This window comes from Arthrobacter sedimenti, from assembly GCF_042652025.1.
Lineage (GTDB): Bacteria > Actinomycetota > Actinomycetes > Actinomycetales > Micrococcaceae > Arthrobacter > Arthrobacter sedimenti.
In genome coordinates this window covers 166305-223975 of the sequence record NZ_JBHSDQ010000005.1, presented here as the reverse complement: position 1 = coordinate 223975, position 57671 = coordinate 166305, and the positions used below count along the sequence as shown (strand labels likewise).

The 57671-nt window shown below is 64.9% G+C and carries 48 protein-coding genes and 1 riboswitch (2 of these 49 cut by a window edge); of the genes, 26 read left to right on the top strand and 22 right to left on the bottom strand.

The annotated features are described in order from the left end of the window. The 7 genes from ACFO0G_RS13720 to ACFO0G_RS13690 all read left to right on the top strand — a co-directional run. Positions 1-1155 carry the 3' portion of an MFS transporter gene (locus tag ACFO0G_RS13720; protein WP_376978254.1) on the top strand. Its footprint begins 147 nt before the window's first position, so the window shows 1155 of its 1302 coding nt (coding positions 148-1302); its start codon lies off the left edge, out of view; the stop codon is at positions 1153-1155. 22 nt (positions 1156-1177) lie between these two features. Next, entirely contained in the window at positions 1178-2674 is a 1497-nt protein-coding gene (locus ACFO0G_RS13715; RefSeq protein ID WP_376978252.1) for a bifunctional phosphatase PAP2/diacylglycerol kinase family protein, read from the top strand. A gap of 182 nt (positions 2675-2856) precedes the next feature. Further along, positions 2857-3780 carry an ABC transporter ATP-binding protein gene (locus ACFO0G_RS13710; protein WP_376978250.1) on the top strand — a complete coding sequence of 308 codons (924 nt, stop codon included), beginning with the start codon at positions 2857-2859 and terminating at the stop codon, positions 3778-3780. Beyond that, a complete protein-coding gene (locus tag ACFO0G_RS13705) occupies positions 3780-4673 on the top strand; it encodes an ABC transporter permease (protein ID WP_376978248.1) in 894 nt (297 codons plus the stop codon). The genes ACFO0G_RS13710 and ACFO0G_RS13705 overlap by 1 nt, the downstream gene beginning before the upstream one ends. A 271-nt stretch (positions 4674-4944) precedes the next feature. Beyond that, positions 4945-6348, top strand: coding sequence for an amino acid permease (locus tag ACFO0G_RS13700; RefSeq protein WP_376978246.1), 1404 nt, complete (start codon positions 4945-4947; stop codon positions 6346-6348). 22 nt (positions 6349-6370) lie between these two features. Continuing rightward, a complete protein-coding gene (locus tag ACFO0G_RS13695; protein ID WP_376978244.1) occupies positions 6371-7672 on the top strand; it encodes a M18 family aminopeptidase in 1302 nt (433 codons plus the stop codon). 168 nt (positions 7673-7840) lie between these two features. Continuing rightward, entirely contained in the window at positions 7841-9157 is a 1317-nt protein-coding gene (locus tag ACFO0G_RS13690) for an O-antigen ligase family protein (RefSeq protein WP_286400576.1), read from the top strand. Between the two features lie 41 nt (positions 9158-9198). Here the strand turns inward: ACFO0G_RS13690 and ACFO0G_RS13685 are convergent, their stop codons facing one another. The 14 genes from ACFO0G_RS13685 to ACFO0G_RS13620 form a co-directional block, all read right to left on the bottom strand. Beyond that, the gene (locus tag ACFO0G_RS13685) at positions 9199-11091 is read right to left on the bottom strand and encodes a glycosyltransferase family 2 protein (RefSeq protein ID WP_286400574.1); all 1893 of its coding nucleotides are present in this window, start codon (positions 11089-11091) and stop codon (positions 9199-9201) included. Continuing rightward, positions 11088-12230: a glycosyltransferase gene (locus tag ACFO0G_RS13680; RefSeq protein ID WP_286400572.1), complete on the bottom strand. Its 1143-nt coding sequence runs from the start codon at positions 12228-12230 to the stop codon at positions 11088-11090. The genes ACFO0G_RS13685 and ACFO0G_RS13680 overlap by 4 nt, the downstream gene beginning before the upstream one ends. Before the next feature lie 50 nt (positions 12231-12280). Then, on the bottom strand, positions 12281-13837 hold the full coding sequence (locus ACFO0G_RS13675; RefSeq protein ID WP_286400570.1) for a tyrosine-protein kinase domain-containing protein: 1557 nt from the start codon (positions 13835-13837) through the stop codon (positions 12281-12283). A 184-nt stretch (positions 13838-14021) separates the two neighbouring features. Then, the gene (locus ACFO0G_RS13670) at positions 14022-15119 is read right to left on the bottom strand and encodes an acyltransferase family protein (protein ID WP_286400568.1); all 1098 of its coding nucleotides are present in this window, start codon (positions 15117-15119) and stop codon (positions 14022-14024) included. Between the two features lie 54 nt (positions 15120-15173). Further along, positions 15174-16115, bottom strand: coding sequence for a rhamnosyltransferase WsaF family glycosyltransferase (locus ACFO0G_RS13665; RefSeq protein ID WP_286400567.1), 942 nt, complete (start codon positions 16113-16115; stop codon positions 15174-15176). Positions 16116-16393: 278 nt separating this feature from the next. Then, complete coding sequence (locus ACFO0G_RS13660) at positions 16394-17527, bottom strand: DegT/DnrJ/EryC1/StrS family aminotransferase (RefSeq protein WP_286400566.1); 1134 nt, start codon at positions 17525-17527, stop codon at positions 16394-16396. 11 nt (positions 17528-17538) lie between these two features. Then, the gene (locus ACFO0G_RS13655) at positions 17539-19074 is read right to left on the bottom strand and encodes a lipopolysaccharide biosynthesis protein (protein WP_286400565.1); all 1536 of its coding nucleotides are present in this window, start codon (positions 19072-19074) and stop codon (positions 17539-17541) included. After that, a complete protein-coding gene (locus ACFO0G_RS13650) occupies positions 19071-20153 on the bottom strand; it encodes a glycosyltransferase family 2 protein (protein WP_286400564.1) in 1083 nt (360 codons plus the stop codon). Before ACFO0G_RS13650 ends, ACFO0G_RS13655 begins: the two co-directional genes overlap by 4 nt. Beyond that, positions 20150-20809 carry an acetyltransferase gene (locus ACFO0G_RS13645; RefSeq protein WP_286400562.1) on the bottom strand — a complete coding sequence of 220 codons (660 nt, stop codon included), beginning with the start codon at positions 20807-20809 and terminating at the stop codon, positions 20150-20152. The genes ACFO0G_RS13650 and ACFO0G_RS13645 overlap by 4 nt, the downstream gene beginning before the upstream one ends. Beyond that, on the bottom strand, positions 20806-21972 hold the full coding sequence (locus ACFO0G_RS13640) for a DegT/DnrJ/EryC1/StrS family aminotransferase (protein ID WP_286400561.1): 1167 nt from the start codon (positions 21970-21972) through the stop codon (positions 20806-20808). Before ACFO0G_RS13640 ends, ACFO0G_RS13645 begins: the two co-directional genes overlap by 4 nt. Beyond that, positions 21969-22964 (bottom strand): NAD-dependent epimerase/dehydratase family protein, encoded by a 996-nt coding sequence (locus tag ACFO0G_RS13635; RefSeq protein ID WP_286400560.1) that lies wholly within the window; start codon positions 22962-22964, stop codon positions 21969-21971. Before ACFO0G_RS13635 ends, ACFO0G_RS13640 begins: the two co-directional genes overlap by 4 nt. Next, complete coding sequence (locus tag ACFO0G_RS13630) at positions 22961-24085, bottom strand: Gfo/Idh/MocA family protein (RefSeq protein ID WP_286400558.1); 1125 nt, start codon at positions 24083-24085, stop codon at positions 22961-22963. The genes ACFO0G_RS13635 and ACFO0G_RS13630 overlap by 4 nt, the downstream gene beginning before the upstream one ends. A gap of 28 nt (positions 24086-24113) precedes the next feature. Beyond that, positions 24114-25712, bottom strand: a complete 1599-nt coding sequence (locus ACFO0G_RS13625) for a sugar transferase (RefSeq protein ID WP_376978238.1) — start codon at positions 25710-25712, stop codon at positions 24114-24116. 154 nt (positions 25713-25866) lie between these two features. Further along, on the bottom strand, positions 25867-28554 hold the full coding sequence (locus tag ACFO0G_RS13620; RefSeq protein ID WP_376978236.1) for a helix-turn-helix transcriptional regulator: 2688 nt from the start codon (positions 28552-28554) through the stop codon (positions 25867-25869). Positions 28555-28847: 293 nt separating this feature from the next. Here ACFO0G_RS13620 and ACFO0G_RS13615 point away from each other — a divergent pair, with 293 nt between their 5' ends. Then, positions 28848-29858, top strand: coding sequence for a metallophosphoesterase family protein (locus ACFO0G_RS13615; RefSeq protein WP_376978234.1), 1011 nt, complete (start codon positions 28848-28850; stop codon positions 29856-29858). Positions 29859-29992: 134 nt separating this feature from the next. Here the strand turns inward: ACFO0G_RS13615 and ACFO0G_RS13610 are convergent, their stop codons facing one another. After that, positions 29993-32236 (bottom strand): PKD domain-containing protein, encoded by a 2244-nt coding sequence (locus ACFO0G_RS13610; protein WP_376978232.1) that lies wholly within the window; start codon positions 32234-32236, stop codon positions 29993-29995. A gap of 430 nt (positions 32237-32666) precedes the next feature. On the opposite strand from ACFO0G_RS13610, the gene ACFO0G_RS13605 reads away from it, so the two are divergent. The 7 genes from ACFO0G_RS13605 to ACFO0G_RS13575 all read left to right on the top strand — a co-directional run bounded on the left by ACFO0G_RS13605 (position 32667) and on the right by ACFO0G_RS13575 (position 42005). After that, on the top strand, positions 32667-33566 hold the full coding sequence (locus ACFO0G_RS13605; RefSeq protein WP_350310821.1) for a glycosyltransferase family 2 protein: 900 nt from the start codon (positions 32667-32669) through the stop codon (positions 33564-33566). Further along, positions 33559-34563, top strand: coding sequence for a glycosyltransferase family 2 protein (locus ACFO0G_RS13600; RefSeq protein ID WP_376978230.1), 1005 nt, complete (start codon positions 33559-33561; stop codon positions 34561-34563). Before ACFO0G_RS13605 ends, ACFO0G_RS13600 begins: the two co-directional genes overlap by 8 nt. Next, a complete protein-coding gene (locus ACFO0G_RS13595; protein ID WP_376978228.1) occupies positions 34560-35858 on the top strand; it encodes a glycosyltransferase family 2 protein in 1299 nt (432 codons plus the stop codon). The genes ACFO0G_RS13600 and ACFO0G_RS13595 overlap by 4 nt, the downstream gene beginning before the upstream one ends. A gap of 91 nt (positions 35859-35949) precedes the next feature. Next, complete coding sequence (locus ACFO0G_RS13590) at positions 35950-38163, top strand: hypothetical protein (RefSeq protein WP_376978226.1); 2214 nt, start codon at positions 35950-35952, stop codon at positions 38161-38163. Beyond that, positions 38144-38974: a glycoside hydrolase family 16 protein gene (locus tag ACFO0G_RS13585; protein WP_376978224.1), complete on the top strand. Its 831-nt coding sequence runs from the start codon at positions 38144-38146 to the stop codon at positions 38972-38974. Before ACFO0G_RS13590 ends, ACFO0G_RS13585 begins: the two co-directional genes overlap by 20 nt. 14 nt (positions 38975-38988) lie before the next feature. Further along, on the top strand, positions 38989-40998 hold the full coding sequence (locus tag ACFO0G_RS13580) for a hypothetical protein (RefSeq protein ID WP_376978222.1): 2010 nt from the start codon (positions 38989-38991) through the stop codon (positions 40996-40998). Continuing rightward, positions 40995-42005 (top strand): aminoglycoside phosphotransferase family protein, encoded by a 1011-nt coding sequence (locus tag ACFO0G_RS13575; RefSeq protein ID WP_376978220.1) that lies wholly within the window; start codon positions 40995-40997, stop codon positions 42003-42005. Before ACFO0G_RS13580 ends, ACFO0G_RS13575 begins: the two co-directional genes overlap by 4 nt. Before the next feature lie 48 nt (positions 42006-42053). Here the strand turns inward: ACFO0G_RS13575 and ACFO0G_RS13570 are convergent, their stop codons facing one another. The 3 genes from ACFO0G_RS13570 to ACFO0G_RS13560 all read right to left on the bottom strand — a co-directional run bounded on the left by ACFO0G_RS13570 (position 42054) and on the right by ACFO0G_RS13560 (position 45998). Beyond that, a complete protein-coding gene (locus ACFO0G_RS13570) occupies positions 42054-43541 on the bottom strand; it encodes an oligosaccharide flippase family protein (protein WP_376978216.1) in 1488 nt (495 codons plus the stop codon). Continuing rightward, on the bottom strand, positions 43538-44749 hold the full coding sequence (locus tag ACFO0G_RS13565) for a glycosyltransferase (protein WP_376978214.1): 1212 nt from the start codon (positions 44747-44749) through the stop codon (positions 43538-43540). Before ACFO0G_RS13565 ends, ACFO0G_RS13570 begins: the two co-directional genes overlap by 4 nt. Positions 44750-44882: 133 nt before the next feature. After that, entirely contained in the window at positions 44883-45998 is a 1116-nt protein-coding gene (locus ACFO0G_RS13560; protein WP_376978212.1) for a glycoside hydrolase family 16 protein, read from the bottom strand. A gap of 4 nt (positions 45999-46002) precedes the next feature. Next, positions 46003-46149: riboswitch (cyclic di-AMP (ydaO/yuaA leader) on the bottom strand. 378 nt (positions 46150-46527) lie between these two features. Here ACFO0G_RS13560 and rpsF point away from each other — a divergent pair. The 6 genes from rpsF (at position 46528) to ACFO0G_RS13530 (ending at position 50009) form a co-directional block, all read left to right on the top strand. Next, positions 46528-46833, top strand: a complete 306-nt coding sequence (gene rpsF, locus ACFO0G_RS13555; RefSeq protein ID WP_013602900.1) for a 30S ribosomal protein S6 — start codon at positions 46528-46530, stop codon at positions 46831-46833. A 70-nt stretch (positions 46834-46903) separates the two neighbouring features. Then, on the top strand, positions 46904-47479 hold the full coding sequence (locus ACFO0G_RS13550; protein ID WP_376978210.1) for a single-stranded DNA-binding protein: 576 nt from the start codon (positions 46904-46906) through the stop codon (positions 47477-47479). A gap of 126 nt (positions 47480-47605) precedes the next feature. Continuing rightward, entirely contained in the window at positions 47606-47845 is a 240-nt protein-coding gene (rpsR, locus tag ACFO0G_RS13545; protein ID WP_003800144.1) for a 30S ribosomal protein S18, read from the top strand. A 17-nt stretch (positions 47846-47862) separates the two neighbouring features. Then, positions 47863-48315 (top strand): 50S ribosomal protein L9, encoded by a 453-nt coding sequence (gene rplI / locus ACFO0G_RS13540; protein WP_018769834.1) that lies wholly within the window; start codon positions 47863-47865, stop codon positions 48313-48315. Positions 48316-48395: 80 nt separating this feature from the next. Then, positions 48396-49244, top strand: coding sequence for a PhzF family phenazine biosynthesis protein (locus tag ACFO0G_RS13535; RefSeq protein ID WP_376978208.1), 849 nt, complete (start codon positions 48396-48398; stop codon positions 49242-49244). A 138-nt stretch (positions 49245-49382) separates the two neighbouring features. After that, on the top strand, positions 49383-50009 hold the full coding sequence (locus ACFO0G_RS13530) for an FMN reductase (protein WP_286404682.1): 627 nt from the start codon (positions 49383-49385) through the stop codon (positions 50007-50009). A gap of 12 nt (positions 50010-50021) precedes the next feature. Here the strand turns inward: ACFO0G_RS13530 and ACFO0G_RS13525 are convergent, their stop codons facing one another. Beyond that, a complete protein-coding gene (locus ACFO0G_RS13525; protein ID WP_376978331.1) occupies positions 50022-50588 on the bottom strand; it encodes a hypothetical protein in 567 nt (188 codons plus the stop codon). A gap of 753 nt (positions 50589-51341) precedes the next feature. Here ACFO0G_RS13525 and dnaB point away from each other — a divergent pair. After that, positions 51342-52727 (top strand): replicative DNA helicase, encoded by a 1386-nt coding sequence (dnaB, locus tag ACFO0G_RS13520; protein WP_376978206.1) that lies wholly within the window; start codon positions 51342-51344, stop codon positions 52725-52727. On the opposite strand, the gene ACFO0G_RS13515 is transcribed toward dnaB, so the two are convergent. Together ACFO0G_RS13515 and ACFO0G_RS13510 are read right to left on the bottom strand one after the other, a co-directional pair. Then, the gene (locus ACFO0G_RS13515; protein WP_286400525.1) at positions 52724-53698 is read right to left on the bottom strand and encodes an acyl-CoA thioesterase; all 975 of its coding nucleotides are present in this window, start codon (positions 53696-53698) and stop codon (positions 52724-52726) included. The genes dnaB and ACFO0G_RS13515 overlap by 4 nt on opposite strands. Positions 53699-53830: 132 nt before the next feature. Continuing rightward, a complete protein-coding gene (locus ACFO0G_RS13510) occupies positions 53831-54265 on the bottom strand; it encodes a DoxX family protein (protein WP_376978204.1) in 435 nt (144 codons plus the stop codon). Between the two features lie 108 nt (positions 54266-54373). Here ACFO0G_RS13510 and ACFO0G_RS13505 point away from each other — a divergent pair, with 108 nt between their 5' ends. The 3 genes from ACFO0G_RS13505 to ACFO0G_RS13495 all read left to right on the top strand — a co-directional run bounded on the left by ACFO0G_RS13505 (position 54374) and on the right by ACFO0G_RS13495 (position 56838). Beyond that, positions 54374-55726 carry an MATE family efflux transporter gene (locus tag ACFO0G_RS13505; RefSeq protein ID WP_376978202.1) on the top strand — a complete coding sequence of 451 codons (1353 nt, stop codon included), beginning with the start codon at positions 54374-54376 and terminating at the stop codon, positions 55724-55726. Between the two features lie 46 nt (positions 55727-55772). Further along, a complete protein-coding gene (locus tag ACFO0G_RS13500) occupies positions 55773-56363 on the top strand; it encodes a hypothetical protein (protein WP_376978200.1) in 591 nt (196 codons plus the stop codon). A 97-nt stretch (positions 56364-56460) separates the two neighbouring features. After that, positions 56461-56838, top strand: a complete 378-nt coding sequence (locus tag ACFO0G_RS13495; protein ID WP_376978198.1) for a hypothetical protein — start codon at positions 56461-56463, stop codon at positions 56836-56838. Positions 56839-56896: 58 nt separating this feature from the next. Here ACFO0G_RS13495 and ACFO0G_RS13490 read toward each other — a convergent pair whose 3' ends face one another. Next, positions 56897-57442: a CGNR zinc finger domain-containing protein gene (locus ACFO0G_RS13490; protein WP_286400515.1), complete on the bottom strand. Its 546-nt coding sequence runs from the start codon at positions 57440-57442 to the stop codon at positions 56897-56899. 131 nt (positions 57443-57573) lie between these two features. Here ACFO0G_RS13490 and ACFO0G_RS13485 point away from each other — a divergent pair, with 131 nt between their 5' ends. Next, positions 57574-57671, top strand: the start of a protein-coding gene (locus tag ACFO0G_RS13485) for an EamA family transporter (RefSeq protein ID WP_376978329.1). The gene runs 877 nt beyond the window's last position; the window shows 98 of its 975 coding nt (coding positions 1-98); it begins with the start codon at positions 57574-57576; its stop codon lies off the right edge, out of view.

The window sequence follows — 57671 nt, the reverse complement described above, 5'->3', positions numbered from 1 at the left end:
GGCCAAATGGGCACCCTGCTGCTGTGCACGGCCATCGGCTCCCTGCTCGCGCTGCCCACCGCCGGACTGGTGGTGGGCCGGATCGGTACCGCCAACACCGTGCGCTTTGCGGGCCTGCTGGCAGCGGCGGCAGGCGTGGGCATCGCGATGTCCCTTTCAGCCACCTCCATTCCCGGAACGGCGGTGTCGCTCTTCTTCTTCGGCATCGGCATCGGGCTGTGGGACGTGGCGCAGAATATTGAAGGGGCCGACGTGGAGCACAAGCTCCGGCGGACCATCATGCCGCAGTTCCATGCGGCCTTCAGCGGTGGAGCATTCGTGGGTGCCCTCGTGGGCGCCGGGCTGTCCACCCTGGGTGTGGATCTTCCGCTGCATCTCCTGGTGATCGCCGCCGTGGTGGTCGTGGTGGCCCTGGTGGTGCCACGCTATTTCCTCCCCCACCTGGTAACAGCCACCGTGGAGGGGGCACCGAAGCCTGCCAAGGGGCCGTCCGCCTGGCGCAACAGCAGAACACTGTTGATCGGTGTTGTGGTCCTGGGCGCCACGCTGACGGAGGGGGCCGGAAACGACTGGATCGCCAAGGCATCCGTGGACGGTCTCGCCACCTCCGAATCCACCGGCGCCCTCATGTTCGCTCTGTTCGTCCTGGCGATGACGGCCATGCGTTTCCTGGGCGGCCGCGTCATCGACAAATACGGACGGGTTGCCGTGCTGCGGGCCAGCATGGCGGCAGCCGCTGCGGGCCTGGGACTATTTGTGTTGGCATCAAACATCTGGCTGGCAGGAATTGGTGCGGCCCTCTGGGGTGTGGGCGCCGCCCTCGCCTTCCCAATGGGGATGTCCGCGGCATCCGACGATCCGAAACACTCAGCGGCGCGCGTTTCCGTTGTATCCACTTTGGGGTATATATCGTTCCTGGCCGGACCGCCGCTGCTTGGCTATCTCGGGGACCTGACAGGGATCCACACCGCGCTGCTCGCAATCATGGCACCCATACTGGTGGCACTCCTGCTCGCCGGAGCGGCCAAGCCATTGCCGGTGGACAATTTGGACGCGGGCCAGGAGCCGCATGTGGAGGACCATACGCAGGATTCGATGATCCGGAACTCCACCACCACCAATTCGAGTGCACAGGAGTCCACCAAGCAGGAGTAACCCCTGGGGTTAGGGTAATCACATGCAAAGCAGCAGGCCAAGGGGCCGGACCTGGATCAGCCGCCTGGATAGATACCTCTTAAGGCATGTCTCCAACCTGCCGGGTGGCAACCACGATGTCTTCTTCCGGCGGCTTTCGGCCTCCGCAAACCAGGGCAAGCTCTGGATTGGGACGGCTGCGGTGATGGCGCTCTTCCCGGGCAAGACCAGGAGGGCTGCGCTGCACGGCCTGATCGCCCAGGGGGTGGCCTCGGCTGTGACCAACATGGTGTTCAAGACGCTGCTCCCCCGGACCCGTCCGCTTCCTGAACATCTGCCGGTCTTCCGCTTCGTACACCCGCAGCCCACCAGTTCCTCCATGCCGTCCGGCCATTCGGCATCCGCCGTAGCGTTCGCCGTGGGAGTGGGTTTGGTCCGCCCCGCCCTGGGCGCGGCACTGGCACCCGCTGCTTTGGGTGTGGCCTACTCGAGGGTGCACACCGGCGCGCACTGGCCCTCCGACGTCCTGTTCGGTTCGGCCCTCGGTGCCGGTGCTGCCCTGGTAACGCGCCACTGGTGGCCGGTCCGCCCGCCCATTCCGCAGACCACCCGGGCATGGACCAATGCGCCCCAACTGCCTGGCGGTGAAGGCCTGAGCATCGTGGTCAATACCTTGGGTGGCTCCTTTAAGGAGGAGACTGCGGGTGCTTTGCAGGAAGTATTTCCCAAAGCGCATATAAATACCGTGCAGCCTGATGAGGACCTGCTGCAGCGAATCGCCGCCACCGCTGATTTCCCTGGTACCCGCGCCCTGGGTGTGTGGGGCGGGGACGGCACGGTGGGCGCAGCGGCCGCGGCCGCCGTCGAACGCTCTTTGCCCTTGCTGGTCCTCCCCGGCGGAACCCTGAACCATTTTGCCCGGGACGCGGGGACGGGGAGCCTGAAGGACGCGGTGCGGGCTGCGAGCAACGGTGAGGCCGCGTTGGCAGACATCGGAGTGGTCACCGCGGAGCGGGGCCTCGCCGGGAACCCGGAGGTATCCGAGGTGGCGATGCTGAACACGTCCAGCATTGGTCTCTACCCGAACTTTGTCCGGCGACGGGAGCACCTGCAGCCTGCGCTCGGAAAACCGCTCGCGGGCGTCGCTGCCATGTTCAGAACCTTTGCGGCGGGTACGCCCACCACGATCACGGTGGACGGGAAGCGGCACAAGGTGTGGATCGCCTACCTGGGCCGGGGCCGCTACTACCCCCGCGACCATGCACCCCTGATCCGGCCTGTAATGGACGACGGCGTGCTGGATGTCCGGTTGATCACCGCCGATGAGTCCTTTGCCAGGCTGCGCTTGCTCTGGTCCGTGCTCACGGGCACTGTGGCAAGCTCCCGGATCACCCATCTGCGGGAGGCAACGCAAGTCAGGATCGATGCTGACGGCACACCCATGGCTCTGGCAGTGGACGGGGAGGCCCTGGCCGGAGTACGCCACGTGGCCTACCGGGTCCGGCCAAAAGCCCTGACCTACTACTCACCGCGGTCCTGAGCAGGCGGCTGTCCTGGCCAAAGCGGACCCCGCCCAGACCAAGAGGGCGTGGGGAGGACCCTGATTCTCCCCTGAATCATCCCTGACTTGGGGCGATAAGCTGCCCGCACCTCGGTAGCGTGGGGCATGAACACCCACCGAAAACCGTCCGCAGCCGCGCGCTGCCGTCCAAAGGATGATTCATGATCGAGGCAAACGGGCTGACCAAGGTCTACGGCGCCAAAACCGCCGTGGCCGGTGTCAGTTTCACCGTTAAGGCAGGGCAAGTCACCGGCTTTTTGGGACCCAACGGGGCAGGAAAGTCCACCACCATGCGGATGATCATGGGGCTGGACCGGCCAACGTCCGGATCTGTCACGGTGAACGGCCTGCCATACGTCCGGCACAAGGCGCCGCTGCGGCAGGTGGGTGCCCTGCTTGACGCCAAAGCGGTCCATACCAGCCGCAGCGCCTACAACCACCTGCTGGCCATGGCGGCCACGCACAGCATCCCCAAAGCCCGGGTTCACGAGGTGATCGAAATGACCGGGCTGGAGGCCGTGGCCCGCAAGAAGGCCGGCGGTTTCTCGCTGGGCATGGGCCAGCGGCTGGGTATCGCGGCCGCCCTGCTGGGGGACCCGCAGACCCTCATCCTGGACGAACCGGTCAACGGCCTGGACCCTGAGGGTGTGGTGTGGGTGCGGAACCTGGTGCGGTACCTCGCCGGGCAGGGGCGCACGGTCTTCCTTTCGAGCCACCTGATGAGCGAGATGGCGCAGACGGCAGACCACCTGATCGTCATTGGCCGCGGCCGGGTGATTGCCGACGCCCCCATCAAGGACATCATCACCGGAAAGGGGCAGTCACGGGTCCGCGTCCGCAGCGACCAACCGGACCGGCTCCATCAACTGCTCACCCAACGGGGCGCCTCCATTGACATGCCGGAACGGGAACTGCTCGAAGTAACGGGCCTGGAGCCGAAAACCATCGCGGCAGCCGCGCTGGAAAACCAGGTCATGGTCTATGAACTCACGCCCCTCGTTGCCAGCCTCGAGGAGGCATACATGGAACTGACCAAGGACGACGTCGAATACCACTCCCTGCCCGCTGCGGAGGTCAGCAAGTAATGAGTTCCACAACCACTGAATCCATGTCCTCCCGCGAACCGGCGCCGTCCCCCGCCGGACCAGCCTCCCGCAACGCCGGACGGTCCCTTCCCGGCCCCACCTTTTTCCGGGTCCTCCACTCGGAGATCATCAAATTCCGCAGCCTCCTCTCCACGCTGATCCTGCTCGCCTCCACGGCGGTGGTCATGGTTGGATTTGGCGCGCTGTCCGCGTGGGGAACAGGCCAGCTCACCAACGCCGCCACCCGGGATCCGCAGGCAGCCGCGAGAATGGCATCCCAGGGCGGAGACCTCGCCATCAGCGCCCCCACGTCCGGGATCGCCTTCGCACAACTGATCCTGGGGTCCCTGGGTGTGCTCCTGATGAGTTCGGAGTTCACCACGGGCATGGCCCGGTCCACCTTCGCAGCCGTGCCGAAGCGGATCCCCGCATTCGCCGCCAAGCTGGTGGTGGTGATGGTGACGTCCTTCGTGGTCACTGCCGTGTCCACATGGGTGGCCGGCCTGGTGGCCGTGCCCATCCTGGACAACTACGGCTTGAAACTGGACCTGGGCAGTTCCCAGTCGGTGAAGCTCCTCCTGGTCAACAGCATCTATGTGGCAGCCGTCGCCGCCATCGGCATGGCCCTGGGCACACTGCTTCGGAACTCCGCAGGCGGCATCATGAGCCTGGTGGGCATCTTCTTCGTGGCGCCTCTTGCCTTCCAGCTCATCCCCGGGGACTTCTTCAAGGAAGCCCGAAAGTACCTGCCCGGCAACACGGTTGAGCCGCTCACGGCTGTCCAGCACGTTCCGGACACCCTTGAGGCGTGGCAGGCCGGGCTGGTCCTCGGCGCCTGGGTGGTGGTTCCCGTCCTGCTGGCTGCCGTCCTGCTGAAACGCCGGGACGTATAGGCCGCGGCTTCTGTTCCGGCCGCGCGCCCACGCGGGCGCGTGGTTTCCGGCACATGACAAATATGCCTGACAGGAAACTTTTCTTGCTTCTGATGGTTCCTGCTTGGAGGCCCGTCCTGTTGGCTGGAGTCAGATCTGTTGGACTGCACAAAGCAGGGCGGATAATGGCGGACCTAGGGTGAAACGACGATGTGGTGCATCACACGGTCCGCCGGTGTCCACCACGGCACGTCGCTCAACCCATGCTATTTCCCAACAGGACGGCGCTTCCATGCATGCTGACCAGCAACTTTCAAAGTCCCTGAAACCCAGGCACCTGTCCATGATCGCCATCGCCGGCGTGATTGGTGCGGGCCTTTTCGTCGGCTCGGGGGCAGCCATCCAGCAGGCCGGCCCCGGCATCCTTATCGCCTACGCGGCCGCAGGCCTGGTGGTGATCCTGGTGATGCGCATGCTGGGGGAGATGGCCGCCGCCAACCCCGAAACAGGTTCGTTCTCAACCTACGCGGACAAGGCCCTTGGCCGCTGGGCAGGGTTCAGCATCGGCTGGCTCTACGCGTGGTTCTGGATCATCGTCCTGGGCATTGAGGCCACGGCCGGCGCGGCCATCATGCACCGCTGGGTGCCCGGCATCGACCAGTGGGTCTGGGCCCTTGCCCTCATGGTGCTGCTGACGTTGACCAACCTCGGTTCCGTGAAGTCGTACGGCGAGTTCGAGTTCTGGTTCGCGTCCATCAAGGTCGCCGCCATCGTCCTGTTCCTCCTCTTCGGTGCGGCCGCCATCCTGGGCCTCGTCCCGGGTGTCCCCGCGCCGGGCCTGAGCAACCTGATCAACAACGGCGGCTTTATGCCCAATGGCCCGGGCGCCGTCCTGGCAGGCATCCTTGTGGTGGTCTTCTCCTTCTTCGGTGCTGAAATCGCCACCATCGCAGCCGGCGAATCAGAAAACCCGGTGGATGCAGTGAAGAAGGCAGTGAAATCCACCGTGTGGCGCATCCTGGTCTTCTACATCGGCTCCATCGCCGTGGTGGTCACCCTGCTCCCCTGGAACTCCGCCTCCGTGGCAAAGAGCCCGTACGTGGCCGTCATTGAACTGTTCGGCATCCCCGGCGCTGGAACCATCATGGACGTCGTGGTGCTTACATCCGTGCTGTCCTGCCTGAACTCCGGCCTCTACACGGCCAGCCGCATGCTGTTTTCCCTCTCCACCCGCGGTGACGCACCGCGCTCATGGACCCGTATCTCCAGCCGGGGAGTTCCCGCCGCTGCCGTCCTTGCCTCCACCGTGGTCGGGTTCGTTACCGTCGGCCTGAACTACATCGCACCGGACACCGTCTTCCTCTTCCTGGTGAACACCTCTGGCGCCATTGCCCTGTTCGTATGGCTGGTCATCTCCGCCTCGCAGCTGGTCCTCCGCCGCCGCATGGGAGCCGCGGCAAAGGAGCTGCAGCTGAAGATGTGGCTGTTCCCGTACCTCACCTGGGCAGCGATCATCAGCATCGTGGCCCTGCTCATCGGCATGGTGATCGTGGAATCCACCCGGGAATCACTGCTGCTCTCCCTGGCCCTGGCCGCCGTGGTCGTACTGGTCGGCGTGCTCCGCTACCGGCGGAACGGCGCTGCCACCCGCCAGCCGGCCGTGGCAGCCGAACCCACAGCGGCGCCTGCCGAGTAAGGGCGGCGCTAGACTCGGGACCATGCCTTTGCCTTCCTCTGCCGCAGACCACATCCAGGACCTTGGCGCCTATGTCAGCGCATCGCCGTCGAGCTTCCACGCCGCGCACGAGGGCGGCCGGCGGCTGGAGGAGGCAGGGTTCAGCCGCCTGGATGAGCTGCAGCCGTGGGAGGGCGGGCCGGGTTCGTTCTTCATCATCAGGGACGGTGCCCTGATCGCGTGGGTGGTCCCCGAAGGTGCTGGGCCGACCACGGGGTTCAATATCCTGGGGGCGCACACCGATTCGCCGTCGTTCAAGCTCAAGCCCAGGCCCACCACCGGCTCGCACGGCTGGCTTCAGGCCGGGGTGGAAATCTACGGCGGACCGCTGCTGAATTCCTGGCTGGACCGCGAGCTCCGGCTCGCGGGCCGGCTGGTGATGTTCGACGGCACCGAGCACCTCACGGCCACCGGCCCGCTGCTCCGTTTCCCGCAGCTGGCCATCCACCTGGACCGGGCCGTGAATGAGGGGCTGGTGCTGGATAAACAGCGGCACATGAACCCGGTGTGGGGGCTGGGGAACCCAACGGATTCGGACCTGCTGGGTGTGTTGGCAGCTTCGGTTCCAGGCGCCTCCGTCGATCCGGGGCAGATTGGCGGGTACGATGTCGTCATTGCGGACACGCAGGACCCTGCGGTTTTCGGAGGCAAGGGGGAGTTCTTCGCGTCCGGGCGGCTGGATAACCTTTCGGCCACGCACGCAGGACTGGCGGCGCTGACCGCCCACGCCGGTTCCGGGGCTGACGGCGGTCCCATCGCAGTCCTTGCGGCCTTCGACCACGAGGAAATCGGCTCCAATTCCCGCTCGGGTGCGTGCGGACCCATCCTCGAAGACGTGCTGGTGCGCATCTCCGACGGCCTCGGCGCGACGGTGAGCCAGCGGCGGCAGGCCCTGGCGGCGTCGTTCTGCCTCTCTGCCGATGCCGGCCACGCGGTGCACCCGAACTACCCCGAGCGGCACGATCCGGCCAACCACCCGGTGCTGAACGGCGGCCCGCTGCTCAAGATCAATGCCAATCAGCGCTACGCCACTGACGCGCTTGGAGCCGCATTCTGGGCCAGGCTGTGCCGTGAAGCGGGGGTGCCATTCCAGGAATTCGTGTCGAACAATGTCGTTCCCTGCGGCTCCACCATCGGTCCGCTCACCGCCACCCGCCTGGGCATCCGGACCGTGGACGTGGGCGTGCCGCTGCTGTCCATGCACTCCGCGCGCGAGCTGTGCGGGGTGGAGGATCCCCTGCGCCTGGCCGCCGTGGCGGAACTGTTCTTCAGGACGGCTGCGTAGTTCCCGCGGTTTGCGGCACCACAAAGGTCCGTGCGGGTAGCCACATGCCCAGGCTGATGCCCTAGTCCCTGCAGTCACCCGGCCCCTACCGTAAGAATGCAGGATCCTGCAGGCGCACTCCGGCTTTGCCGCAGTTGCGCCGTGGCTGTCAGGGAAGGGCGGGGGCTTATGGGGCTGTTCACGCAGGCTCTGTACCTTGAGGTGGCATTTGCTGCCGTAGTTCTGGGCTTGGTGGCTGTTCTTACGCATCCGCGACGCCGGCAGATTCTCGCGTTCCTCCTGGGTGTTTCCGCAGGGCTCGTTGCAGTCCAGGTTTTCAGGGTCCATGTCTTTACGTTCCTCGCCGTAGGCTGGGTCTTGTTGCCCGGCCGGGCAAGGAACAGAGGCACACCCCGGCTCATTGCGGCGTTGCTGGCCGCCGCGCTGCTGTTGGCCTCAACCACGCTGCTGGGTGACCTGGTCAACAGCCCAACTCTCGGACTTCAGCTGCTGGGGCTTGCGGCATCGGCCGCGCTCATAACTTTTGCATCCAGCCGCCGGGATGCGGCGGCCATGCTCTGGGGCCTGCTGGTCGTTTCAACTTTTGGCAGTATCGTGGGCGTGCTGCAGGTATTCCATGTCATCCCCATGGATCTCTGGCATCTGGACGTGAGCGCCATCGGGCGGCCCACGGGGATCTACCCGGAACCTGATTGGCTGGGGATGTTCTCGGGTGCGGGGGTGCTGCTGAGTTGGCGGCTTTCCATGGCCCGGGCGTGGAAGGTGGTTTTCTTCCTGCCGAACGTGACGGTCTTTGTCCTGGCCATGGCCCGGGCGTCCTGGATTGCGCTCCTGGTGTGTATCGCCGCCGCAGGGGTGGCGTCAGTAATTCAACGCAGCCGGGGTGCCATCAACACTGCGGAGAGCGGACCACGGCGGGGGCGCCGTGCCGCCGTCGTCATCGCGTCGGTTGCTGCCGTCCTGGCCTTGTCGGCCATTCCCCAACTGCAGGAGGACGTGACAACCCGGGCATCCACCATGATAGGGACCGTGCAGGAGCACGATATTTCCGGTCAGGCCCGGATCAGGCAAAATGATTCCCTCCTCCAACTGGCCACGTCCATACCCATTTACGGACATGGCCTAAGCGCTGCAGGCAGAGTGGGCGTATGGGGCCAAATAGATACCCTGGGCGAGTCCCAAAACAACGTTGCCAGCAACTGGGTCCTGGGCATGTGGGTGGACGGCGCGCTATTTGCTGTTCCCTTGATCGTCTTCCTGGTTGGTCTGGCGTTCGCACGGGTTCGCAGCATCTCCGGCCAACTTCTGCTCTTCACCCTTGTGAGCAGCCTGTTTTCAAATGCCGTTTTCTTCCCTGTTACCTGGCTCCTCGTCGGTCTGGCGATCATCGCAAGCCGCCCTAATGCCATTGGCGTACCGACGCAGGCGCGGAGGCATGCCCGCCACCGGGTCGAGGACCCTTTGTTTGGTCTTCTGGAGCGCTGAGCTGCTGGTTTGAGGCGCCCCGGAGGCTGAGGCAGCGGCCTTCAACGGGCCACGAGAAGCGCCCACTCCCGTGCTGCTTGGCGGTGGAAAGCAGCTGCGGCCGTGGAAGCTTCCGCCTGTCCGTGCTCTACGGCGAATTCAATCGCCCTGCACCATGCCTGGACGTCGTTATCGGGACCGCTGTTGCCGCTGACCAGCAGCGGTGATTGCGGCCCAAAGAGATCGCCCAGGCTCGTTTCGGCACGCCCCACTACCGGCACGGCGTGCTCAAGGGCCCGGATGGCGATCCCGCTCTGGAAGAACCGTTTGTAGGGAATGAGGATGACCGCGCTGCCGGCAATCACATGGTTCAGTTCGTCTTCGGGGACGAACCGCGCATCCACCCGCCATCCTTCGACCGGTGGCCAGCCACGACCAATGATTTCAAAGTCGTAGCTGGTCCCCAGGCGGCGGGCCAGAGCCACCAAAAGGTCGAGATCCCTGTCGCGCTTGAACTGCCCCAGGACGCGCACCCGGGGACGGCGACTGGGGTCATGCTCATCAGGCCCCACAAACGGCTGCTTTGATGAATGGGGGACCACCGGATGGGGTACCACTGTTAGTCCGTTCGTGAAGCCCTTGCCGCGCATGGCTTCGGCGGCTGCCTGGCTGTGTACGAGTGTTTCAGGCCGGCCCCTCATTTTGCTCATGAGAGCGGAAGCCGCCCGGCCGCTTCCCACTGACCTGACCAGGGGGTCCGGATCGTGATAGACCACCCACGAGGAACCGCCGCACAGCACTTTGACCAGGAAAAGGTCCCAGAAACCCAAAACCGGCCAGGTAAGCAGGATACGGGGCCGAACACTGCGGCCGCGTCGGTACCACCCCTCTGAGCCCAGCAGTTCCAGGTATTCCAGAAGCCACGTAAGGCGGTGCTGGCCGGAAACGGACGGCTCATCCAGGGCTCTGACGCGCGCCCCAATCCCTGCTGCCAAAACATGTTGATGCAACGCCTGAGTGTAGTGCGCCAGGGCCCCTCCAAGCGGGTTGACGATCACAACGCCGCCCGGTTCCTTGGCACGGGCAGCAGCCGCCAAAGGCCGGCCGGAACGGAGCCCGGCCAGCATAGGGCCGAGCGTGGCGGCTCGGTGGTGCTTGATGAGGTCCCGGGCAACCGACCGTGCGAAAAGGTACGGCGCGGATGCCTGGGCCTGGAATCGTGACCCGTGCTTGGCGTGGAAGATCTGGATGTTTCGCGTGAGGTAGAACGGCGGGACCCCGTTCGAGTGTTGCCAGGCGAAGGCCTGCGGGTTCACTGTCACTTTCCAACCATGGCGCCGGAGGGTCTGGTGGTGGTCTGTTTCCTCCATGTACAGGAAATACGTTTCATCGATGGGATGCCGGGACAGGATGCCGCGGCGGAACATCAGGAACGCGCCGTCAAGCCAAGCAACTGGATGCGGGCCGTCAGTGGTCCGATTTTCAGACCTCACCGCCAGGTGCCCATGGTGGCGCGGCAACCCCAGCACCTTGGTGAGGTAACCGCCCTGCGACCAGAATGTCTTCCCATCATCGCCGGTGACCAGGACAGGTCCAGCCACCGCTGTCCCGGGATCTTCGGCGAGGGTGCTGCGGAGGACGGCGAGGCAATCGCCCTCGGGCGTGGTCTCATGGGTGGCAACAAGCAGGTATCGCCATCCTTGGGTGTTTTCCTCATGCCAGGCCGCTCCGCGGTTGACTGCTGCGCCGTACCCTGCGTTGTCGCAGTAGATGGCCTGCGCGCCCGGAGGCAGGAGCTTCTCCACTTCGGTCCGGCGGCCGGGTTCTTCACTGTTGTCCACCACGAGGAGCCGGTCCGGGGCCACACCACCGGCAACCAGAGCGGCCAGGGTCGCTCCCAGGGTCTGGTAGCTGCGGTGGTGGACCACCACGGCGGCCAGGTCAGCAATGGTCATGTGGCCTTCCCGACTGCCAACGGGATTGTCTTCTTTGACGCCGGCGCCGTCGCCGTCATAAGTGCCTGCTCGTAACGCCCGCAAACATCGTCCCAGTTGTACTGCAAAGCGGCCCGCTGCATGTTTGCGGTCCTCGCCCTTGAACGGAGCTCGTCGTCCGACAGCATGCGTCGAAGGGCTTTTGCGATGTCCGCCGGATGCGGATCCACCAGATGTTCCGAAGTGTCGAGGACTTCGCTGTTGTACGCGGTCCGCCGCGCGACCACTGGTGCTCCGCAGGCCATAGCCTGGACCAAGGCTGGATTTGTACCCCCTACGCTGTGCCCGTGGAAGTAGACGCCGGCGTGCTGCCACAGTGACAGCAGCTTCTTGTCGTCGCTGAGGTGCCCGAGCCAGGTGACGTTCGGATGGCGGTCACTCAACTCTTTTGCGTCCTCGTCCAGGGGACCTCCGTATCCGCTGGATCCCACGATGACCACTGGACGCTCACCGGCGATGTCCTCTACTGCCCTGAAGAACTCCGACACCGTATTTTCGGGGACAAACCGGGCCACCATAAGGACATAGGAGTCGTGTTCCAGGCCCGGGACAACTTCCAAGGGCTCCGGGACTTCGCCCCCGTAGGGGATAAACAGGGAGGAGCGGCCGAAATCCTCTTTCCAGCGCCGCTGTATCTCAAGCGAATCGCTGACCAGGACATCTCCAAACCGGGCGGTTAGGCGCGCCCCAAGCTTAAAGACGAACTTTGCAAAACCATTCCACTTGGCACGTTCCCATTCGATGCCGTCAACGTTGACGACAGTTGGAATGCCGCGCAGTTTTAGCAAGGGCAGCCAGAAACCGTTGGCCACGTTCATAACCAACGCGACGTCTGGACTTTCATGGATGCTGTGAAGGACCGCCGTGAGGCCGAATGACAGGGTACTAAGCGACTTTCGTTCCAAACCCGGGGTCGTGGTGGTCCGGACGCGGGGATCGCGGGTGTCATCGTCATCTTTGGTGGCACCCGGGCGGCAATAAACGTTGACATCCCAACCTTTGCCAGCCAGAAAGGGGGCGATCTTCCTGACGGCGGTTTCAAAACCGCCGTAGTAGCTTGGATAGCCGCGGGTGCCGACAACTGCGACAGTTTTGGGCATCTACTTTCTCCTGTTTCCCGTTCGAAGCACTTCAGATAGTTCCCGGCGGGCTACGACGCTTTCCGGCTTTCCTTGGGAAATCGGTCCCGGGTTTCGGCACCGTCCTCTTCCGTCCTCCGCCGATCACCCTCAACACCCCTGCCGGCACTCCCTGAAGTGGCAGCTTCCGGCGAGGCAGTGTAGGCACCGTAGTACGCGTAGGAATCCACACCTTTGGTCGGAACGCAGTTGAAGATCGCTCCGAGGACCGGGGCCTGGACCTTCTGAAGTGCCCTGAGGGACCTTTCAAATTCATCGCGTGTGGTTTGACCGGCCCTGGCCACCACGATCACCCCATCCGCGGCGCTCGACAGAACTGCAGCGTCTGTGACGGGCAGCAAAGGGGGAGCGTCAATCAGTACGGTGGCTCCGGCTGCAAGGGTGCTCAGCAATTGCTTCATGGCATTTGTGCCCAGCAGTTCGCTCGGGTTGGGCGGGGTTGGCCCGGAGCCCACGATCGAAAGGTTCGACAGGACTGTCGGGGCTTGGATCACATCGACCAGTTGGGCTTGCCCGCTGAGTACATTGGTCACCCCGACCCCCGGAACGAGGTTGAAGGCACCAGCGATTCGGGGACGACGGAGGTCTCCATCGACGACGACGACAGGCTCACCGGTAGCTGCCATCGTTACTGCCAGGTTGCTGGCCACGGTTGACTTGCCGTCGGAAGTCATCGGACTGGTTACCAGGATGATGCGGGGACGGTGGTCAACATCGAGAAACTTAAGGTTGGTCCTCAGCGCCCGGAGGGCCTCGACAAAGGCACGGTTCCGTTCTCCTGCCTGTGTAAGTTTGTGCCGCTCGGTGCCCAGTACCTTTAGGACTCCGCTGATATCCGGGTCATAGGGAAGAGTCCCGATCACGGGAACGTCGAAGAGGCGCTCGATCTCGGTGGAGCTGCGCAGCCTGCGGTCCAGATGATGGCGGAGGAGTGCTGCGGCGTAGGCCAGGAGAAGGCCACCAACTGCGCCGAACAGGAGAGCGAGTCTGATGTTAGGGGAAATTGGTGCCGTAGGAAGGGCCGCTTTATCGAGGGGAACCAGGCCTACCGGGAGGGCCGGAGGGGTTGGTTGGCCGGCGGTAACGGAGCTTTCGAGCAGCTGCACCCTTTTGGCCAGCTCGGTGACCCATGCATCAGCCACCCGCTGAGCCATGAGCGGGTCCGGAGACGTGGCAGTGATGCGAATTTCTGCCGTATCCACGGGGACGTTGACTGAAACGCTGGGGAGCAGGGCGTCAGCGGTGGTATTCAAGCCCACCGCTGCGATGACCTGATCTGCGATGAGCCGGGATTCCGCGATCGACTCGTAGTTCTTGATTTTGGACTTCGCCAGGGCATCACCGGTCAGGAGTGTGTTGACGCTGTCCGAACCCACGGTGAGCACAAGGGCGCTGGATTCCGCGGCGTAGGTACGCGGCTGAAGGGCCGCCCAAAGGGTTACCAGGGCGGTAACAAGGACGGTCACGACCGCGATGGAGCGCCAGTAGAGCCGAGCCACGCGCACATAGTCGCGCACTCCCATTCCTGCGATGGAGCCATCGCTGTTGATCTCGTGTTTGCCTGTCACGACGTCGTTCCTTCCCTTTCCGTGGAGCACCTCCGCACGGGTGGACCCATCGGCCTTGGAGAAAAATTAGCCCGGCGCTGCTTGTCGTCGGGATGAACCGGTTAGGCCTTTGTGGGCCCTGTCCTGCAACAGTGTGGAAACTGCGGACCTCCGCGGCTGTGGTCAGCCCTTTGGCGCTTTTCGTTTAGGAAAATCTCTTCTTCCATCTGGCGGCAGGCCTGACGAGGGCATGGTGTGTGATGACTGCCAGAACAGCGCTTCCCGGTATGGCGTACCAACCAACGTTGATGAGTTGGTCCGTCCCGGCGGCGAGCATGAAGAGAATTGCCATCGGATAGTGCCAGATGTACAGCTCGTAACTGATCTTTCCTACGTAAACGACGGGCGGAACGGAAAGGACGGACTTCAAAGCAAACGCGTTCCCGGGACCGGCCACGATGGAAGCAATCGCTGCGACGGTTCCCGCCGCAGCCGCAATGTAGGCCAGGGAACTGAACGCGGGCCAGAATCCGGCTGTGACCACCCCGAAGGCTATGGTCAGTGCGCCGGCATATCCCCACGACGGGGCGAAATGGGCGTCCCTATGCTCCGCGAGCCACAGGGCGAAGCTGCATCCGAGGAACAGGCCGCCGGCGCGGAGGAAGTAGCTCGCGTCCTGCCCGGTGGAGGCGAGCACAATCTGTGCGCCGTCCAGAATGAGCCCAAGGGCCAGGGAGACGATCCATTTTCCGGGGACGCGGCGCGAAAACAGGAGTATCAGCGTGAATGGCCATATCAGGTAGAAAATTTCCTCAATTCCGAGGCTCCAGGTTTGAAGCCAGGTAAGCCCCGACTTGCCGAAGAACTGGCCTGCCACCGGCGTCAGGTACGTTGCGGCGAGGGCGACCTCAAAGAGATGCTTGCTGCCCCGGATGAGTAACCCGAAAGGAAGAATGGCCACGATGGCTATCAGTAGCGCGGGGTACAGGCGGACAGCCCTGCGCCAGTAGAAGAGGCCTAACCGGATGCGGTCATAGCGGTTAAGTTCCGCGAGCAATATCGTCGTAATGAGGAACCCGGACAAAGCAAAGAAGATGTCAACGCCCAGGAAACCTGCAAATGGCAGTGGCTGGAGACCGTGGTGCACCAGGACAAGCAGGATGGCGACAGCCCGCAGGCCGTCCAGGGCGGGAACGTACTGCAGTCCCTGCTGGGGTGAGGGCGCCTTTGACGCAATGGTGGAAGCCGGCACTGGCGTCTGGACGGAAAAGGGGGTCGACAACCACGAAAAAGCTGTGGGCATACGCACCTTGTTCTCCTCTGGTATGCGATTCGTGAAGTCCCACTGACCCCGAAGTCAGTAGGAGCCCAATGAGCTGAGCTCGTAGCCAGTCAACGCGGCCGCAAAACTGGCCTGGGTTTCTGCCCACGTGTGTTCGCGGTGGGAGGCGGCTCTCGCGGATCGTTCGGCTGCATCCTCGGCCGTGACGACGTCACTGAGGGTTTTTGCCAATATTGCTGGGTTGGCTGCAGCCCATACCGCCTCCGGATTGGTGAGGACCGCACGGGATGACTGGTCATCATTGAGGACCGGGACGTTGCCGGCTGCCAGCATTTCCGCTGCTACCAGGGTGATGTTTGTGAAGCTCAGGGCAAGCCCTGAAATGGTCCGGTTATACAGTTCGTTGAGTTCCCGGGGAGAAATTCTTCCGTGCTGCCGGACAGGAACGCCCCATCCCGTGACCCGTGCTCCGTAAACGTGGATCTCCTGCCGCGGGTGCATTCGATGGAATTGCTGCAATGCCAGGCGGCCCATATCGTACCCTCGGCGTTCAGCCTCGGGTTTCGCGAAGAATACGACACCGGAGCGCCCAGTGGTGTTGGTGAGCCGGTAGGTACCTACATCACTACCAAAGGGCAGGATCTTTGACCGGACGCCGACCTCCCGTTTCAATACCTCCGCCACCATCGGTCCAAGGGCCATCAAGTTGAAACCGAAGCGGTAGCTGTCCTCGGCAAGTGCATAAAGCGAACCGCGAGGGTGGAAGTATGGCTCGAAATCCTGGATAAAGTAGTGGGGTGAAGGGCCCCCTCGCCGGGGCATACGGGCGGCTAGCACATGAGCGGTTTCCCATGAACTGGCGACACATGCGTCAAGGCCATCCAAGCTCACCGGGACAGGATGGATGTCAGCCGCCAGGCCGGGCCAGTGGTTCCTGATGACCGAGCGGTGCCTTTCCATCGCCCCGTCATTCCGGTTGTAAACCAGAATCGTGCAGCGGTGGCCCCGCTCTTCCATCCCCCGCACCATACGGAAGAAGGTCGTATGGCCTCCGGCACCTGGGATGGGTGGCGTTATGAGCCAACCAATATGCATTGGTCCCTCGCAAGTGTTTGGCGTTCCAGTGCTCATACTGGTTGAACTGGATACGTCCCCTGCATCCAGAGGAAAGTTGAGAGACTGGATCCCCATGCGGGCATCCAGTTCGCCGTAAAGGCGGCGTACTACCCGGCGCGAGGTATCCGCCAGACCGCGCGATCCTGTTCTCGATATAACCTCGCCCAGACTCATTCGAGTCAATTCGACCTCCTTGCCAGCGCACTCTTCAACGCCCTCGTCACATGCTGTTGCTGTTGCAGCGAAATATGGGGATACAGCGGGATCGACAGGATCTGTTGTGCTGCCGACTCGGCGATTGGGGCGTGCACGGGGGGCAGATCCAACCTCTTCCAGGCACTCGTCTGATGGAGGGGTACCGGGTAATGGACTGCGGTGGAGACCCCGGCGCCATGCAGTTGGTCCGCGACACGGTCCCGATTCGCCAAACGGATGACGAACAGGTGCCAGACGTCTGAATTTCCAGGAGCTGACGTTGGCAGTCGCAGTTCCTCGATGTCCGCCAAGAGTTGCTGGTAGTTCATGGCCGCCTCGCGGCGCAATTCATTCCACCCGGCCAAGCGCCGCAACTTGCAGGAAAGTACAGCGGCCTGAACAGTATCGAGGCGGGAATTGCGGCCCATGATCTCATGCCGATACTTGTGTTCACTCCCATGGGAACCAAGGAGCCGCACATGCCGGGCTGCTGCATCATCGTCTGTGGTGACAGCCCCAGCATCCCCCGCGGCTCCCAGATTCTTGCCCGGATAGAAGCTGGTGGCCGCCAAGTGCCCGAGCGTACCCGCGGCCTTGTTGAACCTGGTGGCCCCTTGAGCTTGCGCCGCATCTTCGATGATGACAGCGCCGCATTCTTCCGCTATTGGCTCCAGTCGCTCAACCGGGGCTACCTGCCCGAAGAGGTGCACCGGGATGATGGCAGCTGTCTTGTCCGTTATCGACTTCCGCACCGATTCCGGATCCAGCAGCAAGTACTCTTCGTCTACATCAGCCAGCACTGGGCGCGCGCCGGTTCTGAGAACCGCCTCTACGGTTGCTATGAAAGTGTTGGCCGGGACGATAACTTCCTGCCCGGGTTTTACACCGGCCGCGCTTAGCGCCATTTCCAGCGCGTCAGTTCCGTTGGCAGAGCCGATGCAGTGCCTTGCGCCGAGAAAGTCCGCGTACTGCTGCTCGAACAGCTCCACCTCTTTGCCGCCTACGAAGGCAGCCCGCGCCATAATATCCATCAGTTGGGGTTCCAGTTCCTCCCGGATCTCCTCCTGCTGCGCCGGGATATCAACCAGAGGCACACGGATTTGTTCAGGATGGGTCAATTCGAGCTCCTTTAGGTTGTCTGGGAGGTTGTTGTCGTCACGGGTGGGGTGGCCGGATCGATTTCGGCCCTTTCACCCTTTTCCGCGCCTGCGTCGCTCAACTGCTTCAATCGCAGGTACGTTCGCTTGGCGGCGCGGAGGGTCAGCGCCAGGTACAACACAGTGCCAGCGAGGCAACCCGAGGCAAGAGCGAGGAACGGCGGGGTGATCCACTGAGCGGCGAGACAACCGATGGCACCCGTCCCTATGGCCGCAAAAAGCGGAGTGACGGATGGCGCAAGCATTCGCTTGACCGACACTTTGACAATCCGGCCTACGAGGAAGAAGTAGACAGGGAGGACTGCTATCCAAATCACTATGGCGTGGGCTGCACCTGCACCGCTCACGCCCGTATAGGTGACACCCACCAGAAGGGCTGGGAAGAGGCAGGCCAGCCAAAGCATTTGCACCCAGAACAGGCCGGTTGTGCGGCCGCCTCCTACGCATAAATCGGCAAGGATTTCCGATACGATCCTCCCCGCTCCAAATATGCCCAGCCCGACCATGGCAGCTGGAGCGCCTTGCCAGGTGCTGCCGTAGAACACCTCGACGAGCGGACCTGCCAGTCCCACCAGCAAGGCGGATATCGGCATGGCCAGGTATGCGGTCAACCCCAGGACATCCGGTGCCGCCCGATCGAGGAGCCCCGCTTTATGCAGGCGGCCGAAAGTAGGTAATGCGACCGTTCGGATCATTGCGGTAATCAAGCTGCTCGGCAGGTTGGCAAGGCTGAATGCCAGAAGATAGACACCCAGCTGGGCAGGACCCAATTGCCGGCCCACGATGACGTAGTCCAAATTCAAGGTGGCGAAGACAACGAGATTTGCCAGCGCCAAAGGCATCCCGAGGCGGAGGACATAACCTGCGGCAAGCCGATCAAAGCCGGGACGGAACCGGACTGGGGTAATAACCCAATATCCGGCCGTGGTCAGTAATTGCCCGGCTACACGTGACCAAACAAGGGCGTAGGCCCCCAAGCCGTTCTTTGCCATCGGGATCGCCACCGCAAGAGTCAATACAGCTCCCGCAATTTCCACGAACGCACGTGGCCGCTGGAGGTACTCGCGCCAGACCATGGCCGCTGGCACGCCCGAGCACCCTGACAGGAGAATGGTGATGGAGAGGATTTGAATGACTCCGGAAGCGCCGGGATCACCAAGGACCGCGGCCAAGGTTGGCGCAAAGAAGATGACCGCTCCCGTGATCACCGCACTCGTTGCCACTCCCAATGTCAGGATTGTGGGTGCAATCTCACGTGGATCGCGATCAGCGCGTGCCAGCGCTGCGGTGGCACCCAGTTCCGTCACATTGATCGCAATGGTTTGGATAACCTGCGCGACAGCCAGGGCGCCAAAGTGCTCAGGGGCCAATATCCGGGCCAGGACAAGCATCGTGAGGAACTGCAGTGCCCTGCCGGCCACTACTCCAGCAGCGCCCCAGGCAAGCCCTCCCTTCAATCCCGCCTTGACCGCTTGGACCGGACCCGCTTTCGCCTGCTCCGTGCTCATGAGATGCCTACTTTGCGCCAGGCAACCCAACGTGCGCGGTTTAGTTGGTGCCGGTAGCTTTCCGTGAAGTTCTGGAAGCCTGTGGGCGCTGCTCCGGCCAAGGCCCGCCGGAGTCGGTAGCTGAGGGTGCGGCCGCGTAGGGTCTCGGCTGCGGCAGGGTAGGCGGCAACGGCCACTTCAAGGAACTCGAGGGAAGTGCCGGTTGGTCCCCCGCTGTCCAGGTTCCGCTCAGCCAGAAGGAGAGCTTCCCGGCAGATTCCCCGCATGGCGAGTTCAAGGAAGCGGTCTCCATTGGGCAGTCGACGGGTGACCTCCGCGGTGGCCAGCACCCGGAATGCGGCAAGCCTGTGCTCCAAGTCGATTTGAAGGGTGCTGTAGGTGGTGATGTGCATGTTCTTCCCATGAACCCGGTAGTACGCCTGGGATGGACCGTTGATTCTGCCGATGTCCCAATCGGCTGCGGTCCGAAGCCAATACTCGAAATCCGCTGAGTGGGGGAGATCCTTGTTGTAGGGGCCCACTTGCCGCATGGCGGAGGTACGCATCACCACTTCCGGCGAAAAAATGAAATTCCGTCCCCGCAGGCAGGACCATAGGAGCCATTCTTTGCCTCGCCAGATGGTCCAGTTGCTGCGCCGTGCGCCATCTTCTTCCCAGGAAGGTTTGGGGTCGCCACGGAATTCGGTTGGCAAGCCATAAACCAGGCCCACGCGGGGATAGGCCCTCATCAGGTCGGTAGCCCTGGACAGGGCTCCAGTAGCGACGATGTCGTCTGCTGACACGAGCGTAACGAATTCGGTCTCCACCCTCGCGAGGCCATCGTTGTAGGTGGCGATGTGGCCCATGTTCTTTGCGTGGGAAACCACACTGATTCTGGAGTCGTCGTCGGCGAGGGCATTTGCCACCTCCACGGACCCATCAGGTGAGGCGTCGTCGACAATGATGACCCTTGGAGCAACGCGTTTCTGCGTCAGTACGCTATGCACCACCTGCGGGAGATAGTGGCCGTAGTTGTAACAGGGAACGACGACGGTGACAGTTGCTGCATCATTGGCTTCCCGAGGCCATGAAACCCTCATGACATCCCCCCAATCCGGAAGCCGTCCCCGTCGATTTCGTGTGCGGGCACGCCAACCCAGGTCTCGCCGTCGGGGACGTTGCTCAGGACCGCTGCCCCCATACCCACCGTCGCGTAGGCGCCCACGGACGTCCGTTCGCGGACACTGGCGTTCATGCCCAGGTAGGCTGCCCGGCCAATCCGGACTCCGCCGCCCAGCGACACTCCCGCAGCGAACGTCGCAAAGTCCGCCACGTCGTCGTCGTGGGTGAACGTCACGGACGGCATGGCAACCACGTGCGCGCCCAGCGTGACGGACGCGGTGAGCGTGACATTGCGGAGCAGGATGCTGCCCCGGCCCACCCGGCACCCTTCCGGGTACTGGACCGAAGGGTCGATAGCGGTGGCGTAGCGGGCTTCGGTGAGGCCCAGCGCCGTCAGGCGTTCCACCACGGATTCCCGCGCCCGGCCCGAGCCGATGCACACCAGCACGAACGCGTTCGTGTACCTGGCAGCGTCGTCAATGGTCCCCAACACGGGGGCGCCGTCCACGCTGACCCCCGCCATTTCCTTGTCGTCATCAAGCAAGCCCACGACGTCGTACTGCCCGCTGCTGCGCACCATCGCCAGGACCTCGCGGGCCAGGCCACTGGCCGCTATGAGGATCAGCTCACTCATGTGCGCGTTCCTGGTGCCGCAGCCCGAATGGTGCTGATGATCCTGCCCAGCCCGTCGTCGTCCAGTTCGTGGTACACCGGCAGGATCAGCGTCCTGTCATTAAGCCGTTCCGTGTGCTGCAGCAGCGAGCCGCCGGAGTCCCGCCATCGGTAGGCGGGTTGCCTGTGCGCTGCCATGATGCCCCGCCGGGCCGAAATGCCCGCTTCGGCCAGCTTCTCCATCAGCCCGTCCCGCGTTGTTCCAAATCTGGGCAGCACCTCCACCCAGAACGACTGGAAGTTGGTGGTGCCGTACGGCGGGTCCGACACCAGCCGCAGGCCCGGCACCCGGGTGAGGCCGGCCACGTACCGTGCCGCAATCTCCCGGCGCCGCGCCAGGACTTCGGGCAGCCGGCCAAGCTGGACGATTCCGACGGCGGCCTGCAGGTCAGTCATGCGGTAGTTGAAACCCACCTCCAGGTAGGCCTCCGGCGGCGCGAGCAGCGAGCCATGCCGGTCTGCGGCGGACATGCTCATGGAATGCTCCCGCAGCGTCCTGGCCCTGGCAGCCCAGTCGGCCCGGTTGGTGGTGAGCATGCCGCCCTCGCCGGTGGTGAGGATCTTGCGCGGATGGAACGACCACACCGCAACGTCCGCGCCCACACCCACCGGCCGGCCTTTGTACGTGGAGCCCACGGCGCACGCCGCGTCCTCGATCACGGTGATCTCGTGGCGGTCGCACAGCTCGCGGATGGGGTCCATGTCCAGCGGCACCCCGCCCTGGTCCACCACGATCACGGCCCGGGTGTCCAAAGTGAGTGCGGCGTGGATGGTTTCCGCGGTCACATTCCCGGTGGCCGGGTCCACGTCGCAGAACACCGGCCGGGCGCCGACGTACGTCACGGCGTTGGCGGTGGCAATGAAGGACAGGGAAGGCACGACGACGTCGTCCCCCGGCCCGATTCCGGCCACCACCAGCGCCAGGTGCAGCGCCGTGGTGCAGCTGGAAGTGGCCACACCGTGCCGCGCATCCTGGGCTTCGGCAAAGCGCGCCTCAAACTCCTTCACCTTGGGACCCTGCGCCACCCATCCGGAGGCCACCACCTCGGCCAGGGCCCGGGCTTCCTCTTCCCCAAGCCATGGCTTCATGACGTTGATCCGGGTCAGGAATGTTTCCGCAGTCATGGCGCACCAACCTTCCGTGCAGCGGCAATCTCGTCGCGCAGCGGCATCCACCAGCTGACCAGTTGCCTCAGTCCTTCTTCGAGTTCCACCTCGGCCTTAAAACCGAGATCACGTGCGGCGGCGGACGTATCCGCCAGCCGCCGCACTACACCGTTCACCTGCCGCGCGGGCCCGTGTTCCACCTCAAGCCCGGAACCCATGACCCGCAGCAGCGCCTGGGCCATCTCCAGCAGGCTGGTTTCCGTACCGCTGGCCACGTTGTAGACCCCCTCGGTGATGCTGCTTGCCGCCGCCAGCACATTGGCGCGGGCAACGTCCGCGGTATGCACAAAGTCCATGGTCTGCAGGCCGTCGCCGAAGATCAGCGGCGGCCGCCCGTCCATAATCCGCTCCATCCACCGCACCAGGACCTCGGTGTACAGGCCGTGGACGTCCATCCGGGGCCCGTAGACGTTGAAGTAGCGCAGCATCACGTAGTCCAGCCCGCTCATGGCGCGGAAGCTGCGCGCCATGCCCTCGTTGAAGGACTTGGCGGCGCCGTAAAAAGTGTCATTGTTGGCGTGGTGGTGCCGTTCGGGGGTGGGAAACTCCTCGGCCATCCCGTACACGGAGGCACTGGAGGCTGCCACCAGCTTGCCCACCTTGTGCTCCGCGGCAGCCTCCAGAACGTTATAGGTTCCGTCCACCAGCACCTCAAGGGCCAGGCGCGGCTCCTCCGCACACTGGGTGATGCGGATGGCTGCCTGGTGGAACACCAGGTCCTTCCCCTTGGTGAGATCATGAACCAGGTCCCGGTCCTGGATGGTGCCGCGCACCAGGTCCACCTGCCCGGTTGCCAGGGCCCCGGAAAGGTTGCCGAGGCGGCCGCGGACCAGGTTGTCCAGGACGTCGATCCGGGCCACACCGGCGTCGAGCAGGGCGTCCACGAGGGTGGATCCGATGGTGCCGGCCCCGCCGGTGACCAGGACGGTGGCCCCCTCCAACGCGCTCACAGCGCCCCCTCCAGGTCGGGTCCGGCACTGGCCAGCTCGGACCCGGCCACCGGAGCCGGCTGCCCGTCCATGCCCAAGCTGCGGGTGACCGCTTCCAGGACAGACAGCACCCGGAGCCCGGAGGCGCCACCGGTGCGGGCTTCCTGGCCAGTGCGGATGCACGAGGCCAGTTCCTGCACCACCTGGCTGAGGGCCTCGCGCTCCGGCAGCGCAGGGGACCACGTATCTCCCAGGCGGTAGGAAACAGCGGTGGAAGCCTTCTCGCCGGCTGATTTCGGTTGCCGGTCCAGGCTGACGCCCCGGTCATAGACGCTCAGCCGCTGCTGGGGGTTCAGGTCGTCCCACACCAGGGTCCGCAGGGACCCGCCAATCACCATCTGCCGGATCTTGGTGGGGCTCAGCCAGTTCACGTGCACGTGGGCGGTGGCGTCGTTGGGAAGCCGGAAGTTCAGGTGCCCCACGCAGTCCCGCCCGGTTCCCAGCGGATCCGCGCCGAACGCGGACACGTCCGTGGGGTTCAAGCCACCCGGCAGGACGAAATCCAGGATGGCGAGGTCATGCGGCGCCAGGTCCCAGAACACATCAACATCAGGCTGGACGAGTCCCAAATTGATTCGCGTGGAATCCACGAACAGGATTTCGCCGAGCGATCCTGACTGCACCAGTTCCTGCATCTTCAAGACAGCGGGGGTGTAACAGTAGGTGTGGTCCGCCATCAGCACCAGCCCGTTCGCCTGCGCCTCGGCCACCATCTCCAGCCCATGCTCCCGGCTGTCCGCGAGCGGCTTCTCCACCAGGACGTGTTTACCGGCGCGCAGTGCCGTCATGACCGTTCCGTGGTGGGTGCGGGCCGGCGTCGCTATGGCAACGGCGTCTACGTCGCAAAAGTCCAGCAGCTCATCCAGGGACTCCACGCATGGGATCTCACCCAGAGTCGCCGCCAGCTTCCGCGCCCTCTCAAGGTCCAGGTCGCAAATGGCCACCAGGTCCCAGTCCGGGCTTGCCTGGAGGTTGCGCGCCAAGTTCGGTCCCCAATAGCCGGCACCAACGACGGCGATGCGGAGTTTGCGCGCAGGCTGCGGCTGCCTGGGGGGCTGGTTTTGATGCGTGAATGCCCTCATGTTTTTTCTTCCCATTTTCGTGAATTTGCTAGTAGGCGCCCGACGGCCGGACCACAGCCCGGAACGTTCGCCAAAGAATCAGGAGGTCCCCGGCAAGGGACCAGTTTTCGACGTAGTAGAGGTCAAGACGGACTGCTTCCTCCCAGGGAAGGTCGGAGCGTCCGTTGATCTGCCAAAGGCCTGTGATGCCCGGCTTGATCAGGAGCCGGCGGTGCGTGTGGCGCTCGTAGCCGCTGACCTCACGGTCCAGCGGCGGCCGCGGCCCCACCATGCTCATATCGCCCAGCACCACGTTCCAGAGCTGGGGAAGTTCGTCCAGGGAGTATTTGCGCATCCACCGTCCGCAGCGCGTCACCCGGGGGTCGTCCTTCATCTTGAAGAGCACCCCGGCCCCCTCGTTCTGCTGGTTCAGGGCGGCCAACCGCTCTTCGGCGTCGACCACCATGGACCGGAACTTGAACATCCCGAACACCTGGCCGTCCTTGCCGATCCTGTCCTGCCGGAAGAAGACGGGACCGGGGCTGTCCAGCCGGACGGTCACGGCAAGCACCAGGAGCACCGGGGAGAGCACCAGGAGTGCGGCCAGCGCAGCAGTGACATCCATGACCCGCTTCAAGGCGTGCTTGGCGCCGCCGTACTGCGGGATGTCAACGTGCATCAGGGGCAGTCCCTCCACTGGGCGCCAGTGGATCCGCGGGCCTGCCACATTGGTCAAGGTGGCAGCCAGGATCAGTTCGGTGGAGGACTCCTCGAGTTTCCATCCCAGCTCCCGGATGAACTTGTTCCCGCCCGGAAGGGGCCCGGCCACTATGACGGAATCGGCATCAACCAGCCGGACAGTCCGGGCGATGGCGTCCGTGGACGAAAGCACCGGCACCGTGCGTCCATCCACCCGAAGGCCGGCTCCGCGCCGGGCCCCGGGGAGGCAGGCACCGAGGATCTCGTATACCGCACCGGACTTCCGGCCCACCTGCTGCACCACATAGCGGACGTCCTCCGGCTCGCCCACCACCACAGCCCGCGAAAGGTGCCGGCCTTTGAGCTTTTCAGCAGCCAGCCGGCGCCGGAACGCCCAGCGGTTCCCGCTCAGGGCCACCAGGCCCAGCGGCAGGGAAACGGTGACGAAGGCGGTGGCGCCGTGGATAGAGAAGACCACTGCGGCCAGGGCCATCAGGCCGAAGATCCGCAGGGTAGCCGAGGCCACCCGCTTGTATTCGTCGGCGCCGACGCCCAGCACCTTGAGGTCCCTGGTGCGGTAGGCCTCCAGTGCCGCCATCCAACTGACTGCCAGGGCTGCGGAGGCAACTGCCGCTCCGCCATCCCTGGGGCCAACCGGGGAGAATCCGTCCTCGGAGAGAAGGAAGCCGGCGTACACGGCAGCCGCCACCATTCCGGCGTCAGCGCCCCTCAAGAGATTCACATGCCGGGAGATCCACGCAGCCGATGCCTTTCGGTTCCGGGCTTTTGATGCAGTGGCGGTCCGGGCAGCGGGCAACAGCGGGAACCTGGTTCCTGCAGCAGCCTCCGCTGCCACCGCCTGGGTTGCCTGTTTCCGCTGTACGGCAACGGGAGCCACAGGCCAGTCGAATGCAGCGGGCCGTGCTTTAGCGAGAGGTATGTCAGCCATGGTGCCCCTTTCCGGCATAGCCGCCTGTCCTTGGCCGTGAAGCAAAACTAGCCTCGGTTCGGCGGGTTTGACGGGGATGGGGAAGGCCCTTTGTGGGTGCCTTGGAGGAAGGATGTGGAAACTGCGGGGACCTGCAGATTGCAGGACTTTTGGCCTATAGAACGGGCAGGACGTACGGCTCGGCGGCCGTCGTGCCCTTGCCTGCGGCCAGGGCTGTCAGCTGCGCACGGGACTCAACACCGAGCTTGCGGTAGATGGCGGTGAGGCGCACTTCGACAGTCCGCACAGAGACATACAAGGTGGCCGCAATTTCCTTGTTCCGCATGCCGCGCGCCACCATTTTGGCAAGCGCCCGTTCGTGGTCGGCGAGCAAGAGCATGGCCGGATTGCCCTGGGGACGCACAGGCTCCATGCGTTCGTCCAGGAGGAGGGCGTCCACGTGCTGCGTCCAGGCATCCGCCCCGGCCTCGTCAAACATCACCTTGGCGCGCAGCAGCGCATCACGCGCGTCGCGCAGCCGGCCAAAAGCATGCAACCGCTCCGCATAGCACATCAGGGTCCGTGCCCGTTCCAGTGTGTGCCCGTTCCTGCCTTCAAGGGCCTGGCTGAAAAGCTGCAGCGACTGTTCACCGTCGGCAAGCATGGCGCGGCTGCGGGCAACCACCATCATCAGCCACGGCGACCGCAGCCCCACGGAGCGGCTCTCGAGGCGCAGGAGTGCTTGCGTGGCTTCGTGGTGCCGGCCCAGCCGTATCAGTACCTCCACCAGGTCCGCCTCACAGCGCAGGAGGGTTGGGTTGCCAAACCGCATCCCGATCTCGGCGGCCCGGGACAACTGGGCCACCGACTCCGCCAAATCACCGCGCAGCAGCGCAAAAAGCCCCTGGCAGGCGGCAAGTTGTGCGGTGATGGCAGCGTGGCTGTCCGCGCCGGCGTATCGGAGAGCTTCGGCTGCGACGGCACGGGCCTGGGCATCGTCGCCCAGGGAGTGTGCCCGCCACACCCGGAAGAGGAGCCGCGTTCCGCGGTGGTACTTGAGTTCAGGATCGGAAAGCTCGAGTTCGTCGATCAGCCTGATTGCCGACCGTACGTTGCCGGCCCGGATTTCATTATCCACTGCCATGAAGGCTGCGGTTTCCTGCCAGTTGATGTGGCCCGGTTCGGCGGAACCTTGAAGCAGCGCAAAGGCTTCATGGGCGTTCTCGTAGTGCTCGGCGTAGGTGAGGGAACGGCCGTGCATCAGCAGACCGGCGATCCTGGCAGTGCCCGCCCCTTCATACTTCCGTCCAAGGTTGGCCGTGTCGCCGCTGATCGATTCGATCAACAGCTTGGCGCGGTCGGCGATGCCAAGGCACTGCGCGGAGGCGGACCCGCGGAACGCGCCGCCCTGGCGCAGGAGGTCCGAGGCCTCCTGCAATTCCCACCGCTCGGCGTAGTAAAGGGCGCCGATGGCCAGCAGGCTGGCGGAATATGCGGGATCGTGCTGACCGAACTCCTTGACCAGCCGCAGCACCATGCTCGAACGCACGGCGGCCCCCTGGGCGAACTGGATTTCGAATGACAACCCGGTCAACCGCAGGATCAGTGCAGGATTCCGGGTTGTCCGCTGCGCCCATTCCAGGTAGCGGCGCGCGTATACGAACTCACCCCGGTTGAAAAGCAGTTCCGCCACGCTGGTAAGGCGCGCCGCCGTTTCCGCTTCCCACGGGTTGATGGTGAGTGCCCGTTCGATGTACTCCACGGCGAACGGGACTTCCCCGCCCCGGATCAGGTCCACGGCGTGCCGGAGCAGCTGGAACGGGGTTTGCCGCTCCAGGGCTGTGAAGCTCAGGTGCCACCTGCGTGCATAGGGATCTGTGTCCGTTGCTGCTTCCGCAAGGGCGCGGTGGTTGGCGGTGCGTACCGCCGGCGTCATGGCAGCGAACACATATCCCCGGAGCAGCTGGTCGCCGATCCCCATGTGCGGACCGGAACGTTTCACCAGGCCCGCAGCGAGCAGCTCATCCACGCTCGTCCATACGTCGCGGTCGATATTCTCGATCGTTGAAATGTCGCTGCGGTAGGAAAGCGCCAACAGGTCCAGGACACTGCGGGCGCCGGGAGTCAGGGCGCCAACCGCGGATGCATACTCTGCGTCAAAGCTGCCCTTGGAGGGCAGCGGGACGGGAAGCGCGTACTTGCCCTCGGCGTGCCGCTCCATCAGCCCCTCGTAAAGCTCGACGGCGGCGAGCGGGTTGCCGCCCGTTGCTGCGGCAACGGCATGGGCAGCCGCCGTCGTGGTCCTTTTGACGGGGATACTTTCCAGCATCCGCACCGTGTTGCTGTAGCTGAGAGGGCCCAGGCTCAGGGCCGACAGGCCGTTGAAAGGGCTTTCGGGGAAGTCCTCCCGCACCCCGACAACCAGGACGATGTCGGTTCCGGTCAAACGCCTGGCCATGAATCCGATGACTGCCTGGCTGCTGGGATCCATCTGGTCGGCGTCGTCAATCACGATGATGGTGCGCGATGACGAGCGCTGGTGCAGCCCGTTCAGCAGCATGCTGGAAACAGCCGGTACGCTCATTGCCCCGGCCGTGTCCCGCAGCAGCTCATCGGCGATCCGGTTCAGGACAGGATCGTCCATATCGTTCAGGAGCGCGGTGAGCCCGGACAGCGGCCATTCCGACTCGGCGGCAGTGGCCGCCATGAAAACCGTCCGATAATCGGAAAGCGTGGGAATTTCTGACAACAGCGCAGATTTACCCGTGCCCCTGCGGCCAATCACCGCCAGTGCGGTGTCTTTGGGACCGCGGATAACAGACAGTATGCGGTCCAGTTCTTTGTTTCGGCCGATGAGTGGCATCGCGTCCCCAATTCGTCGAAGAAGGAGACCGCTTCCTGCACAACCGATTTCATGCCGCAACATCCGCTCCCCAGTGCGGATCCTGCCGGTACATGCGAATATAGCCCCGCAACCAGCAGCCACACCACATGGTTACCGCTGGATTTCATCAAGATTGGACCCTTTGCCTGCTTAATATTGCAGCCCCTTAAATCGCTGCCGTTAGTGGGGCCAAAGGTCCCTCGCCAGTACTTATCGCTGCCAGTTATGCTGTCGTCCACACGGCTTGGGACGCTTCGATGCTGGGACGGCCAATGGGAAATGCCGGCAACCGCCTTTGGGCCGTAGCCCTTGCGGCCGTGGTCTGTACCGGCCTTTCCGCCTGCCAGGAGCAGCCGAAACCGGATGACCGCTCTGTGCGCTTCACTGCCTCCGGTGATCTTGGCATGGGGTCGGGGGCGCGGCAGGTGCTGGACGTGGTGGCCCGACTTAAACCGGACTTCAACGTGGCCTTGGGTGACTTCTCCTACAAGGCAGGCGCTGAGCAGGAATTTTGCCGGATGGTGACCCGGAAGCTCGGCCCGGACTTCCCTTTTCAACTCATCACGGGCAACCATGAAAGTGACGGCCACGATGGCCTGATCGCCAACTTTGCCCGGTGCCTGCCCAACAGGCTGCCCGGCCTCCAGGGCGAGTATGGAGTCCAGTGGTACGTGGACATTCCGCAGGACCGGCCGCTGGCCCGGATCATCCTGATTTCGCCCGGTTTGGAGTTCCAGGACGGCAAGGAACTGGACTATTCCGGCGGGAGCGATCGCTGGACATGGACTGAGGACGCCATTGATGGTGCCCGTGGCGCCGGCATCCGCTGGACTGTGGTGGCCATGCACGCGCCCTGCTTCAGCCTGGGCAAATATGGCTGCGTCGCGGGCCAGGAGATCACCAACCTCCTGGTCAGCAAGAATGTTGACCTTGTGCTGACGGCGCACGAGCACGTATACCAGCGCAGCCACCAGTTGGCGGTGGGCGGTGCTTGCGCCTGGATTACTCCCGGCCGGACCGAGAAGTCCTGCATTTCCGACGCCGAGGGTCCGGTGACGCAGGGAAAGGGGACGGTCTTTGCGGGTGTCGGCACCGGCGGGCTGGGAGGGCACAAGGTTCAGGCCGATGATCCTGAGGCAGGTTATTTTGCTGCATGGTCCGGGGTAAACAAGGATCCTGCGCTGGGGACACTGGATGTGACGATTACCGAGGCCCGGTTGGATGCCCGCTTTGTGCCCGCGGCCGGGTACACATTCACGGACCAGTTTTCCATTGGTCGTTGATGGCCCGGCTGGTTGAGCCAGCTTCTGCGCGCCAATTGCACAATAGGAGCGGCTCCGGTCCGCCGTATGTGGCGGGCCGGAGCCGCTCCTGTATTCAGTTGTCTATTTAGTTGTCTATTCAGTTATGAGTTCCATTAGGCCGCCGGCTTGAGGGCTGCCCGCCAGGCGGCCACGGCCCTGGCGGCACTGAGGGTCCAGGTGGCTGTTCCGCTGGCGCCCGCCGTCGGCTGCGGTTTGTCCGCTTGCTCGGCGATCTGGCCGGCCGCAGCCTCCCACCGTTCGGTCCATCCGGACGGGGGTGTGACTACAGGGGCGCTGCAGTCGCATGCCACGCCGCCAATCAACATCGCGCCGTTGGTGGCAGTGGTGATACTGCCCACCGTGATGCTGGTGGCTGAGTAGCTGGTGTCAGCAGCGGTAACCACGGAGCTGTCCAGCGGCGTGGTGTTGTTGACGCCGCGGTAGGCGGTGATGCCGCCGCCCCACTTGGCAGCGGTGCTGAGGGCCCAGTTGTACGTTGCCGGATCCCCGGCACCTACCACCTTGTAGTAGGCAAACGCCCGCGCCCCGGAGGTTGACGTGCTGTTGATGGACTTCGCATTCACCATGGTTGTCCAGCCGGCCGGTGCCGTCAGGTTCGGATTCAGGTCCGTGGTGATGGAGGCCACCAGCACGTCGCCGGCTGCGGTGCCCGCGGGTACCGGCAGCGACGCCGTGGTCACAGCGGTCCCGGAGTTTGCGGTGCTGGAATTCACAACCGTGATGCCGCCGGTTGCGGGCGGCGGTGCCGTGCCCACGGTGATGGTGGTGCTTGCAGAGGACGATCCTGCGCTGTTGGTGGCCGTCAGTTTGGCGGTGTAGGTCCCCGCCGCCGCATATGAATGGGCTGGATTCTGCGCGGTGGACGTGCCGCCGTCGCCGAAGTCCCACGCCCAGGACGTAGGCGTATTAGTGGACGTGTCCGTGAACGTGACGTTCAGCGGCGCAGCACCGGACGTCGGGTTGGCGGTAAACGAAGCTACCGGCGCCTGGCCCGCGGGCGGCGGGGTGCTGCCCAGGGGGCGGTCCGAGAACCAATAGCGCTTGGCCACGTTGTCGCTGGCCATGACCACCAGCCCGGTGGCGTTGTTCACGCTCTGCTTGCTGGTGGTTACGTCGTTGATGTTCGACGACGATGCCGCCTGCATGATGGGCGTCCCGCGGCCGGAGCCGAAAACAGGATTGTCCATGGATGCGGTCTTCTCATAGATGCTGCCCGCGACGCCGGAGTAGGCACAGCCCGAAACCGAGGTCGGCGGAGCCGTGTGGAACGCCCGCACCAGGTTGTTCTGGGTGTCCAGGATGATCTGGGGGCGGGATACGCAGTCGCCGGTCTTGGCGATCGTGGACTGCGTGAAAGCTCCCGTGCCCGGCTTGAAGACCAGGAGGATCTCCTGCGGCAGGGTCTTGTCGCTTGAGATGTCGTTCAGGCTGGTCTTGACCGCCGCGAAGACCCGGCCGGTGGTATCTGCCTGCAGGGTCTTGAGGTTCAGGTGGTCATCGGACTGGCCGTTACCGCGCAGTGCGGGCTGCAGTTTCCAGGACGCGTTGGCGGTATCTGAGTCCTTGTGGGTGGCCCACCAGACGGTGTTCGCCTTATGGTCGCTCCACATCACCCCGATCTGTCCGTTGCCGAAGGCGACCACGGCGGAGATGTCGTCCGGGGCAGGGTTCGGGTTGCTGACCGGAAGGACGAAAGGTGTCCCCCAGGAGGCGCCGCTGTTGGCGGCGGCATTCATGTACACCGTGTTGGTGTATCCCGACGTCGAATTCCCGCCCACCTGCGTCCAGGTTGCCCAGACCCGGCCCGTGGTGTCCTTGTCGATCGTCATGGATTCACTGGAATTGTTGGTGATGGTGGTGGGGAAGCCGCTGTCCAGCGTGTACTTGCCGCCGGCGTAGCTGTACCGGTAGAGCTTTGCCGGTGAGTTCGAAAGTGAGGGCTTGGGGGTGCCATCGCCGGTGATGGTCACAACATGGGAAGCGATGTAGAGATGGGATCCGTCCCACATCGTGTCCGCCAGCGTGCTGGCCCTGGTGTCGTTCACAACCCCGGTGTCCACCCAGGTCTTTGAGGCCCGGTCCAGCCGGTAAATGCTCCACCCGGTTCCGGACTTCCACATGTCCGCCCACCAGGACCCGTCATTCCACCACAGCTTGCTTTGCGGCTTGTCGGACGTTGGCGGGTTGGAAACCCCTGAGTAGGCCATGCCTTGGGTGCCGTAAACGGTGTCCGCCACGGCCGGCCCGGGTAGGCCGAGGATGGAGGCTGCAAGAACCAGTGCGACGGTGAGGGCCTGGCCCGTCCGGCTAAAGAAATGTCTGCGTCTGAGCTTCATAAGGGAACTCCTGGGGCTTGGGAAACAGTCGGGGAACGTCTGCCCATAGGCCCAGTCACGATGAGCTCTCCGCCCCCAAGTACCGAGAAGCGTATGCCCGCACTCCTACTGGGGCAATGCCGTTGCCATACCTAAAAGGGGGTTTTTCCCTATCCCCTACCTAACGCTTTTTGGGGCCGCAGGATCCCCTATACCTAACGATTTGCGCCGTAAGCCACCCCTTTACTTGCCTAACAGGGGGTAAACCCCAGGTGAAAAGCGAGTACCTACTACTCGTGATACCCGCATTAGGTAGCGGATAGTCTTCCGGAACGGCCAGAGGATTGGCGATGGGTTGCTGGGGGACAGCGACCAGACCATGACCGGATTAAGCGTTGGTGCCGCCGCCATAACGGCCGGCGGCATTGTCAAGAATCCGAACTGTCATGAAGTGGTGAGGCAATTGTCGATTTCGCCCCAACTTCCAGCTCTGTTTTCCGAGCCGGGAATTCTATCTCCACAGGCCTCAATCAGCGTGGTCATTCCGACGCTGAATGAGGAAAAAAACCTCCCCTGGGTTCTCCGCCGGATGCCCGCCTATGTGGATGAGGTGATCATCGTGGACGGCCGCTCGCAGGACAACACTGTTGAAGTGGCCAAGGCACTGCGCGCCGACGTGGTGGTGGTTAACGAAACCCGGAAGGGGAAAGGTGTAGCCCTCCGTGCCGGCTTTGCAGCCGCGACAGGGGACATCATCGTGATGCTGGACGCTGACGGGAGTATGGACCCCCAGGAGATCGGGTGGTTCGTCGCCCCGCTCCAGCATGATTTTGATTTCGTGAAGGGCTCCCGGCACGTTACCGGTGGCGGGTCCGAAGACCTGACCCGGCTGCGGAAGGCCGGCAACAGGGCCCTGACCGGCCTTGCGAACGCTGTGCTGCACAGCAATTACTCGGACCTCTGCTACGGGTACATCGCCTTCCGGCGGGAGTGCCTGGAGGTGCTGGAGCTGCAGTCCGACGGTTTCGAGATCGAAACCGAGCTCATTGTCCGGGCGGCCAGGGCGGGCCTGCGGATCGCAGAGGTCCCCAGCCTCGAGCTGGACCGGATCTCGGGGGCGTCCAACCTCCAGACGTTCCGCGACGGCTGGCGGGTCCTGCACACACTGGCCCGGGAATGCACCCTTTGGGAGGCACCCACGGCAGGTGCCCGACCGGAAGCACTCCGTCGCGTGAAGTACACCTACTCCAACGTCCGCTTCCCCAGGCTCCCCGTGGATCCGCACAGCGTCCTCGCCCCGGCCGTGAAGCAGGAAGCCCTTGTTGCAGCGGCGGTGGGCCAGCATGCTTGACCGTGCCAAACCCCTGTCCGTGTCAGTGGTGATCTGCGCCTACACCTCGGAGCGGTGGGGCATGCTGCTGGACGTCATCGAGTCGGTCCGCAACCAGACCCTCGCCCCGGACCAGATCCTGGTGGTCATCGACCACAACGAGGACCTCTACGAGCGGCTCATCGAGATCGTCGACGACGTCACGGTAGTTGAGAGCACAGGCCTGCCGGGGTTGTCCGGGGCCCGCAATACGGGCGTTGGGCTCGCCGAGTCGGACATCGTCGCCTTCCTTGACGACGACGCCGAGGCGGCGCCGGATTGGCTTGAGCGACTGGTTGCGCTGTACGACGATCCGGACGTGCTGGGGGTGGGCGGAAAGGTGGTCCCGCTGTGGGAGTCCGGCCGCCCCGGGTACTTCGCTGAGGAGCTGGACTGGATTGTTGGATGCAGCCACCGCGGCTTGCCCCGCGTGGCGTCGGAAGTCCGCAACGTCATCGGCGCCAACATGTCCTTCCGGCTGGAGGTGCTGCGGCAGGTGGGCGGCTTCAACCAGTCGCTGGGCCGCAAGGGCACTTTGCCGCTGGGATGCGAGGAGACCGAGATCTGCATCCGTTCCCGGATGGGCTCACCGGGCTCGCGCATTGTCTACGAACCGGCGGCACTGGTCCGCCATCACGTTCCCGCGTCCCGCGGAACCTGGCGCTACATGATGTCCAGGTCCTGGTCCGAGGGATTGTCCAAAGCCCAGGTCAGCCAGCTGGTGGGCCACAAACGGGCACTCGGTCCGGAACGCCGTTATGTCCGCAGCGTGCTCCCTCGCGCAGTGTTCACCGGCCTCACATCGTGGGGGCGGGATGGCAGCCCCGACGGGCTGGGCCGTGCCGGTGCCGTCATCGCCGTCCTGGCGTGCACCGCTGCCGGGTACTTCCGCGGGCGTCGGCTCCAGCATTGGACCGGGCCGGAAGAAGAGGACCAAGTCCTGGTTGTAACCGGTGGGCAGTGGAGGGAAGTGCAATGAGTGAAGGCGCCAGCCAAGTGCTTGAGGAGCTCCGGGGCGAGGCACTGATCCTGGTGCCCGCCATGGAGTCCCCGTTGCCGCCGGCCTGGCCGGGGGCGCGGTGGATCGGGTCCGTGGATCTGGAAGACCTCGCGGACTGTTCGCGCTTTGAACTGGAGAACCATGCTGGATACGAACGGGCACGGCTGCTGGTGCGCGCGTCGGGGGCTGTGCGGGGATTCGTCGATGTGCCGTCGCCGGCGGGAATCGTGGATCGGGCTGTCTTCGAGGACGCCCTGGCGGCCCTGCCGCCAGTCCCATCATTCCCGCCGGTTGTGAGTGCCCCGCACATCACTGTGGTGGTGTGCACCAGGGACCGTACCCAGCAGCTGCGCGGGGCCTTGATGACAATCCTGGCCCTGGACTACCCGCGCTTCGACGTGGTGGTGGTGGACAACGCGCCGGCAACGCGCGCCACGGAGGAACTGGTCCGCCAGGAGTTCCGGGACCAGCGGGTACGGCTGGTGACGGAACCCGTTCCGGGCCTCTCCCACGCCAGGAATACCGGCCTGCGCCACGCCAGGGGAGACCTCGTGGCCTTTACCGATGACGACGTGGTGGTGGACAGGTCCTGGCTGCGGGAAATCGCCGCGGCATTCGAAGCCGTGCCGGGAGCGGCCTGCGTGACGGGGCTGGTCCCGGCCGGAGAGCTCCGCACTCCCGCCCAGGGCTACTTTGACTCGAAGGTCAGCTGGTCACGGAGCCTGGTTCCGCAGGTCTACTCGCTGGCAAACCCGCCCGCTGCACTGGCCAAATTCCCCTTCAGTCCGGGAGCATTCGGGACGGGTGCCAACTTCGCACTGCGGCGACAGGCCGCCCTCCGACTCGGCGGTTTTGATCCCGCCCTGGGGGTAGGCACTCCCACGGGCGGCGGCGAGGACATCGACATGTTCACCCGGGTCATCCTCGAGGGGCACGCGTTGGTGGTCCAGCCGGCCGCCATCGTGTGGCACCGCCACCGGGACGGGCTGGAAGACCTGCGCGTGCAGGCCCGGGGCTACGGCAATGGCCTCGGGGCGTGGATGACCAAGGTGATGATGGACCCCCGTACTGCACGGCTGGCACTTGCCAGGAGCTGGGGGGTAGGGCTCGAGTTCCTGAACCGCCGCCCACAGCCCATCCAGCCTGCCCTCCAGGGCTCCCCGGTGCACAGCTCCCTCGAGGCCCAGGTCTCCAGGCTTGTCTGGCTGCAGCTGCTGGCTGTGGCCTTCGGGCCCTACAAATATCTGCAGTCGCGCAGGGCTGCGGGCAGCTAGGACAAGCAGCTAAGACAACACAGTCCACAGCGGCGGAGCGGGGAGACCCGCTCCGCCGGCGGCAAGAGCAACATCCAGGAGTTGAAACAGTATGGCGCTTCTTATCAGGGGTGACGTGTCCGGCCCAATGCACTCCCGCACTTCCCGCCGGCGCAGGCCAGGCTATCCGGAGTACGTCCTGGCCCTGCTGGGTGCATTGACGGCGGTCCTGATCCTGTTCGATGCCGGTGGCGAATCCATGGCCGGAGCCAAACTCCTGGTATGCCTTGCCGTCCCCGGCTGGGCGCTGGTCCGGTGGCTGCGCCACGTGGATCCCGTTGCCCGCTTTGTCTTCACGGTCGTCGCCGGCGCAACCGCTTTCGCCCTGACTGCCGCCGTCATGGGGTGGCTCCAGCTCTGGAATCCCCGGCCCGCCGCCGTCGGAATCCTGCTTGTATCCGTGACCGTCCTGCTGGTCCCCGGGCCACGCGATGCCTGGCAGGCACCTGCCCGGCTGCCGCGTCCGCAGCTTGCCACTTATGCGCCCTGGCTGGTCCTCCTGGCGGCCATGGTGCTGTGGGCAACCACACTGGAGTCCACAAACCACCATTTGGGGGACTATGGCCTCCTGACAGCCTTCCCGGCCGCCTGGTACATTTCGCTGGCCCTCGTAGTCGCCCTGTGCATCTGGAGCGTTGCCCGGCCGGGCGCGCACTCCGGGTGGCTCGCCGGAGCTTCAATCACCGGACTGGTGGTCATCCTCTACTCTTCCGCCGGCCTGCTGGCCGACGTCCCCCGGCTGCCCTGGACGTACAAGCACATAGCAGTGACGGACCTGATCCAGACCACCGGCCAGTTCGATCCAAACATTGACATCTACAACCGCTGGCCCGGATTCTTCCTGTTCAGCGCGTTCCTGGGAGAATCCAGCGGCTACAAGGACGCCCTGTCCTACGCCGGCTGGGCCGAGCCGGTGTTTGCCCTGATGAACGTGGCCCTGGTGCTTGCGATTGCCAGGACTCTGACAAAGAATCCGCGGATTTACTGGACCAGTGCGTTGGTTTTCGCGCTCTCCAACTGGCTGAACCAGAACTACTACTCCCCACAGGCGTTTGCCTACACCCTGCACCTGACCATGTGCCTGGTGATCCTCACGTTCCTTCGTGGCACGCCGGCCGGGTGGGTTCGAAGGCTTGAGGACAGGCTCGCCAACCGGTTTTCCAGGTCTGCGCCGGAGCCGGAGGAAATCAAAACCTACACCGGCCGGCAGCAGGCGCTGGCAATCGTGGCGGTCCTGGTCCTGCAGGCGATGATCGTCATGAGCCACCAGTTGACGCCCTACCTTGCCATCCTGGGGCTGCTTCCCCTCTTCCTGGTGCGCTACTTCAAACCGGCCTGGGTGGCGCCGGCGCTGCTGATGATGGCCTTGCTCTACCTTCTTCCGAACGCCGAGTTCGTGAAGGACAAGTACGGCCTGCTCAACAGCTTCGATATCTTTGCCAATGCCGGCTACAAAGCCGCCAGCGGGACACCGGGCCCGTCCCTCCTTTCCGGGCGGTGGCTGGCACGGGAAGCCCTGGCCTTGTCCCTGTTCACCGCACTGCTTGCGGGGCTCGGATTCATCCGCAACTTCCTTCGCGGCAACGTCCGCACCACCTTGATCGTGGGCACGTTTGCGGCAACTCCGATCATCGGCCTGTTCGGAACGTCCTACGGTGGAGAGGGCAGGCTCCGGGTCTTCATGTTTGCCCTTCCGTGGCTTGCCATCGGTGCAGCCTGGCTGTTCTGGTCCGGCAAGCTTCCGGGCAGGAAGGCAGTGGTGGGTGCCGCGTCCGCGATCTCCGTCATGGCCATCATGTTCACCACCGTGTACTTCCAGAACGAAGCCAACGTCCGGGTGCCGGCAGCCGATGTATCGGCAAGCCGCTGGCTGGACTCGAACGTTCAAAAGGGCGACGCGGTGGTGGAGACGAACTACCACTTGCCACTCCTGGTCGGGCCGCACTATTCCTTCTACCTCCGCAGCGGCCAGCTGGTTTCGGTGGCCTCAAAGCTGCACAACACGGGCCAGCCATTCACCGGGGATGACATGCTCACCTACGTCGACAAGACCAGGGCAGCGGCGAAGATGCGGCCCTCCGACCGGGTCTTCGTAGTGGTATCGGACCTGCAGCAGCGGACCTCCACAGGCGTTCTCCGGCAGTTCCCCAAGGATGTCCTGGTACCCCTTGAGCACGACTTGGACGTCGCAAGGGGCAGCGAGCTGGTCTTTGAGAACAAGTCTGTGCGGATCTACGAGGTTACCCGTGCTGACTGGGGAAAATAGCGGGCGGGTGTACCAGGTGTCGCTCGTCACGGTAACGTCGTTGTCCATCGTCGGGGCCGCCTTGCTGGCCCTCCATGGCGACTCCTCGCGGATCACCAATGCGCCCAGGGGGGATCTTCCTTCCTGGCGGCAGACCATGGTCCAGGATTTTGACGTCCCGGCCCCGCTGGGCGCCGTGGGGCAGGTGTACGGGCCGGACATGCGCGGGTATTCGGGGTTCTCCGATTCCTCGGGCTACGGCACGTACACCCCGGACGATGTCCTTTCGGTCCACGATGGCTACCTCGATTTCTACCTTCACTACTCGAACAGCAGGCCCCGCGTGGCCAGTGTGATTCCGTTCGGGTATACGGGCCAGACGTATGGGCGGTATTCGGTGAGGTTCCGCTATGACTCCACCCCCGGCTACAAGATCGCCTTCCTCCTGTGGCCGGCCAGCGACAACTGGAATGAGGGGGAAATCGACTGGCCAGAAGGAGCCCTCGACGGATCCCTCTACGGGAACTCCGCCATCAAGGGGACGCGCACGTCCACGGGAATGCAGTTTGATCCCGGAGATAAGAAGTATTCGTCGTCCCAGCCCGGCCAGTGGCACGTTGCCACGATCGAATGGAGCCCGGGACTGGTCCAGTGGTTCCTGGACGACGAGCTGGTGGACCAGACAACCAAACCGAAGGGCGTGCCGCATACCCCGATGCGCTGGACACTCCAGGCGGAGACCGCTGATGACGCCACAAGCACCTTTCCCGCCTCCGAGGTGGCCGGGCACGTGCAGGTGGACTGGGTGGTGCAGTATGCCTACACGCCGTAATCGAAGCAATTGCCGTGACCGCGGCCCAGAACACCTTGGGGGATTTCACCATGGATATCACCAGTGACCTTCCTGTTCCCGAAGAGCTGGGGGACATCGGCCGCCCGGCAGGGCAGCCGGTAGCCGGAAACCGGCAAATCCACCCCCGGGTGGCGGCCGTATTCCGCGTCCTTGAGGACGCCAGGCTGCCCTGGCTCCTGCTCCGGGGCGAGGACGACCTGGCCCAGCCGCAAGGGGATGTGGACATCCTGGTGGCCCGGCAGTTCCTGCCCCGCCTGGACGGCTTGATGGCGGACGCCGGCTTCTGCCGCGTCCTGGCATGGGGCCATGGCAGCCACAGGTTCTACTTCTGCTACTCCCCGGAGGAAGATGCCTGGATCAAGCTGGACGTGGTGTCGGAGCTGGCCTTCGGCCCCTACCAGCAGTGGCACACGTCGTGGGCGGCGCGGTGCCTGCGCCGCCGAATCCGCCACGGCTCCTACTGGTTGCCGGATGCGGCGGACCAGGCCTGGCTCCTGCTGCTGCACCTGTTCATGGACAAGGGCGACGTGGCGCAGGAGCGGCAGGAGCTGGCCCGCTCGGCTGCCAGGGTGGCGGCCGACGGCGGCAGGATCGCGGAGTCGGTCCGGCGGCGGGTGGGTGCCGGGCTGGCAACGGACATGCTGAACCTGGTCCTGGCCGAACGGTTCGCCGATGCGCCCGCCATCGCTGCCCGGATGAGGGCTTCGTGGAGCGGCGGCGCTTACGCCAGGCTCATCGCCACAGCCAACCGGACGCTGCGGCGGTCCGGCGCCCGGATCCAGGGCCATACCCCCTTGCTGGGCGTCATGGCCCCGGACGGGGCCGGCAAGACAACCCTTCTCAACGGCCTGCACGCGGATGTGCCATTGCCTACCAAATACGTCTACATGGGACTATGGGGGGCCGGCCCCTGGGATAAGGTCCTCAACCGGGTTCCGGGAGGGCGTACGGCCAAGAAGGTCTACCGCCTTGTGCGCGGCGGCGTCCTGGCGAGGTTTTACCGCCGGATGGGCAAGGTGGTGCTGATGGACAGGGTGGCGTATGACGCCCTGCTCGCCGGACCGGGGGGCGGACCGCTGGCAAGCCTGAGCAATGCACTGGCAATGGCCGTGATCCCTGCCCCCGATGTACTCCTGGTGCTGGATGTGCCCGGCGCAGTCATGTTTGCGCGGAAGGGTGAACACAGCCCCGAACTCCTGGAATCGTGGCGGAACGACTACCTCATGCTGGCCGGGCGGCTCCGCGGCAGCAGGGTGGTGGATGCGGCGCAGCCGGCAGAGGCTGTGCAGCGCCTGGCCACCGGCATCATCTGGGACTCGTTCTCTCCTGCCGCCGGCAAGGGATCCCGGCATCGCCCTCCCCAGCCGGCTCCCGCCGTCGGGCCTCCTTCCCAGGCCGGTCCCGCCCCGGAACCCGGCGCCGCTGAGGCTCTGTCCCTGCATCTCTGGCGGCTCCTGGACTGGCGGTTCCTGCTTCCCGTACTGCAGCCCCGCACCCTCGGCTTCGCCGGGAAGGTGACTCCTGAGACAGAGTCCGCGCTGCGGTTGCTGGACCCGGACGCGGTCCGGCTGCCCGCGCCGGGAACCGGGCCCGGCGGCAGGACCTGTGACGTGGTGTTGCTGGCCTCGCCCGACGCCGGCGATATGGAAAGCGCAGGATTGGCGCTGGAGCCGGGTGGCTGGATCTGTGTGGAGGCCGGCCGGTCCCTGCTGCAGCGCCCCGGTCCCCGCACCTTGAGGGGCTGGAAACGGACCCTGGAGCGCCACGGCTACCAGGACGTTGCCCTGTACTGGAATGCCCCCAACCGTGAGCGCACCGCAAGGCTGGTTCCGGTGGAGTCCGGCGTGGCCATCAAGGACACCCTGGCCCTGCGAAAGGACGTGCGTTTCGGGGCACTGAAAGCAGCCGCGGTACGCATGGCCCTTGCGCTGCGCGTCTTCGACCTCCTGGTCCCCGAGGGCACCGTCACCGGGAGGCGGCCGGAAAGGAATGAGCAGCCATGAGCTTCGTGGACCAGTTCCTGCGGGACCACTACGACGAGTTCGCCCTTGACCGGTACGGCCTGGGGAAGCGCTGGGAGACGCTGCTGCTGACCCCGCGCTTCGCCACCTCCCGGCACGTGGTGGCCCTGGTGTTTCCCTCCCGGGAAAGGGAACCCGCCCTGGTAGTGAAAGTCCCCCGCCAGCCCGGCGACAACAGCGGAGTGCGCCGTGAGGCCGCCATGCTTGATCAACTCTCGGCCGCCGTCGACAGCTCGGGTGGCGGAGTTCCGCGCCTCGTGGGGATCAGGGACGCGGGACCCTTTACGGTCCTCGTCGAAACGGCGTTGACCGGCAGGCCCCTCGATCCCCGGACGGTGGCCGCGGACCTGCCGTCCGCCGTCGCCACCGGGAGCGAATTTGTCGCTTCGCTTCCGTGCACCCATGCTGCCACGGACAACGCGGACTGGTACCAGCGCGCCGTAGCCGCGCCCCTGGCGGCGCTTGAGGACCTTGCAGGGGATGCCCCAACGCGTGAACTGGTTGAACATACACACCAACGCCTGGCGCCCCTGCGCCAGGCTCAGCTGCCCGCCGTCATCGAACACGGCGACCTGAGCCACCCCAACCTGCTCATCAAGCCCGGCGGCGCCCTGCAGGTCATGGACTGGGAACGGTCCCTCACCGACGGCGTGCCCGGGCATGACCTGGTTTTCTACCTCCAGTACCTGAGCGAGTCCAGCGAACAGGCGTTCGCCAGGGAGGCCCAGCTGGCGGCCTTCGACAAGGCGTTCGGCCAGGGCGGCTGGGCGCTTGACCCGCTGTCCCGCCACCTTGGCATGAGGGGAGTTGACCAGTCGCTCCTTCCCCTGCTGGTCATCGCCACCTGGGCCCGGTCCACCGCTACGCTCGCCGACCGCCTGGCCCAGGAAGCGGAGGCGGATCCCTTACAGGGGAACGGGAAAGTCCGGGCCACCCTCCAGGCCGATAGGGACTTCTGGTTGTGGCGCCACGTGGTGGAAGCGGTTTAAGGGCAACAACTTCCCCGGCCCAGGGGGCACGAATTCAGGCAAGAAACCCTAGGAGGTCCGGCTTTCCGCCGCTCCTGGACTTTCGTGGTTGCGCCTGAACAGACCGAGTATCTCGTCGTGCAGCTCCCGGTAGCCGAACCGCAGCACCGCGTACACCAGCGCTACGCCGGCAACCACCATGACCGCCAGCGTGGGGACGGGTCCTAGCGCATGCCGCGCGAGGTTCAGGAGGCCCACCAGCCCCACCGCGGCGCCGCACACCAGGCCGGGTGCCGCGGCGCGCAGCATGCGGCGCATCCTGGTTCCCATTACTTTGGCGGCCACAGCCTGCATGCCGAACGCGAAGACCACGGCCACCACCATCTGGGCGCAGGCAACACCCACAATGCCCCAGCGGCTGGCAAAGATCAGCGCGGGGAGGAGGACCACCAGGCGGACCACGGAGATCCAAATGGAGAGCCCTGGCCTGCCCATGGCCTTGTAGACGTCATTGGCCCCGGCGCCAAGGGACCGGGCCGCCGCGTACAGGGCAAGGAATACCAGCGGCGTGACTGATTGCTCCCACTGCCGGCCGAACAGTACCGGTACCAGGACGGGGGCCACCACGGCCAGTCCTACGCCCGCCGTAATGCCGTACAGCGCCTGCACCGTGACACTTTTCAGGTACCCGTCCCGCAGCCGCTGCCGGTCCCCGCGGACCTGGGTGTACAGGGGGAACAGGACGGTGGAGAGCACGAAAAAGACGTTCAGGATCAAGGCTTCGGGCAGCCGGAAGGCGAGGGTATAGAGGCCTAAGGCCTGGGCGCCCAGGATGACGCCGATAACCAGGTAGTCGACGTCGAAAATCGCCCTGGCCAGCAAGGTGCTGCCGGCGACGGGGGCGCCGAAGCGGACGTTCTCGCCGATTGCGCTGCGGCTCACCCGCCAAAGCTGCCAGGGCGCCTCGTGGCGGATCAGGAACCAGCAGGTGGCGGCGTAGGCCACGGACCCGGCAGCTGTTCCGACGGCGAGCGACCAGGCGCCGTGGCCGGTGAAGGCCAGGTAGAGGGTCACCGTTCCCATGGTTGCGGCGCGGAGCACCGGAGCCGCCGTCAGCTGCCTGAACTTCAGGTCCCGGCGCATGATGGCCTCCGGGACGGCGCCGCACGCGGTTGCCAGCACTGAAACGCCCAGGACCTGGACCAGCGGGGCCACGCCGTCGAGCCCAACCACGTCCTCCACGGTGTCGGCGGCGAGCACCGCCGCCAAGGCCAGGCCCACACCCAGGGCAACGGAAAGCAGCAGTGCGGAGCGCGCTATGACGGGCGTCCTGGGAAGATAGACCAGCGCCTGCCCCACGCCGGCGTCAGCTATGGTTTCCGCATATGCCATGAGCACCAGTGCCAGGGCAACGAGGCCATATTCCGCAGGCGACAGGAGCCGCGCCAGCACCACCGTGGTGACCAGCACGATCACCCTGCCGGAGGCAAAGGCCATGCCTTGCCACAGGGCGCCCCGGACGCCCTTGCGTTCCAATTCCCCCGGCGCGTACGTCACGGTTGCCTGTTCGGTTGGGAAAGTGCCCCGGCCGGGGAAGACGCAGCAACAGCCGCACGGACCTCCGCCAGGTATTCGCCGGCGACGGTTTCCCAGGTCCGGACTGCGGTTCCTCCGGTGGATCCGTCCTGCGGCGCCCCTTGCCCTGGTCCTTGCGGTGGTTCCTGGGCAGCCCGGGGGAGTCTGAGCTGCTCCACCACCCTGCGGACAAGGGCGTCCATACTGCCCTCAACGGCCAGCAGCGGATGCGCAGGCAGTTCCCTGGCGGCCACCGGCGTTGCCACCACGGGCAGCCCGGCTGCCAGGGCTTCCAGCACGGAGTTCCGGATACCCACGCCGTGTTCGTCCGGGAAGACCGCCACATCGGCCCCGTGGAATACGTCCAGGATGGAGGGCACGTTGGCCAGGACTTCCACCTGTGGGCCGGCCAGTGCCTGCACGGCCGGTGTGGGCCGGCGCCCCGCGATGACGAAGCGGGCGTCCGGCACCTCCCGCCACACCTGGGGCGCGATTCTTTCAACCAATACAGCGGCGCTGTCCACATTGGGGGCGTAGTTGAGGCTGCCCGCGAAACACACCACGGGTACATCCCGCCTCCTGCGGGGTCCTGTTGCCACTTCCGTTCCGTTGGGGATGCTCCTGACCGGCCTGCCCAGCTTGGCGGCCCACGCGGCAGCGTCCTGCGCCCCGACGGTCAGCAGCCGGGCTCTTGCCGGCAACTGCCGTTCAGCGCGTGCCGCCAACTCTTCACGCAGCCGGTAGGCGGGCCGGAACGTCCGCGCGATGGCGGTGTCCATGCCGGCCCGGATGGACCAGGGGTCCACCGTCTGCAGCACTAACGGCCCGGTGATGTGGTGGGACAGGAAGAGGGCGTGCGGTCCGTGGATCAGCGTGGCGTCCTGGCCGGCGGACAGGCGGGCGGCGGCAGCGCGGGCGGAGGGTGTGGCGCGCCGCTGTTTTCCCAGGCCGGTGAGGCCGCCCAGGGACCGCACGAAGGCCGATAGTTCTTCCCGCGGTGCCAGTTCGTACACCGTCTCACACCGGTTCCTGATGGCTGCCGGGACCGGAACGGGACCGGAGAAAGTCAGCAGCGTGACGGCAACATCGGCGGGAAGGTGCAGGATCACCTCGTACGGAATCATGGAGCTGCCATCCCCCAGTTCCGGATCCCGGTTGGGCACGCTTTCCGTCACGTACAGGAGCTTCATTGCAAGAGTGTAATGGATCACATCAAGGGGGGAAGGGTTGCTTTAGGCAACCTTGAGGGAAACCACAGGAAAAGCGAAAGGACGACGGCGGGAGGTCCCGCCGTCGTCCTTCATCACATGGGTGCGTGGCTGGCTACTGCCAGGCCCGCACGTAGTCCACCAGCATCTGGGACTGGGGGCCGTAGGCCGGGTTCGTTGACGAGGCGCCCACGTTCAGCACGATGTACTGCGGGGCGTTTCCGTCATTCGTGGGGTAGGACTTGACCTTGACGCCGTCGAAGTACACATCCGACGAGTTGGCCATCCGGTGCAGGCCAAAGGTGTGGTATTCATTGGCCCAGTTCCCGCCGACGCCGCCCTGGTTCTGCGAGCCGGAAGTGGAATGGTAATTAACGGTCATCTTCGCCTGGAGCACCTCGGCGATGTCGTTCTCGCCGGTGGCCGGCCAGGACTGCCCCGTGGTCCAGAATGCGGGCCAGTTGAAGAGGCCATTGGCGTTTCCGGGGAACTTGATGCGCGCCTCCACGTAGCCGGTGGTGAACTGGAAGCCCGTGCCTGCGCCGCCCTTCGGGTTGGTCGACACCAACGCGCCGGAAGTGGAGGATGCCAGGCCCAAGGCAAGGTTTCCGTTGGCCACCGAGACGTTGGCGGGACTGGTGGAGACCTTGTTCATGGTTCCGCAGCCGGGGGAGAACCAGCAGCCGGACCACTTGGCGGTGTCCAATCCGGCGCCGTTGAAGTCGTCGGCAAACGCCAGGGTCCAGTTCCCGGGCACCCCGGTGGGCATCGGCGCGCCGCTGCTGGCCAGCTGGGCCGCGGCCGGCGCCAGGGCGATAGGGGCCTCGGGGGCGGACGGGACGGCCGGTGCCGGCGGCTCTGCCGCGGCAGGAGCCTGGGGGAGGGACGGGCCCGGAGCAGGAGCGGCAGCCGGGGAAGGTGCCGGAGCGGGCGTGGCGGGGGCAGGGGCAACGGCCGGTTCCTTCGTGGGGACATCGCTTACCGGGACACCACTGCCGGTGTCGGAGGCGCTCGCCACCCGCGCCACATCTGTGGGGTTGGTGCTTTGGGCCAGGCCGAGGCCCAGGGAAGCCGCCCCGAGGAGTGCTGCGGCGAGACCGGCAGCGAGGGGCCAGGGCCGCCGCCCGGGGCCTGGTTTGGCCCCGGTGGAAGGATGAAGGGGGGCGTCGGCGGCGGTCTCTTTTTGATAACGGGGCGCTGGGTGGGCGCTGTTTTTGCGGTGTGCGGGCATGGGGAAGTTACCTCTCAACGCCTGCGGAGTTAGCTGTCGGGTTCGGATGAGGCATCCGGCCGCGTGTGCGGCTTCACCCCAGGGCAGGCGCAAGCCAGGCCCGTGACACTTGGGTCCCCCGCCTCTGCCTGGAACTTGGTGGATCACCGGAAGCGGCAGAGCTGGGCGTCATCCGGGATTGGGGCCGGCTGGGGGCGGCCCCCGCTCGACCGTACACGAATGCGGCCCTAAAATCACAATTAGGTAACGGGACTCACGTCGCGGTTCTGCGGGAAGTGCCCCGACTTGGTGGCATCCGGCCCCTTTTTCCGGTTTTCCACATAGCGTCACCGGGGATGCCTGCTCAGACCGTCACGCGGCTAGCCTCGAGTCAGGCGCAAATCGCCTATCGGGTCCAAATGCACTAAGATAGTGAAGTCTGTGCTGCGCCTGCCTCCGTTCGGGCGGCAAGGCATTGCACGGAATCGCAAATGAACCTCCTGTTACGGAAATGCCGTAACCGCTTAGCCCAAAGGAGGTGGGTTCACATATGCGTCCTTACGAATTGATGGTAATCATCGACCCCGAGGTCGAAGAGCGTACCGTTGAGCCGTCGCTTCAGAAGTTCCTGAACGTCATCACCAACGATGGTGGAACCATCGAAAAGGTTGACATCTGGGGCCGTCGCCGGCTGGCTTACGAGATCAAGAAGAAGTCCGAAGGTATCTACGCCGTGGTGAACTTCACCGCCAAGCCGGAGACCGCCAAGGAACTTGACCGCCAGCTGTCTCTTAACGAGACCATCATGCGCACCAAGATCACCCGCCCCGAAGAGCAGAAGGTTGTTGCTGAGTAATTCAGCCGTCTTCATTCTTTACCCCGCAGGAAACGCACTCTTCACCCAGGATCGAACAAGGAGGCAGTAGATGGCAGGCGAGACCACCATTACGGTCATCGGTAACCTCACCAATGACCCGGAATTGCGGTTCACACCGTCCGGTTCGGCAGTAGCGAACTTCACCATCGCTTCCACCCCCCGCACCTTTGATCGCCAGTCCAACGAGTGGAAGGACGGGGAGACCCTGTTCCTCCGCGCCGCTGTCTGGCGTGAAGCAGCCGAAAACGTTGCCGAGTCCCTGACAAAGGGTATGCGCGTCATCGTGACCGGCAGGCTGAAGAGCCGCTCCTACGAAACAAAAGAAGGCGAAAAGCGCACCGTCATCGAGCTTGAGGTCGACGAAATCGGCCCCAGCCTGCGCTACGCCAACGCCAAGGTCAACCGCACCCAGCGCTCCGGCGGACAGGGTGGCGGCGGCTTCGGCGGCGGCAACAGCGGCGGTGGCTTCGGAGGCGGCAACTCTGGTGGAAACCAGGGCGGCAACTCCGGCGGAGGCTGGGGCGGCGGCAGCCAGCAGGCTGCACAGGATGATCCCTGGGCCACACCCGGGGTGTCCAACGCAGGCGGCTGGGGCAACGGCCCCGATTCCGAACCTCCCTTCTAAAACCCAAACAACGGCCCGGCGCCGGGACTGCCAGGGTGCTCAAGGCACCCAAAGCAGCTGCCGCCGTCGGACCACCACCATCCCGTGGATCAATATCCACGGGCTCCCTAGAATAGGAGCTCCACGATGGCTAAGGCTGAACTCCGTAAGCCCAAACCAAAGTCCAACCCCTTGAAGGCCGCTGACATCACTGTCATCGACTACAAGGACGTAGCATTGCTGCGCAAGTTCATCTCCGACCGCGGCAAGATCCGCGCCCGTCGCGTCACTGGCGTTACGGTGCAGGAACAGCGCAAGATCGCCCAGGCAATCAAGAACGCCCGCGAAGTTGCTCTGCTGCCTTACTCCGGCGCTGGCCGCGGCTAAGGAAGGGATTAACTAACATGGCAAAGCTCATTCTGACCCACGAAGTTACCGGTCTCGGTGCTGCTGGCGATGTTGTCGAGGTCAAGGACGGTTACGCACGTAACTACCTGCTGCCCCGCAACTTCGCCCTGACCTGGTCCAAGGGTGGCGAGAAGCAGGTTGAGTCCATCAAGGCTGCCCGCGCTGCCCGCGAGCACGCTTCTCTGGAAGATGCTCAGAAGCAGGCCGCCGCACTGTCCGCCAAGCCGGTCAAGCTGGTCGTCAAGGCCGGCGAGTCCGGCCGCCTGTTCGGCACCGTCAAGCAGGGCGACGTCGCCGACGCTGTTGAGGCCGCTGGCCTTGGCAAGATCGACAAGCGCAAGGTTGAACTGCCGGCCCACATCAAGTCGGTTGGTTCCTACCAGGCCAACGTCCGCCTCCACGCTGACGTTGCTGCTGTGATCGAACTCGACGTGGTGGCAGGAAAGTAATTTCCCACTCCACGTCATGACCCCCGTTGCCGGATTCCGGCGGCGGGGGTCTTTCGTTTTGGCGGTGGTAGCCTGCTCCGGTGAACCCGACACCCCGCAGCCGTCCTTTCCACCAGGTGGATGTATTCGCCAGCCAGCCCTACCGCGGCAACCCGCTCGCCGTCGTCCTTGATGCCCAGGGCCTGGACACCGCGACCATGCAGCACTTCGCCAATTGGACCAACCTTTCGGAGACCACCTTCCTCCTGCCGCCTGAGGATCCCCGCGCTGATTACAGGGTCCGGATCTTCACCGGCTCGGAGGAGTTCCCGTTCGCGGGCCACCCCACGCTGGGCTCCGCCCATACCTGGCTGGAAGCCGGCGGAGTGCCAAAGGCGGACAGCTACGTGGTGCAGGAGTGCGCGGCCGGGCTGGTCAAGGTAAGGCGCGACGCCGGGAGGCTGGCTTTCGCCGCACCACCCCTGACCCGCTTCGGCCCCGTGGAAGCGCCGGTCCGCCGGCAGTTGGCGGCAGCGCTGCGATTGCCATTGGATGATGTCCTTGACGCCGCCTGGCTGGTGAACGGCCCTGAATGGATCGGGGTCCTCCTGGGGTCTGCTGAACGAGTGCTGGCCCTTGAGCCGGACCAGGCAGCCATGGGCAGCCTCAAGGTTGGCGTCATTGGGCCTCATGCACCGGGCGCCGGTACCGACTTTGAGGTCCGCACGTTCCTGCCGGGCGACGCCATGGTGGAGGACCCCGTCACGGGCAGTTTCAACGCCGGAGCCGCACAGTGGCTGATTGGAAGTGGACGTGCGCCGGAGCAGTACCTGGCCTCGCAGGGGACGGTCCTGGGCCGCGCGGGGCGCATCCATATCAGTGCCGCGGACGGGGAAATCTGGGTGGGCGGTGATTCCAGCACCTGCATCAACGGGAGCGTGCTGCTCTGAGCGGGGCCCGGTCCGGGTATGGCCGGCAGGAATCCACACCCCCGGAGCTGGCCGGGAATATCTCGAAGCTGCCCGCAGTTCATGGATATAAATGCATATGCATGTAGAATGAAACTGAACGAGCACCAGGAGAATGTCATGGAAACCCGCCGCATCACCGTCCTTTCCGCCGGGCTCGGCGTACCTTCATCCAGCCGGCTGCTGGCGGACCAGCTCGCGGCAGCCGCCGAGCGGCAGCTCAAGGCAGCCGGTTTCGTCGTGGCAGTGGATGTCGTCGAACTCCGTGACCTGGCCGTGGACATCGCCAACAACTTCGTGACCGGCTACGCCGCACCACGCTTGGCGGAAGTTATCGCCGGCGTTGAGGCATCGGACGGGGTCATCGCTGTGACGCCGGTGTTCAGCGCGTCCTACAGTGGTCTTTTCAAGTCCTTCATTGATGTCCTGGACCCGAAGTCGCTGGACGGCAAGGCGGTCCTGCTGGGCGCCACCGGCGGCACGGACCGGCACCAGATGGTCCTGGACTACGCACTCCGGCCGCTCTTCAGCTACCTCCGCACCCGCATGGCTGCAACCGGTGTCTTTGCAGGACCCCAGGATTGGGGCACTGCAGAAGAGGGCGGTGGGTCCCTGGCGGACCGCATCGAGCGGGCCGCCGGTGAGTTCACGCGGCTGCTCGAGGGGCCTCAGCCGGGTCGGAAACCCGCTCTGCTGGAGTCCCTGCCCTTCGAACAGCTGCTGGCGGGGATCGCAGGGCCCCGTTAGTCGGTCCACCCTCTAGTCATCCAGCAGCGCGATGAACTCCCGTGCCTGGGTGAGTGAGATGTCGGAGTGCCGGGTCAATGCATTGGCTGCCCCCTCCGTGTCGCCGCTCCGGGCCAGGGTGCGAATCCTGCCGTAGATCTCATCGTTGAGCATGTTGCTGCTCACCTCCCGCGTGACGTCGCCCTTGCTGGCGATGGCCCGGTAGCGGTACGGGAAACGCTGTGGCTCGTCGTCGTCCTCCTCGACGGCCGGAGCCGGCTCCTCGCGCCGGTAAGGCTGTGGGTGGGCGGCCAGGGCGCCCACGGCGTCCCGTGAGGCCCGCAGCCCCTCTCCGGTGATCTCGTAGTACAGCTTGATGGCGGCCATGGCCTGGCCCTGCGCAATCAACGCGTAGATCCGCCGGTGTTCGTCTTCCGACAACCGGTCCGCCGCGGTCCGGGCCAGCTTCAGTGATGACGCGGCGGGCTGGGCGGGGTCGGAGGGGTGTGCGGCCCTGCGCTTCCGGGTGGCGCGGTACGCCACCGTCACCCCCGCAACCACCGCGAGCAGGATAAGGACCGGGACCACAAGGGATTCCATTTTCACGAGCCGTTCTGTCTACTTCCTGGCCCTCGCCAGGTGCGATTGCTTTGCTGGCCATCCGCCCAGCCCTGTTCCTGCTGCTGATTGCACAACTGCATGTTCTGGCTACCAAGATCTTAATCCAGATCATGGTTATCCACAGCAATATTCATCGGTGGGCATACAGCCCCGGCTGCTGCCCGTCAAACTCCCACGGTGGAATATGAGCAGGGCCACGGCGTGGGCCTTCAAGCCGCGAAGGCGCACTTCCCCCCGCTTCCCGGCGCAAGGGCCCAATGGGGCCTGTGGATGAAATTCCATCAAAGAAATATTTACTCCACATGCCAAAGGGGACGTTTGCGCAGGTCAGACCGCTGTTGGAGGATAAAAAACTTTTGTATCCACAGGCTTCCCCACAGGCTGTGCACAAGCTATGCCCCGTACTGCACAGGTTATCCACAACTGTTCCTGCATGCTGGCTTTGCCGCTGGCAGCCCGGCGGTTAGCGTAGCGGGGTACCTGTTCTCCGCGGCCGAAACAGGGCCTGCCCTGCTTCGATTCGGACCCCACTCTGCCGCTTTCACGCGCACCTGTGGAAAAGCTGTGGATACTGGGGATAACTCCAGGCGGGGGTATATGTGAACCCCTGCGGCACTCGATTGTCAGAGCCAGTGGGTAGAACTGGACAAGTAGCGGGAGCCGGATTTTCCGGAGGCCGCGAGCAGGATGGATCACCGGACGCACGCCCGGTACAAATGGAGGACGGCAGCTTTGTCAATCGCGCATCTGGACCCTGTCGAGGCAACCCGTGGATCGTACGCCAGCAGGAAGCCCCCGCAGGACATCGCTGCCGAACAGTCCGTACTGGGCGGCATGATGCTCTCCAAGGACGCCATCGCCGATGTTGTGGAAATCCTTCGCGGCCAGGACTTCTACCGGCCCGCCCACGAGACCATCTACGAAGCAATCATCGACCTGTACGGCCGGGGCGAACCTGCGGACGCGGTCACTGTTTCCGATGAGCTGACCAAGCGGGCTGAAATCAACAGGATCGGCGGCCCCGCCTACCTGCACGAACTGATCCAGACCGTCCCCACTGCGGCCAATGCCGGCTACTACGCCGAAATCGTGGCCGAGCGGGCAGTGCTTCGCCGGCTGGTGAACGCCGGCACCAAGATCGTCCAGTTGGGCTACGGCTCGGACGGCGAGGTGGAGGACCTGGTCAACCAGGCGCAGGCAGAAGTTTATGCCGTGGCCGAACGCCGCACCGCAGAGGACTACGTGGTGCTGAAGGACGTCATGGAGTCCACGGTGGACGAGATCGAGGCGTCGGGCCACCGCGGCGAGGGGATGGTGGGCGTCCCCACCGGATTCTACGAACTGGATGAACTGACCCACGGACTCCACCCGGGCCAGATGATCGTCATCGCCGCCCGTCCCGCTGTCGGCAAGTCAACCTTCGCCCTGGACTTCGCCCGCTCCGCAGCCATCAAGCACAACCTGGCCACCGTCATGTTCTCCCTGGAAATGGGCCGGAACGAGATCGCCATGCGACTGCTCTCAGCCGAGGCCACCATCAGCCTCCAGGATCTCCGCAAGGGCACCATCAAGGACGAGCAGTGGTCCAAGATCGCCACCACCATGGGGCGCATGAATGAGGCCCCGCTGTTCATCGACGACAGCCCCAACATGTCCCTGATGGAGATCCGGGCCAAATGCCGCCGGCTCAAGCAGCAGCATGACCTCAAGCTTGTGGTCCTGGATTACCTCCAGCTCATGAGCTCCGGTAAGAAAGTGGAGTCCCGCCAGCAGGAGGTCTCCGAGTTCTCACGTGCGCTGAAGCTCCTGGCCAAGGAACTCCAGGTCCCCGTGATCGCCCTGTCCCAGCTGAACCGTGGATCGGAACAGCGCCAGGACAAGCGGCCCATGGTGTCCGACCTCCGTGAGTCCGGCTCCATCGAGCAGGACGCCGACATGGTCATCCTGCTCCACCGCGAGGACGTCTACGACAAGGAGTCTCCGCGCGCGGGCGAGGCGGACATCCTGGTGGCCAAGCACCGTAACGGTCCCACCAAGGACATCGTGGTGGCGTTCCAGGGCCATTACTCACGGTTCGCCAACATGGCCGGTGACGGTGGCGGCGGTGGCGGCTTCTAAGCGCCCCGCGCCAGCAGATGGTTGGGCAGCCGGTTCCCGGGCGCCGTTCCCCGGATCTCCAGGAGTTCGCGGGCGTGGGCGTGGAGCCGTTTGTCTTCGTCGCTGACCGGCACCCAGGCGGGCACGGGCACTGAGGTTCCCTCGTCGTCGCGCGCCACCATCACGGTGAGGCAATAGGTGGTGAGGTTCAGTTCCCGGCCCTTGGGGTCGCCGGAACGGACGTGGACGGCGATATGCATGCCCTTGGTCCCGGTGTAGACCAGCCGGGCTTCCACCTCCACCACATGGCCAATCAGCAGCGGCCGGTAGAAGCGCACGCCGCCGGAGAACACCGCCACCGTATCCCGGCCGCAGTAGCGTGAGGCGCAAACGTAGGCGGCCTCGTCGATCCACTTCATCACAATGCCGCCGTGGACCTTGCCGCCCCAGTTCACATCGGTGGGCGCGGCCATGAACCGCAGCGTCACCCGTTCGGCTGTGCCGGCGTCGGTGTATTCCTGCCGGTTCATAGCTTCCACGATCTGCTCGCGGACCTTGACCCTGGCCAGTGCGTGGTCCCGCTGCTCCATCTCTTCCGGTGTGACAGGCTCGAACTGCTGTACCGGGACGGGCTTGCCGTCCTCACCCACGGCCACGAAGATGACCATGCATGTGCTGCGCATCGTGGCAGCGCCGCCTTTCGGGTCGCCGGAGGAGACCACTGTCCGGATGTGCATGGATGACCGTCCGGTGTAGACGATGGTGGCCTCCACCTCCACCATGTCGCCGCTGTTGACGGGATCGGCGAAGTGGATGTTGCCCACGTAGGCGGTCACGCAGTAGGACTTGGCCCATCCCACCGCTGCGGCATATGCGGCCTTGTCCACCCACTCCAGTACCGTGCCGGCATCCACTGATCCACTGTGGCCCACGTCGGTGGGGGCGGCGAGGAAGCGGAGGGTCACGGAGTTGGGGCGTCCGGTTTCAGTCATGGTGCGATCATACTGACGGCCCTGGTTACCGGCCGGTTGGGATTGCAACAAACGTTCCGCCTGCATTAACCACGACGGCGGCTGCGCAGTTGGTGCGCAGCCGCCGTCCGGCATTTGTCCGTTCAGCCGTGGTTAGGCCAGGGCTGCCAGCCGGGACTTGCGGCGGCCGAAGAGCGCGCGGTCCACGGAGAGTCGGCCTGCGCCGGTGAGCGCCAGGGCGAATGCTGCCGCGGCGAGGAGCAAGACGAGTTCATATCCTCCGTTTGCGGCAAAGATGCCTGCAGGGGCATGGACCAGGAAGAGTGCTCCCAGCATGTCCAGGACCAGGAGCGCGGCCACCACGCGGGTGAGGACGCCCAGGATCAGGGCAATCCCGCCGGCCAGTTCCAGGACGGCGATTGCCGGAGCCATGACATCGGCCGCCGGTACGCCCATCTTGGCGAAGGAGGCCTGCGTTCCGGCGATGGTCCACTCATTGAACTTTTGCCAGCCATGGGCTGCAAAGAGAAAGCCGAGGATCAGGCGGAGGGCGGTGAGGGCTGTGGTGGTCAATCGCGACTGGTTCATATGTCCAGCCTGTCGGAGTATTAGTTGAACTGTCAACTAAAAGCCGTGGACTGTGGGCTTTCTCATGTCCGGCGGTGCCCCGCCGGCGGGCGCCACTAAGCTGTCTCCGTGCCCCAACGACCAGCCCCCGCGTCCCCGGCAGCCACCCGAGGCCCGGCGCGGGAAATACTCCGCCTCGCCGTCCCCGCCTTCGGGGCGCTGGTGGCGGAACCCCTCTTCCTGCTGGCGGACTCCGCCATCGTGGGCCATCTCGGCGTCGCCCAGCTTGCGGGGGTGGGGCTGGCATCGGCGGTGCTGCAGACCGCCGTCGGGCTCATGGTCTTCCTGGCCTACTCCACCACTCCGGCTGTTGCCCGGGCCATTGGTGACGGGCAGCTCGGCAAGGCGCTGGCCGCAGGGCGCGACGGCGTGTGGCTCGCCTTGATCCTTGGCATACTCCTCGCCGGGGCGGGCTTTGCCGCGGCAGGGCCGCTGATTGACCTCCTGGGCGCCGAGGGCAGCGTCCGGAGCTTTGCCGTCGACTACTTCCGCTGGTCCATGCCGGGGCTGGTGGCCATACTGCTGATCTTCGCCGGTACCGGCGTGCTGCGCGGCCTGCAGGACACCCGCACCCCACTGGTGGTTGCCACTGCGGGATTCGGCGTCAACATCGTCCTGAACCTGTGGCTTGTCTACGGCCTGGGCCTGTCCGTGGTGGGCTCCGCGATGGGAACCAGCATTGCCCAGTGGGCCATGGCCGCTGTCTACGTGGTGATGGTGCGCCGGAACGCGGTGCGCCACGGCGTAAGCCTGTTGCCCAGCTGGCGGGGCATCCGCAGCATGACCCGCGTGGGGTCCTGGCTCATGCTGCGCACGCTCAGCCTGCGCGCCGCGATCCTGGCCACCGTGCTGGTCGCCACGGCCCAAGGCGAAGTGAACCTCGCAGCCCACCAGCTGGCGATGACCATCTTTTCCTTCCTGGCGTTCGCGCTGGATGCCCTGGCCATCGCCGCCCAGGCGCTTATTGGCAAGGAGCTCGGCGCGTCCGACGCGGCCAGGGCCCGGCTGCTGACGGGGACCATGATCCGCTGGGGAGTAGGCTTCGGCGTGCTGACCGGCCTGCTGCTGGCCGCGGCGGCACCCTGGGCCGGAGCCCTGTTTACCCCTGACCACCAGGTGCAGCAGGTGCTTACCGTGGCACTCTGGGTCCTGGCCGCGGGGCAGCCCATCGCCGGCTACGTCTTTGTCCTGGATGGAGTGCTGATCGGGGCAGGTGACGCGCGGTACCTCGCCCTCGCGGGACTTATAAACCTCGTGGTTTACGTGCCTCTGCTGGCATGGGTTGCACTGTCCGGCGCCCCCGGCGCCTCCGGGCTCGGCTGGCTCTGGGTGGCCTTCGCGCTGGGGTACATGGCGGCGCGCGCAGTCACGCTGGGCCTGCGTTCGCGCTCCGACCGCTGGATGGTGCTGGGCTCCGCCTGAGGCGGGCCCGGTTAGACCTCCCAGCCGCCCCCACTAAACTGGACCGGTGACGCAACCATCCACCCCCGCGGGCGCTGCTCCCGGAACCGCCCCCCGTAACGACCTTTGGAAGCCGGTCCTGCTCCGATCGGCTGCTGCGCTGGTATTTGGCGCGGTGACGGTCTTCTGGACTTCCCCGTCCGTGGAGGTCATGGGTTGGGCCGGCGGGCTCTACCTCCTGGCCGCCGGGGTGGTGTCGCTCCGCACCGTCCCCGCAGCGGGCTTTGCCCAGAACTCTGCCCCCGGCAAGCTGCTCTCCGCCGCCGGCGCCATCCTGGCCGGTGCCGGCTTTGCCGTGCTCCTCCTGCACAGCGACCTGTTATTCGGGGTGATCGCAGCCCTGGGGCTTGGCGTCGCCGGTGTCCTCGAGCTCGCCTGCGGCCTGCAATACAAGGGCCGCCACGTGCTCGCCAGGGACTGGATTGCCTCGGGGGTCATCGGCATCGGAACAGCTGTGCTCCTGCCGTTTTTCATCAACCTCGGCGCCCACGCGCTGCTGGGTGTAGCCGGTGGTGGAGCGATCATTTCGGGCGTCCTGTGGGTTCTTTCCGGCCTGACCCTGCGGCACGATGCCCGCGCCGGGGCAGGAAAGCCGTAAACTAGGAGGAGTGCCCTTCTACTTTATGTAGAAAATGGGTGCGACACCGCAAACGTAAACCAGGCCGGCCGTGCGCCGCCTGCAGGGAGGAACCACTGTGGCTGACCAGCATCAAGGAAAACCGCGCAAGCTGCGGACCTCGGTGAAGGGTCCCCTGATGTTCTCGGCATTCTGGGCCGTCGTCGCCTTCGTTGCGGTGTTGATCTTCGCCTCCGGGGGAAGCGCCCGCGCGCCCCGCTTCGACCTCGCCTTCACCGCAGCCGGCATCGCCTTCATCGTCACCCTGGTGATCGCCGCGATGCTGTCCATGAGCTACAAAGAGAACGCGGAACACCTGGGCAAGGGCTCGGGCGTGAACCTCAGCTCTGCGCCCAAGGCATCACCACACGGAGGTTCCGGCCACGGCTTTGGTGCTCCGGGCAGCCAGACCCCGCCGTCCTCCGATGACGGAACGGGCGGCACCCCGCAGCGCTAGCAGGGCAATCCAGCGGCCCGGCATCGTCCGCGGGTGCCACTGGAACGGCCCGCTCCCGCTAGCCCCCCGCCGCCTGCCTTGCGCGGTACGCGGCAACGTGGGCGCGGTTGGCGCAGTTGCCCGTATCGCAGTACCGCTTGGACCGGTTGCGGCTCAGGTCCAGCACGGCCGCATCGCAGTCCTCCGAATCACAGATGCGCAGCCGGTCCATTTCCTTGCTGCGGATGACGTCAGCCAGGGCCATGGCCGCCTCGGTACTCATCCGGTCTGCCAGCGGCGCCTCCGGTGCCGTGGCGTGCAGGTGCCAGTCCCACCCGTCGTGCTTCATCAACTGTGGCAGGGCGTTTGCGTCGCGCAGCAGCCGGTTGACCGTGTCCACGGCGGCGTCCTCATCAGCCGTCCAAACAGCTGCCAGTTCGCGGCGCAGCTGCAGCACGCTTTCCAGTTCCACGGCATCCCGGTTCCGGGCGCCGGAAAATCCTTCCGCGTCCAGAAAGCTGTCCAGGTCGGCAACGGAGGTCAGCCCTTCCCTGCCGTTTGCCGCCGTGTTGATGAGGTTCACCACCGTGCGCAGCGCCACTTCCGTGTCAGGGGCGAAGACCATGTTGACTCCTTACAGCGCCGAAGCGTAATGTCATGAGCATAACCCCACTTTACTCCTGACAGGAGGCGACGGTGCCTGCCGCCAACAACCACAACCCCACCCCGGAACCTTCCGCCACGCGGACCAGCTTCATGGCATCAGGGCTCGGCATCGCGTTGTTCTCCTCGGCAGTCTTCGGCCTGTCCGGATCCTTTGCCAAGTCCTTGCTGGAAACCGGCTGGTCTCCTGG

Bases quoted from the DNA above. Each gene is read 5' to 3' on its own strand.
- ACFO0G_RS13680 (WP_286400572.1), bottom strand. From the start codon at position 12,230: ATGCCCAAAACTGTCGCAGTTGTCGGCACCCGCGGCTATCCAAGCTAC.
- ACFO0G_RS13650 (WP_286400564.1), bottom strand. From the start codon at position 20,153: ATGAGGGTTTCATGGCCTCGGGAAGCCAATGATGCAGCAACTGTCACC.
- ACFO0G_RS13510 (WP_376978204.1), bottom strand. From the start codon at position 54,265: ATGAACCAGTCGCGATTGACCACCACAGCCCTCACCGCCCTCCGCCTG.
- rplI (WP_018769834.1), top strand. From the start codon at position 47,863: ATGGCAAAGCTCATTCTGACCCACGAAGTTACCGGTCTCGGTGCTGCT.
- rpsR (WP_003800144.1), top strand. From the start codon at position 47,606: ATGGCTAAGGCTGAACTCCGTAAGCCCAAACCAAAGTCCAACCCCTTG.
- rpsF (WP_013602900.1), top strand. From the start codon at position 46,528: ATGCGTCCTTACGAATTGATGGTAATCATCGACCCCGAGGTCGAAGAG.
- ACFO0G_RS13565 (WP_376978214.1), bottom strand. From the start codon at position 44,749: ATGAAGCTCCTGTACGTGACGGAAAGCGTGCCCAACCGGGATCCGGAA.
- ACFO0G_RS13610 (WP_376978232.1), bottom strand. From the start codon at position 32,236: ATGAAGCTCAGACGCAGACATTTCTTTAGCCGGACGGGCCAGGCCCTC.
- ACFO0G_RS13670 (WP_286400568.1), bottom strand. From the start codon at position 15,119: ATGCCCACAGCTTTTTCGTGGTTGTCGACCCCCTTTTCCGTCCAGACG.
- ACFO0G_RS13525 (WP_376978331.1), bottom strand. From the start codon at position 50,588: ATGGAATCCCTTGTGGTCCCGGTCCTTATCCTGCTCGCGGTGGTTGCG.
- ACFO0G_RS13490 (WP_286400515.1), bottom strand. From the start codon at position 57,442: ATGGTCTTCGCCCCTGACACGGAAGTGGCGCTGCGCACGGTGGTGAAC.
- ACFO0G_RS13550 (WP_376978210.1), top strand. From the start codon at position 46,904: ATGGCAGGCGAGACCACCATTACGGTCATCGGTAACCTCACCAATGAC.
- ACFO0G_RS13655 (WP_286400565.1), bottom strand. From the start codon at position 19,074: ATGAGCACGGAGCAGGCGAAAGCGGGTCCGGTCCAAGCGGTCAAGGCG.
- ACFO0G_RS13560 (WP_376978212.1), bottom strand. From the start codon at position 45,998: ATGCCCGCACACCGCAAAAACAGCGCCCACCCAGCGCCCCGTTATCAA.
- ACFO0G_RS13515 (WP_286400525.1), bottom strand. From the start codon at position 53,698: ATGACTGAAACCGGACGCCCCAACTCCGTGACCCTCCGCTTCCTCGCC.
- ACFO0G_RS13705 (WP_376978248.1), top strand. From the start codon at position 3,780: ATGAGTTCCACAACCACTGAATCCATGTCCTCCCGCGAACCGGCGCCG.
- ACFO0G_RS13700 (WP_376978246.1), top strand. From the start codon at position 4,945: ATGCATGCTGACCAGCAACTTTCAAAGTCCCTGAAACCCAGGCACCTG.
- ACFO0G_RS13615 (WP_376978234.1), top strand. From the start codon at position 28,848: ATGGGAAATGCCGGCAACCGCCTTTGGGCCGTAGCCCTTGCGGCCGTG.
- ACFO0G_RS13630 (WP_286400558.1), bottom strand. From the start codon at position 24,085: ATGAGGGCATTCACGCATCAAAACCAGCCCCCCAGGCAGCCGCAGCCT.
- ACFO0G_RS13640 (WP_286400561.1), bottom strand. From the start codon at position 21,972: ATGACTGCGGAAACATTCCTGACCCGGATCAACGTCATGAAGCCATGG.
- ACFO0G_RS13625 (WP_376978238.1), bottom strand. From the start codon at position 25,712: ATGGCTGACATACCTCTCGCTAAAGCACGGCCCGCTGCATTCGACTGG.
- ACFO0G_RS13600 (WP_376978230.1), top strand. From the start codon at position 33,559: ATGCTTGACCGTGCCAAACCCCTGTCCGTGTCAGTGGTGATCTGCGCC.
- ACFO0G_RS13710 (WP_376978250.1), top strand. From the start codon at position 2,857: ATGATCGAGGCAAACGGGCTGACCAAGGTCTACGGCGCCAAAACCGCC.
- ACFO0G_RS13645 (WP_286400562.1), bottom strand. From the start codon at position 20,809: ATGAGTGAGCTGATCCTCATAGCGGCCAGTGGCCTGGCCCGCGAGGTC.
- ACFO0G_RS13685 (WP_286400574.1), bottom strand. From the start codon at position 11,091: ATGACCATTGCTGACCTGGCCGCCGTGGTGGTCCACCACCGCAGCTAC.
- ACFO0G_RS13530 (WP_286404682.1), top strand. From the start codon at position 49,383: ATGGAAACCCGCCGCATCACCGTCCTTTCCGCCGGGCTCGGCGTACCT.
- ACFO0G_RS13575 (WP_376978220.1), top strand. From the start codon at position 40,995: ATGAGCTTCGTGGACCAGTTCCTGCGGGACCACTACGACGAGTTCGCC.
- ACFO0G_RS13620 (WP_376978236.1), bottom strand. From the start codon at position 28,554: ATGCCACTCATCGGCCGAAACAAAGAACTGGACCGCATACTGTCTGTT.
- ACFO0G_RS13595 (WP_376978228.1), top strand. From the start codon at position 34,560: ATGAGTGAAGGCGCCAGCCAAGTGCTTGAGGAGCTCCGGGGCGAGGCA.
- ACFO0G_RS13665 (WP_286400567.1), bottom strand. From the start codon at position 16,115: ATGGAAGAGCGGGGCCACCGCTGCACGATTCTGGTTTACAACCGGAAT.
- ACFO0G_RS13590 (WP_376978226.1), top strand. From the start codon at position 35,950: ATGGCGCTTCTTATCAGGGGTGACGTGTCCGGCCCAATGCACTCCCGC.
- ACFO0G_RS13695 (WP_376978244.1), top strand. From the start codon at position 6,371: ATGCCTTTGCCTTCCTCTGCCGCAGACCACATCCAGGACCTTGGCGCC.
- ACFO0G_RS13715 (WP_376978252.1), top strand. From the start codon at position 1,178: ATGCAAAGCAGCAGGCCAAGGGGCCGGACCTGGATCAGCCGCCTGGAT.
- ACFO0G_RS13690 (WP_286400576.1), top strand. From the start codon at position 7,841: ATGGGGCTGTTCACGCAGGCTCTGTACCTTGAGGTGGCATTTGCTGCC.